The organism is Streptomyces sp. NPDC031121, from assembly GCF_055570615.1.
The window spans coordinates 1-54,455 of record NZ_JBVIGV010000003.1 but is presented as its reverse complement, the minus strand read 5'-3'; the positions used below and the strand labels follow the sequence as shown (position 1 = coordinate 54,455).

48 protein-coding genes, 4 tRNA genes and 1 pseudogene are annotated in these 54,455 nt (G+C 73.6%); 26 read left to right on the top strand and 27 right to left on the bottom strand.

The features are described from left to right. The first annotated feature begins 197 nt into the window (after positions 1 to 197). From ACZ462_RS05930 to ACZ462_RS05910, 5 genes are all read left to right on the top strand, one after another. The gene (locus ACZ462_RS05930) at positions 198 to 1,115 is read left to right on the top strand and encodes a siderophore-interacting protein (protein WP_467808783.1); all 918 of its coding nucleotides are present in this window, start codon (positions 198 to 200) and stop codon (positions 1,113 to 1,115) included. A gap of 301 nt (positions 1,116 to 1,416) precedes the next feature. Continuing rightward, positions 1,417 to 2,898 (top strand): pyridoxal phosphate-dependent decarboxylase family protein, encoded by a 1,482-nt coding sequence (locus tag ACZ462_RS05925; RefSeq protein WP_467808782.1) that lies wholly within the window; start codon positions 1,417 to 1,419, stop codon positions 2,896 to 2,898. Continuing rightward, positions 2,882 to 4,201, top strand: coding sequence for a lysine N(6)-hydroxylase/L-ornithine N(5)-oxygenase family protein (locus ACZ462_RS05920; protein ID WP_467808781.1), 1,320 nt, complete (start codon positions 2,882 to 2,884; stop codon positions 4,199 to 4,201). The genes ACZ462_RS05925 and ACZ462_RS05920 overlap by 17 nt, the downstream gene beginning before the upstream one ends. A gap of 65 nt (positions 4,202 to 4,266) precedes the next feature. After that, complete coding sequence (locus tag ACZ462_RS05915) at positions 4,267 to 4,788, top strand: GNAT family N-acetyltransferase (protein ID WP_467808786.1); 522 nt, start codon at positions 4,267 to 4,269, stop codon at positions 4,786 to 4,788. Beyond that, positions 4,785 to 6,569, top strand: a complete 1,785-nt coding sequence (locus ACZ462_RS05910) for an IucA/IucC family protein (protein ID WP_467808780.1) — start codon at positions 4,785 to 4,787, stop codon at positions 6,567 to 6,569. Before ACZ462_RS05915 ends, ACZ462_RS05910 begins: the two co-directional genes overlap by 4 nt. 62 nt (positions 6,570 to 6,631) lie before the next feature. On the opposite strand, the gene ACZ462_RS05905 is transcribed toward ACZ462_RS05910, so the two are convergent. Further along, positions 6,632 to 8,218 (bottom strand): beta-N-acetylhexosaminidase, encoded by a 1,587-nt coding sequence (locus ACZ462_RS05905; RefSeq protein ID WP_467808778.1) that lies wholly within the window; start codon positions 8,216 to 8,218, stop codon positions 6,632 to 6,634. Between the two features lie 51 nt (positions 8,219 to 8,269). On the opposite strand from ACZ462_RS05905, the gene ACZ462_RS05900 reads away from it, so the two are divergent. From ACZ462_RS05900 to glmS, 3 genes are all read left to right on the top strand, one after another. Beyond that, positions 8,270 to 9,163, top strand: a complete 894-nt coding sequence (locus ACZ462_RS05900) for a DUF4429 domain-containing protein (protein WP_467808777.1) — start codon at positions 8,270 to 8,272, stop codon at positions 9,161 to 9,163. 108 nt (positions 9,164 to 9,271) lie between these two features. Next, a complete protein-coding gene (locus ACZ462_RS05895; protein WP_114057660.1) occupies positions 9,272 to 9,547 on the top strand; it encodes a hypothetical protein in 276 nt (91 codons plus the stop codon). Between the two features lie 65 nt (positions 9,548 to 9,612). Next, positions 9,613 to 11,430 carry a glutamine--fructose-6-phosphate transaminase (isomerizing) gene (gene glmS, locus ACZ462_RS05890; RefSeq protein ID WP_467808776.1) on the top strand — a complete coding sequence of 606 codons (1,818 nt, stop codon included), beginning with the start codon at positions 9,613 to 9,615 and terminating at the stop codon, positions 11,428 to 11,430. 123 nt (positions 11,431 to 11,553) lie between these two features. Here the strand turns inward: glmS and ACZ462_RS05885 are convergent, their stop codons facing one another. Together ACZ462_RS05885 and ACZ462_RS05880 are read right to left on the bottom strand one after the other, a co-directional pair. Next, entirely contained in the window at positions 11,554 to 12,126 is a 573-nt protein-coding gene (locus ACZ462_RS05885; RefSeq protein WP_467808774.1) for a GPR1/FUN34/YaaH family transporter, read from the bottom strand. A 96-nt stretch (positions 12,127 to 12,222) separates the two neighbouring features. Continuing rightward, complete coding sequence (locus ACZ462_RS05880; RefSeq protein WP_467808773.1) at positions 12,223 to 12,753, bottom strand: universal stress protein; 531 nt, start codon at positions 12,751 to 12,753, stop codon at positions 12,223 to 12,225. A 340-nt stretch (positions 12,754 to 13,093) separates the two neighbouring features. Between ACZ462_RS05880 and ACZ462_RS05875 the strand changes: the two genes are divergently transcribed. The 4 genes from ACZ462_RS05875 (at position 13,094) to ACZ462_RS05860 (ending at position 16,002) form a co-directional block, all read left to right on the top strand. After that, positions 13,094 to 13,543 (top strand): hypothetical protein, encoded by a 450-nt coding sequence (locus ACZ462_RS05875; protein ID WP_467808772.1) that lies wholly within the window; start codon positions 13,094 to 13,096, stop codon positions 13,541 to 13,543. A gap of 373 nt (positions 13,544 to 13,916) precedes the next feature. Further along, the gene (locus ACZ462_RS05870; RefSeq protein ID WP_189808305.1) at positions 13,917 to 15,086 is read left to right on the top strand and encodes a helix-turn-helix domain-containing protein; all 1,170 of its coding nucleotides are present in this window, start codon (positions 13,917 to 13,919) and stop codon (positions 15,084 to 15,086) included. 136 nt (positions 15,087 to 15,222) lie between these two features. Beyond that, positions 15,223 to 15,825 (top strand): oligoribonuclease, encoded by a 603-nt coding sequence (gene orn / locus ACZ462_RS05865; RefSeq protein ID WP_467808770.1) that lies wholly within the window; start codon positions 15,223 to 15,225, stop codon positions 15,823 to 15,825. Between the two features lie 104 nt (positions 15,826 to 15,929). Beyond that, positions 15,930 to 16,002 (top strand) — tRNA-His (locus tag ACZ462_RS05860). Positions 16,003 to 16,066: 64 nt separating this feature from the next. Here the strand turns inward: ACZ462_RS05860 and ACZ462_RS05855 are convergent. The 4 genes from ACZ462_RS05855 to ACZ462_RS05840 form a co-directional block, all read right to left on the bottom strand. Continuing rightward, positions 16,067 to 16,708 (bottom strand): disulfide bond formation protein B, encoded by a 642-nt coding sequence (locus tag ACZ462_RS05855; RefSeq protein WP_467808769.1) that lies wholly within the window; start codon positions 16,706 to 16,708, stop codon positions 16,067 to 16,069. 11 nt (positions 16,709 to 16,719) lie between these two features. Continuing rightward, positions 16,720 to 16,884: a DUF5993 family protein gene (locus ACZ462_RS05850; RefSeq protein WP_365505794.1), complete on the bottom strand. Its 165-nt coding sequence runs from the start codon at positions 16,882 to 16,884 to the stop codon at positions 16,720 to 16,722. Positions 16,885 to 16,946: 62 nt separating this feature from the next. Continuing rightward, a complete protein-coding gene (locus tag ACZ462_RS05845) occupies positions 16,947 to 18,356 on the bottom strand; it encodes a sensor histidine kinase (protein WP_467808768.1) in 1,410 nt (469 codons plus the stop codon). A 28-nt stretch (positions 18,357 to 18,384) separates the two neighbouring features. After that, positions 18,385 to 19,074 carry a response regulator transcription factor gene (locus ACZ462_RS05840; protein ID WP_467808766.1) on the bottom strand — a complete coding sequence of 230 codons (690 nt, stop codon included), beginning with the start codon at positions 19,072 to 19,074 and terminating at the stop codon, positions 18,385 to 18,387. Between the two features lie 79 nt (positions 19,075 to 19,153). Between ACZ462_RS05840 and ACZ462_RS05835 the strand changes: the two genes are divergently transcribed. Beyond that, on the top strand, positions 19,154 to 19,708 hold the full coding sequence (locus tag ACZ462_RS05835; RefSeq protein ID WP_467808765.1) for a hypothetical protein: 555 nt from the start codon (positions 19,154 to 19,156) through the stop codon (positions 19,706 to 19,708). Positions 19,709 to 19,723: 15 nt separating this feature from the next. Here ACZ462_RS05835 and ACZ462_RS05830 read toward each other — a convergent pair whose 3' ends face one another. After that, on the bottom strand, positions 19,724 to 20,668 hold the full coding sequence (locus ACZ462_RS05830; protein ID WP_467808764.1) for a spermidine synthase: 945 nt from the start codon (positions 20,666 to 20,668) through the stop codon (positions 19,724 to 19,726). Between the two features lie 43 nt (positions 20,669 to 20,711). Next, on the bottom strand, positions 20,712 to 21,152 hold the full coding sequence (locus ACZ462_RS05825) for a hypothetical protein (RefSeq protein ID WP_467808763.1): 441 nt from the start codon (positions 21,150 to 21,152) through the stop codon (positions 20,712 to 20,714). Positions 21,153 to 21,430: 278 nt separating this feature from the next. On the opposite strand from ACZ462_RS05825, the gene ACZ462_RS05820 reads away from it, so the two are divergent. Continuing rightward, a complete protein-coding gene (locus ACZ462_RS05820) occupies positions 21,431 to 22,732 on the top strand; it encodes a tetratricopeptide repeat protein (protein ID WP_467808762.1) in 1,302 nt (433 codons plus the stop codon). A gap of 40 nt (positions 22,733 to 22,772) precedes the next feature. On the opposite strand, the gene ACZ462_RS05815 is transcribed toward ACZ462_RS05820, so the two are convergent. Further along, positions 22,773 to 23,369, bottom strand: coding sequence for a histidine phosphatase family protein (locus tag ACZ462_RS05815; RefSeq protein ID WP_467808761.1), 597 nt, complete (start codon positions 23,367 to 23,369; stop codon positions 22,773 to 22,775). 117 nt (positions 23,370 to 23,486) lie between these two features. On the opposite strand from ACZ462_RS05815, the gene ACZ462_RS05810 reads away from it, so the two are divergent. From ACZ462_RS05810 to ACZ462_RS05795, 4 genes are read left to right on the top strand one after another with little or no spacing between them, the layout of a single operon-like run. Then, positions 23,487 to 24,323, top strand: a complete 837-nt coding sequence (locus ACZ462_RS05810; protein ID WP_467808760.1) for a phosphatase PAP2 family protein — start codon at positions 23,487 to 23,489, stop codon at positions 24,321 to 24,323. Continuing rightward, entirely contained in the window at positions 24,262 to 25,461 is a 1,200-nt protein-coding gene (locus ACZ462_RS05805; RefSeq protein WP_467808759.1) for a hypothetical protein, read from the top strand. The genes ACZ462_RS05810 and ACZ462_RS05805 overlap by 62 nt, the downstream gene beginning before the upstream one ends. After that, positions 25,449 to 27,023 (top strand): hypothetical protein, encoded by a 1,575-nt coding sequence (locus ACZ462_RS05800; protein WP_467808758.1) that lies wholly within the window; start codon positions 25,449 to 25,451, stop codon positions 27,021 to 27,023. Before ACZ462_RS05805 ends, ACZ462_RS05800 begins: the two co-directional genes overlap by 13 nt. Before the next feature lie 41 nt (positions 27,024 to 27,064). After that, a complete protein-coding gene (locus tag ACZ462_RS05795) occupies positions 27,065 to 28,399 on the top strand; it encodes an AAA domain-containing protein (RefSeq protein ID WP_467808785.1) in 1,335 nt (444 codons plus the stop codon). 13 nt (positions 28,400 to 28,412) lie between these two features. Here ACZ462_RS05795 and ACZ462_RS05790 read toward each other — a convergent pair whose 3' ends face one another. Continuing rightward, positions 28,413 to 29,519, bottom strand: coding sequence for a helix-turn-helix domain-containing protein (locus tag ACZ462_RS05790; protein ID WP_467808757.1), 1,107 nt, complete (start codon positions 29,517 to 29,519; stop codon positions 28,413 to 28,415). A gap of 350 nt (positions 29,520 to 29,869) precedes the next feature. Between ACZ462_RS05790 and ACZ462_RS05785 the strand changes: the two genes are divergently transcribed. Continuing rightward, complete coding sequence (locus tag ACZ462_RS05785; RefSeq protein ID WP_467808756.1) at positions 29,870 to 30,091, top strand: DUF7848 domain-containing protein; 222 nt, start codon at positions 29,870 to 29,872, stop codon at positions 30,089 to 30,091. Here ACZ462_RS05785 and ACZ462_RS05780 read toward each other — a convergent pair. Then, positions 30,088 to 30,705, bottom strand: a complete 618-nt coding sequence (locus ACZ462_RS05780) for a recombinase family protein (protein WP_467808755.1) — start codon at positions 30,703 to 30,705, stop codon at positions 30,088 to 30,090. The two genes, ACZ462_RS05785 and ACZ462_RS05780, sit on opposite strands and share 4 nt — an antisense overlap. Before the next feature lie 348 nt (positions 30,706 to 31,053). Continuing rightward, positions 31,054 to 32,712 carry a recombinase family protein gene (locus tag ACZ462_RS05775; protein ID WP_467808754.1) on the bottom strand — a complete coding sequence of 553 codons (1,659 nt, stop codon included), beginning with the start codon at positions 32,710 to 32,712 and terminating at the stop codon, positions 31,054 to 31,056. A gap of 216 nt (positions 32,713 to 32,928) precedes the next feature. Here ACZ462_RS05775 and ACZ462_RS05770 point away from each other — a divergent pair, with 216 nt between their 5' ends. The 3 genes and pseudogenes from ACZ462_RS05770 (at position 32,929) to ACZ462_RS05760 (ending at position 34,037) form a co-directional block, all read left to right on the top strand. Continuing rightward, positions 32,929 to 33,276: a hypothetical protein gene (locus ACZ462_RS05770; RefSeq protein WP_467808753.1), complete on the top strand. Its 348-nt coding sequence runs from the start codon at positions 32,929 to 32,931 to the stop codon at positions 33,274 to 33,276. Positions 33,277 to 33,387: 111 nt separating this feature from the next. Further along, a pseudogene (locus ACZ462_RS05765) lies at positions 33,388 to 33,973 on the top strand (bifunctional DNA primase/polymerase). After that, positions 33,964 to 34,037, top strand: a tRNA-Lys gene (locus ACZ462_RS05760). Before ACZ462_RS05765 ends, ACZ462_RS05760 begins: the two are co-directional and overlap by 10 nt. A gap of 83 nt (positions 34,038 to 34,120) precedes the next feature. On the opposite strand, the gene ACZ462_RS05755 is transcribed toward ACZ462_RS05760, so the two are convergent. Beyond that, positions 34,121 to 35,356 (bottom strand): M6 family metalloprotease domain-containing protein, encoded by a 1,236-nt coding sequence (locus ACZ462_RS05755; protein WP_467808752.1) that lies wholly within the window; start codon positions 35,354 to 35,356, stop codon positions 34,121 to 34,123. 345 nt (positions 35,357 to 35,701) lie between these two features. Between ACZ462_RS05755 and ACZ462_RS05750 the strand changes: the two genes are divergently transcribed. Then, positions 35,702 to 37,546 (top strand): putative bifunctional diguanylate cyclase/phosphodiesterase, encoded by a 1,845-nt coding sequence (locus tag ACZ462_RS05750; RefSeq protein ID WP_467808750.1) that lies wholly within the window; start codon positions 35,702 to 35,704, stop codon positions 37,544 to 37,546. 42 nt (positions 37,547 to 37,588) lie between these two features. Here ACZ462_RS05750 and ACZ462_RS05745 read toward each other — a convergent pair whose 3' ends face one another. From ACZ462_RS05745 to ACZ462_RS05730, 4 genes are all read right to left on the bottom strand, one after another. Further along, the gene (locus ACZ462_RS05745; RefSeq protein WP_467808749.1) at positions 37,589 to 38,416 is read right to left on the bottom strand and encodes a helix-turn-helix domain-containing protein; all 828 of its coding nucleotides are present in this window, start codon (positions 38,414 to 38,416) and stop codon (positions 37,589 to 37,591) included. After that, positions 38,413 to 39,258: a helix-turn-helix domain-containing protein gene (locus tag ACZ462_RS05740; protein WP_467808748.1), complete on the bottom strand. Its 846-nt coding sequence runs from the start codon at positions 39,256 to 39,258 to the stop codon at positions 38,413 to 38,415. Before ACZ462_RS05740 ends, ACZ462_RS05745 begins: the two co-directional genes overlap by 4 nt. A gap of 497 nt (positions 39,259 to 39,755) precedes the next feature. Continuing rightward, positions 39,756 to 41,441: a glycosyl hydrolase family 18 protein gene (locus ACZ462_RS05735; protein ID WP_467808747.1), complete on the bottom strand. Its 1,686-nt coding sequence runs from the start codon at positions 41,439 to 41,441 to the stop codon at positions 39,756 to 39,758. 255 nt (positions 41,442 to 41,696) lie between these two features. Beyond that, positions 41,697 to 42,917, bottom strand: a complete 1,221-nt coding sequence (locus tag ACZ462_RS05730; RefSeq protein WP_467808746.1) for an LLM class flavin-dependent oxidoreductase — start codon at positions 42,915 to 42,917, stop codon at positions 41,697 to 41,699. 177 nt (positions 42,918 to 43,094) lie between these two features. On the opposite strand from ACZ462_RS05730, the gene ACZ462_RS05725 reads away from it, so the two are divergent. Continuing rightward, complete coding sequence (locus tag ACZ462_RS05725) at positions 43,095 to 43,853, top strand: IclR family transcriptional regulator (RefSeq protein WP_467809862.1); 759 nt, start codon at positions 43,095 to 43,097, stop codon at positions 43,851 to 43,853. 114 nt (positions 43,854 to 43,967) lie between these two features. Here the strand turns inward: ACZ462_RS05725 and ACZ462_RS05720 are convergent. From ACZ462_RS05720 to ACZ462_RS05705, 4 genes are all read right to left on the bottom strand, one after another. Beyond that, positions 43,968 to 44,041: transfer RNA gene (locus ACZ462_RS05720), tRNA-Lys, on the bottom strand. 83 nt (positions 44,042 to 44,124) lie between these two features. Then, a complete protein-coding gene (locus tag ACZ462_RS05715) occupies positions 44,125 to 44,760 on the bottom strand; it encodes a lytic polysaccharide monooxygenase auxiliary activity family 9 protein (RefSeq protein WP_467809861.1) in 636 nt (211 codons plus the stop codon). Positions 44,761 to 45,140: 380 nt separating this feature from the next. Then, positions 45,141 to 47,327: an SPFH domain-containing protein gene (locus tag ACZ462_RS05710; protein WP_468251441.1), complete on the bottom strand. Its 2,187-nt coding sequence runs from the start codon at positions 47,325 to 47,327 to the stop codon at positions 45,141 to 45,143. An 836-nt stretch (positions 47,328 to 48,163) separates the two neighbouring features. Then, positions 48,164 to 50,158, bottom strand: coding sequence for a peptidoglycan-binding protein (locus tag ACZ462_RS05705; protein ID WP_467809859.1), 1,995 nt, complete (start codon positions 50,156 to 50,158; stop codon positions 48,164 to 48,166). A 186-nt stretch (positions 50,159 to 50,344) separates the two neighbouring features. Here ACZ462_RS05705 and ACZ462_RS05700 point away from each other — a divergent pair. Then, a tRNA-Lys gene (locus ACZ462_RS05700) sits at positions 50,345 to 50,418 on the top strand. 47 nt (positions 50,419 to 50,465) lie between these two features. Here ACZ462_RS05700 and ACZ462_RS05695 read toward each other — a convergent pair. The 3 genes from ACZ462_RS05695 to ACZ462_RS05685 form a co-directional block, all read right to left on the bottom strand. Then, complete coding sequence (locus tag ACZ462_RS05695) at positions 50,466 to 51,278, bottom strand: class F sortase (RefSeq protein ID WP_467809858.1); 813 nt, start codon at positions 51,276 to 51,278, stop codon at positions 50,466 to 50,468. Positions 51,279 to 51,288: 10 nt separating this feature from the next. Further along, positions 51,289 to 52,035, bottom strand: coding sequence for a hypothetical protein (locus tag ACZ462_RS05690; RefSeq protein ID WP_467809857.1), 747 nt, complete (start codon positions 52,033 to 52,035; stop codon positions 51,289 to 51,291). 78 nt (positions 52,036 to 52,113) lie between these two features. Next, a complete protein-coding gene (locus tag ACZ462_RS05685; RefSeq protein WP_467809863.1) occupies positions 52,114 to 52,500 on the bottom strand; it encodes an HAD hydrolase-like protein in 387 nt (128 codons plus the stop codon). 147 nt (positions 52,501 to 52,647) lie between these two features. Between ACZ462_RS05685 and ACZ462_RS05680 the strand changes: the two genes are divergently transcribed. Further along, positions 52,648 to 52,884 carry a hypothetical protein gene (locus ACZ462_RS05680; protein WP_467809856.1) on the top strand — a complete coding sequence of 79 codons (237 nt, stop codon included), beginning with the start codon at positions 52,648 to 52,650 and terminating at the stop codon, positions 52,882 to 52,884. A gap of 52 nt (positions 52,885 to 52,936) precedes the next feature. Here the strand turns inward: ACZ462_RS05680 and ACZ462_RS05675 are convergent, their stop codons facing one another. Beyond that, complete coding sequence (locus tag ACZ462_RS05675; protein ID WP_467809855.1) at positions 52,937 to 53,629, bottom strand: class I SAM-dependent methyltransferase; 693 nt, start codon at positions 53,627 to 53,629, stop codon at positions 52,937 to 52,939. Positions 53,630 to 53,703: 74 nt separating this feature from the next. After that, positions 53,704 to 54,186: a glycine-rich domain-containing protein gene (locus tag ACZ462_RS05670; protein ID WP_467809854.1), complete on the bottom strand. Its 483-nt coding sequence runs from the start codon at positions 54,184 to 54,186 to the stop codon at positions 53,704 to 53,706. Between the last annotated feature and the right edge of the window lie 269 nt (positions 54,187 to 54,455).

Sequence of the window (54,455 nt, the reverse complement as noted above, 5' to 3'; positions counted from 1 at the left end):
AATTACCCCCAAAACTACAAGAGGGTCGTCGGGGTTTCCGCCTGCCCCCGCTCCCGGCCAACAGGAGTGGGCACCCGCGCCCGTGGCAGACACTGCGGCCCCTCGGCCCTGACGCGGCACGGCCGCACCCATCCGGCGCCGGACCCCGCTGACCCGCGGTCCGGCGCCCGCCCGACACCCAGGGGGGATCCACCCGCATGTCCGACTCCGCGTCCGGCACCGCGACCGCGCCCGCACCCGAGGCCGCAGCCGCCCACTTCCGCTTCTTCACCCCGGAAGTGCTCCGCACCCGCCGCCTCGGCCACTCCTTCCTGCGGGTCACCTTCGGCGGCGCGGGCCTGGCGGGCTTCCGCTCGGGAGGCTTCGACCAGAGCCTCTCGCTCTTCCTGCCGCCCGCCCACCGGGAGCACACCGAACTGCCCTCCACCGCCGAGGACACCTGGTTCGCCGCCTGGCGCGGGATGCCCGACGAAGAGCGGCCGGTCATGCGCTCGTACACGGTCCGCGAGCAGCGCGACACGGACGGCGGCGCGGTCGAGGTGGACATCGACTTCGTGCTGCACGGCGACTCCTCCCCCGCCTCCGCCTGGGCCGGCCGGGCCGCCGCCGGCCGCCGGATCCTGGCGATCGGCCCGACGGTGGCCGGCAACAAGTCCGTCCGCTTCCAGCCGCCGGCGGGCACGGACGCGCTGGTGATGTACGCGGACGAGACCGCGCTCCCCGCGGCCGCCGCCGTCCTGGAACGCCAGGCTCCGGGCATGCGGGTGCGGGCGTTCTTCGAGGTCCCGCACGCCGACGACCGGCTCGACCTGGAGACCGCGGCCGACGCGGAGATCACCTGGATCGTGCGCGGGGCCGGCCCCGGCCGGGCCGGGCGCGCCGTGGAGGCGGTGCGGGCCGCCGAACTGCCGCAGGCGCAGCGCCCGTACGGCTGGCTCGCGGGCGAGGCCGGCACGGTCCGGGCCGTCCGCCGCCACCTCGTGCAGGAGCGCTCCCTCGACCGGCGCGCGGTGCGCTTCACCGGCTACTGGCGCCTGGGCGCCAGCGAGGAGCAGCTGCTCGCCGAGGCGTACGCGGGCAAGGCGGCCAGCGAGGACCCCGCCTCCGAGCTGTAGGGCCGGGGACGGCCGCACCGGCGGTTTCCGGCCAACAGCCGCACGGTACGGCCCCCTTGGCGCGGTGGTGGACCGCCCGCCGACGGCTCCCGGGCTCCGGCTCCAGCGTCTCGCAAGCCGCCCGATACCCCGTCACCAGCGTTTTCGTTGCCGTCCCACCAGCGGCCTCGACAACCCTTCAGGTCAAGGGCCTTGGTCGACTCCGGCTGGGGCCCACCTCCATTTGGCTCAATAATTAGGTTAGGCTAACCTAAGGCCTGCACCTGATCACCCCCTCTTCCCCTGCCCCGGAGGAAAGTTGATGCGCTCGCATCTCCTGAATGAGACGACCGCGGAGCTCTACCGGCGTTCCGTCACCGAGGGCGTCGAGCGCGTCGCCGCGAAACTCGCGTCCACCCAGCGGCCCCACACCGGGATATCCGTCGACGAACTCGCACCGGTGGTCAACGGAATCGACCTGGACCGGCCGCTGGAGGACCCGGCCGCCGTCCTGGACGAGCTGGAAGAGGTCTACCTGCGCGACGCGGTGTACTTCCACCACCCGCGCTACCTGGGCCACCTCAACTGCCCGGTCGTCATCCCCGCCGTCCTCGGCGAGGCGGTCCTCTCCGCCGTCAACTCCTCCCTGGACACCTGGGACCAGTCCATCGGCGGCACGCTCATCGAGCGCCGCCTCATCGACTGGACCGCGGCCCGCATCGGCCTCGGCCCGGACGCGGACGGCATCTTCACCTCAGGCGGCAGCCAGTCCAACTTCCACTCCCTGCTGCTCGCCCGCGACGAGGCCTGCCGCAAGGCCATGCAGGCCGCCGAGCGCCCCCTCGCCAAGTCCGAGGTCCTGCCCCGCCTGCGCATCTTCACCTCCGAGGCCAGCCACTTCAGCGTCAAGAAGTCGGCCGCCATGCTCGGCATGGGCTACGAGGCCGTCATCGCCGTCCCCGTCGACCGCAACCGCCGCATGGACACCTCCGTCCTCGCGCTGGAGCTGGAGGAGTGCGCGGCCGAGGGCCTCATCCCGATGGCCGTCGTCGCCACCGCCGGCACCACCGACTTCGGGTCCATCGACCCGCTCCCGGAGATAGCCCGCCTGGCCGCCGAGCACGGCACGTGGATGCACGTGGACGCCGCCTACGGCTGCGGACTGCTGGTCTCCCCCACCCGCCGGCACCTCCTCGACGGCATCGAGCACGCCGACTCGGTCACGGTCGACTACCACAAGTCCTTCTTCCAGCCCGTCAGCTCCAGCGCGATGCTGGTCCGCGACCGCGACACCCTGAAGCACGCCACGTACCACGCGGACTACCTCAACCCGCGCCGCATGGCCGAGGAGCGGATCCCGAACCAGGTCGACAAGTCCATCCAGACCACGCGCCGCTTCGACGCCCTCAAGCTCTGGATGACCCTGCGCACCATGGGCGCCGACGGCATCGGCTCGCTCTTCGACGAGGTCGTCGACCTGGCCGCCGCCGGCTGGGACATCATCGAGGCCGACCCCCGCTACGAGGTCGTCGTCCGGCCGCAGATCTCCACCCTGGTCTTCCGCTACGTCCCCGCGGACGACGTGCGCCCCGACCTCGTCGACGAGGCCAACCTGCACGCCCGCAAGGCCCTGTTCGCCTCCGGCGAGGCCGTCGTCGCCGGCACCAAGGTCGACGGCAGGCAGTACCTGAAGTTCACCCTCCTCAACCCGCAGACCACCACGGCCGACATCGCGGCCGTGCTCGACCTCCTCGCGTCCCACGCCGAGCAGTATCTGGGAGAATCCCTTGCAGTCGTCTCGTGAGCCCCGTGACCCCCGCCGGCCCCTCGACTTCATCGGTGTCGGCCTCGGTCCCTTCAACCTGGGACTCGCCTGCCTGACCGCCCCGATCGACGAGCTCGACAGCCTCTTCATCGAGACGAAGCCGCACTTCGAGTGGCACGCGGGCATGTTCCTGGACGGCGCGCACCTGCAGACGCCGTTCATGTCGGACCTGGTCACCCTCGCCGACCCGACCTCGCCGTTCTCGTTCCTGAACTACCTCAAGGACCAGGACCGGCTGTACTCCTTCTATATCCGGGAGAACTTCTACCCGCTGCGGACCGAGTACAACGACTACTGCCGCTGGGCCGCCGACCGCCTGGAGAACGTGCAGTTCTCCACCTCCGTCACCGAGGTCTCCTACGACGAGCGGGCCGGCCTGTACGAGGTCCGCACCGACCGCGGCGAGACCCACCTGGCCCGCCGCCTGGTCCTCGGCACCGGCACCACCCCGTACGTCCCGGCGGCCTGCTCCGGCCTGGGCGGGGACTTCTTCCACAACTCCGCCTACATGGAGAACAAGGCGGAGCTGCAGAAGAAGAAGTCGATCACCCTGGTGGGCTCCGGGCAGAGCGCCGCGGAGATCTACTACGACCTGCTCTCCGAGATCGACGTCCACGGCTACCAGCTCAACTGGGTGACCCGCTCCCCGCGGTTCTTCCCGCTGGAGTACACCAAGCTCACGCTGGAGATGACCTCCCCGGAGTACGTGGACTACTTCCACGCCCTGCCCGAGGAGACCCGCTACCGGCTGGAGACGCAGCAGAAGAACCTCTTCAAGGGCATCGACGGCGAGCTCATCAACGCCATCTTCGACCTGCTCTACCAGAAGAAGGTCACCATGCCGGGCCCCGTCCCGACCACGCTGATGACCAACACCGCGCTGAACTCGGCCGCCTACGACACCACCGCGGGCACCTACACGCTGGGCCTGCGCCAGGAGGAGCAGGAGCGCGACTTCTCCCTCGCCACGGACGGCCTCGTCCTCGCGACGGGCTACAGGTTCGTCCTGCCCGAGTTCCTCGCCCCGATCCGCGACCGCATCAACTTCGACGGCCACGGCCGCCCCGACGCGGCCCGCAACTACACGATCGACACGGCCGGCCGCGAGATCTTCCTCCAGAACGGCACCGTCCACAACCACTCGATCACCTCGCCGGACCTGGGCATGGCCGCGTACCGCAACGCGTACATCGTCAAGGAGCTGCTCGGCCGCGAGTACTACAAGGTCGAGAAGTCCATCGCGTTCCAGCAGTTCGCCGCCCCGGAAGGCGTGCCCGCATGAGCACCACCACCGAAACCCTGTACGCCCGCACGGACGCCGCCCTCGGCTCCTTCGCGATCCGCGCCATGGACCCGCTGACCGACGCCGAACTGCTCCACGGGTGGGTCACCCACCCGAAGGCGGCGTTCTGGATGATGCAGGACGCCTCCCTGCCCGACGTCGAGCGCGAGTACATGAAGATCGCGGCGGCCGAGCACCACGACGCGTTCATCGGCCTGCACGAGGGCCGGCCCGCGTTCCTCATGGAGCGCTACGACCCGAGCCGGCTGGAGCTGGTCGGCCTGTACGACGCCGAGCCCGGCGACGTCGGCATGCACTTCCTCGTCGCGCCCAGCGACACGCCCCTGCACGGCTTCACCCGCGCCGTGATCACCACGGTCATGGCAGCGCTGTTCGCCGACCCGGCCGTCCGCCGCGTCGTCGTCGAGCCCGACGTCGGCAACAAGGCCGTGCACGCCCTGAACGAGGCCGTCGGCTTCGTCCCGGAGCGCCCCGTGCAGAAGCCGGAGAAGACCGCCCTCCTCAGCTTCTGCACCCGCGAACAGTTCGAAGCCGCCACCGGCCTGACCACGGGAGCGTCGATATGAGCCTCGCCGACGCGATCTCCCACCTCTCCCCCGAGCTGTGGGCCCGCGCCAACCGCGCACTGGTCCGCAAGGCCCTGGCGGAGTTCTCCCACGAGCGCCTGCTGACCCCCCAGCCCCTGGAGGACGGCTCCGGCTACCGGGTCCTCAGCGACGACGGCACGGTGGAGTACCGCTTCCGCGCCGTCCGGCACGCCCTGGACCACTGGGTCGTGGACGAGGCCTCCATCGTCCGCCTGAAGGACGGCGCCGAGGCCGAGCCGGACGCCCTCGACTTCCACATCGAGATGCGCGGGGCGCTCGGCCTGAGCGACGAGGTCCTGCCGGTCTACCTGGAGGAGATCTCCTCCACGCTGGCGGGCACGGGCTTCAAGTACACCAAGCCGCAGGTGCCGGCCGCGGTCCTCGCGAAGTCCTCGTTCCAGGACATCGAGACGGGCATGACGGAGGGCCACCCCTGCTTCGTCGCCAACAACGGCCGCCTCGGCTTCGGCGTGCACGAGTTCCGCTCGTACGCGCCGGAGGCGGCGAGCCCGGTCCACCTGGTGTGGGTGGCCGCCCGCAAGGACGTCTCCACCTTCACGGCCGGCGCCGGCCTGGACCACGACTCGTTCATGCGCGCCGAGCTGGGCGAGGAGGCCCTCGCCGGATTCGAGGCGAAGATGGCCTCGCTCGGCCTGGACCTGGCGGACTACCACCTGCTGCCGATCCACCCCTGGCAGTGGTGGAACAAGACGACCGTCACCTTCGCCGCGGAGATCGCCAACCGCCGCCTGGTGCTGCTCGGCGAGGGCGCGGACGCCTACCTGGCGCAGCAGTCCATCCGCACCTTCTTCAACACGAGCGCCCCCGAGAAGCACTACGTCAAGACGGCGATCTCGGTGCTGAACATGGGCTTCATGCGCGGCCTGTCCGCGGCGTACATGGAGGCCACCCCGGCCATCAACGACTGGCTGCACCGCCTGATCGAAAGCGACGAGGTGCTGCGGTCCGTCGACTTCTCGATCATCCGCGAGCGGGCGGCGATCGGCTACCACCACCGCCAGTACGAGCGGGCCACCGACCGGTACTCCCCGTACCGGAAGATGCTGGCCGCGCTGTGGCGCGAGTCGCCGGTGGGCTCGCTGAAGGAGGGCGAGCGGCTGGCCACGATGGCCTCGCTGCTGCACGTGGACGCCGAGGGCAGGTCGTTCGCCGCCGCGCTGATCGAGGAGTCGGGGCTGAGTCCGGCCGAGTGGCTGCGCCACTACCTGCGCGCCTACCTGGTGCCGCTGCTGCACTGCTTCTACCAGTACGACCTCGCGTACATGCCGCACGGCGAGAACACCATCCTCGTCATCGAGGGCGGCGTGGTGAAGCGGGCGATCTTCAAGGACATCGCCGAGGAGATCGTCGTCATGGACCCGGACGCGGTCCTGCCGCCGGCGGTCGAGCGGATCCGGGCGGACGTCCCGGAGGACATGAAGCTGCTGTCGATCTTCACGGACGTCTTCGACTGCTTCTTCCGCTTCCTGGGCTCGATCCTCGCAACCGAGGGCGTCTGCGACGAGGACACGTTCTGGAAGGCCGTCGCCGACTGCGGCCACGCCTACCAGGAGTCGATGCCGCAGCTCGCCGAGCGCTTCGCGCAGTACGACCTGTTCGCCCCGGAGTTCCAGCTGTCCTGCCTGAACCGGCTCCAGCTGCGCAACAACAAGCAGATGGTCGACCTGGCCGACCCGTCGGCCGCCCTGCAGCTGGTCGGCACCCTGCAGAACCCCGTCGCGCCCTTCGCGCGGCGGTAGGCACGGGGCGGGCCGGTGCGCGACGACGGTCCCTCGCACACCGGCCCGCTCCTCCGCCCCCTCTACTGCCGTGCCTGCCAGGGCACGTCCGGCGCGCGGTGGTAGCCGATGCCCTGCGCCTCCATGCGCGGCGCCTGCGCGGCCAGCCGCGGCCCGTACTCCGCCCAGTCGGGCGGCCTCCGGCTCCAGCCGAGCTCGGCCAGGCCCAGCACCCGCGGGAACGCCATGTACTCCAGGTCCTCGCGCGTCGCGACGGTCTCCGTCCACAGCGGCGCCTCGACCCCCAGCACCGCCTCGGCCGGCAGCCCGGCCAGGTACGCCCCGGGGTCCCACTCGCAGGCCCGGCGCACCGGCACGTAGCCCGCCCAGGACAGGCCGGGCTTCGTCGCCGCGTCGTACTTCATGTCGAGGTAGAGCCGGTCCGCCGGTGACAGGATCACCGGGTGGCCCGCCTTCGCGGCGGCCGCGACCTGCGCCTTCTCCGCCGCGCCGGTCCGGTCGTGGCCCCAGTACTGGAGCACCGCCCCCGGCGCCGGCCGCGCCCCGGCCAGCTGGTGCCAGGCCACCACCGTCTTGCCGTGCCGGGCCACCGCCTGCTGCGCCCGGTCCATGAACGCCGCGTAGTCCGCGGCCGGGGTGGCGGACGCCTCGTCGCCCCCGATGTGCAGGTAGCGGCCGGGCGTGAGCGCGGCCACCTCGGCGAGGACGTCCTCGACGAAGTCGTAGGTCCGCTCGCTGCCGGTGCACAGCGAGCTGAAGCCGACCTTGGTGCCGGTGTAGCGCGGGGGCGCCTTCCCGTCGCAGTTCAGCTCCGCATAGGAGGCGAGCGCGGCGTTGACGTGCCCCGGCATGTCGATCTCCGGGACGACCTCGACGTACCGCTCGGCCGCGTACCGCACCAGGTCGCGGTACTCGTCCTTCGTCCAGTACCCGCCGGGCCCGCCTCCGACCTCGCTGCCGCCGCCGTACTCGGCCAGCCGCGGCCAGGAGTCGATCGCGATCCGCCAGCCCTGGTCGTCGGTCAGGTGCAGGTGGAGGGCGTTCACCTTGTACTGGGCGAGCTGGTCGACGTACTGCTTGACCTGCTCGGTGGTGAAGAAGTGCCGGGCGATGTCGAGCATCGCCCCGCGGTAGGCGAACCGGGGCGCGTCGGTGACCGTGCCGCCCGGGACGGTGCCGGCTCCGGCGGGGGGCAGCAGCTGGCGGAGCGTCTGCCCTGCGTGGAAGAGGCCGGCCGGGGTGCGGGCGGTGAGGGTGACGGCGCGCGGGCCGGACTCCAGCCGGTAGCCCTCGTGGCCGAGGTACGGGGCCGCGGTGTCGAGCCGCAGCTCGATCCCGCCGCCTCCGGGGGCGTCCACGACGGGCAGCGGCAGCCCGGTGGTGCCGCGGAGCTGCCCGGCGAGGAGTTCCCCGACCCGGCGGACCTCCGCGCCGCCGGTGCGGCCGGTCCGGATGACGGTGCCGGGCCCGAGGACGTGGCCGGATCCGGCCGCCCTGACGGATGCCGGGGCGGGCAGGAGCTGCCCGAAGCCGGCGGGTGCGGCGGGCCGGGGGCCGAGGGGTTTCGCGTCGTCGCCGCGGGCGGTGGCGCAGGAGGCGACCGAGGCCAGGAGGAGGAGGGTGCCGAGCGTGCGTCGCAGGACTCTCATGGCCCAGGTATAGGCCAACTCGCGTGCGGGGGGCGGTGCGAGAATCGCAGGATGGCGGAAATCATCCAGAAGGACGGCACGTGGGGTTTCGACGGGGACGCGGTGCGGATCGTGCCCGGGCGGGACAAGGGGGTGGGCCTGCTGCGCCAGACCCTCGGCGAGGTGGTCGTGCCGCTGCGCGCCATCGCCGGGATCAGCTTCGAGCCGGGCCGCAAGGCGGGCCGGCTCAGGCTGCGCCTGCGTGACGGGGCGTGTCCGCTGCTCCAGGTGACCGGGGGGCGGCTGCCGGAGGCCTCGGACCCGTACCGGCTGGCGGTGGAGTCGGACCGGGCGGGCGTGGCCGAGTACTTCGTGGACGAGGTGCGCAACGCGCTGCTGCTGGAGCAGGTGGAGTCGGGTCCGGTGGAGGCGTACCTGCTGCCGGGTCCGGCGGTGCCGATCACGGTCGCGGCGGGCGACGGCGCGGTGGCCTTCGACGGCGACCGGGTGGGCCTGGACTGGAACTGGACGACGGAGGAGGCGAAGAGCTCCGGGGGTCCGCGGGAGTTCCGGGTGGCGGATCTGCGGGCGGTGGAGTGGTCGCCGTCGAAGGGCCTGGACAACGGGTGGATCCGGTTCACGCCGGCCGGGGCGCCGCCGGCGCCCGCGCCCAAGTACGACCCGTACACGGTGGAGCTGTTCGGGTTCCGGAAGGACCCGCTGATGGCGCTCGTCGCGGCGGCGGTGGCGGTGCGGATGCCGCACCCTGCGGCCGTGCGGGAGCAGGTCCCCGCGGCGGCGGCCGCGGCGCCGGAGCTCGCGGCGGGGGCGCCGGAGCCGTCGGGGCCGGAGGACCACGACGCGCTGCTGCGCCGGCTGCGGGAGCTGGGCGATCTGCACCAGTCGGGGATCCTGACGGCGGACGAGTTCACCGCAGCCAAGCAGGCCGTTTTGCGCCGTTTCTGACCGCTTCCGTAGCGGATCGACGCATTCCGCTGGTCCAGACCAGCAAGATCCTGCCCGGTTTCGGGCAGGATCTTTGCGTTCCCGCACTTCTCCCGTCAATATCTACGAGTGCTCGACCGCCGCCCGTCCTACGACGACCTCGTCGACCACCTGGTACGCAGCACCTCGCTCCAGCGAGGGGAGGCCGCCCGGGTGGTGCTCGACGTGCTCGCGTACTTCGACGAGACCACCGAGGAGTTCGTCCGCCGCAGGCACCGCGAGCTCCAGGCCGGCGGGGCGGTCAATGCCGAGATCTTCGAACGGATCGCGGCCGAGCTGCCGCACCGCGCGGTGGCACCGCCGGAGCTGTCGCTGCGGCAGCTGCGGCGCATCGTCTACGGCTGAGCGCCGCGGCACGGCACGGCACGGCACGGCACGGGCAATCCGAACCTCAGGAGGGGCAGTACTTCATGTGCGGAATCGTGGGATACATCGGCAAGCGCGACGTCGCGCCGCTGCTGCTGGAGGGGCTCCAGCGACTGGAGTACCGCGGGTACGACTCGGCGGGCATCGTCGTCAACAGCCCGAAGTCCACGGCGCTCAAGGTCGTCAAGGCCAAGGGCCGCGTCCGTGAGCTGGAGAGCCGGGTCCCCAAGCGCTTCGCCGGCACCACCGGCATCGCGCACACCCGCTGGGCCACCCACGGCGCCCCGAGCGACATCAACTCCCACCCGCACCTGGACGCGGAGAACAAGGTCGCCGTCGTCCACAACGGCATCGTCGACAACGCCGCCGAGCTCCGCGCCAAGCTGGAGTCCGAGGGTGTGGTCTTCGTCTCGGAGACCGACACCGAGGTCATCGTCCACCTGATCGCCCGCTCCCAGGCCGAGAGCCTGGAGGAGAAGGTCCGCGAGGCCGTCAAGGCGATCGAGGGCACCTACGGCATCGCCGTGATGCACGCCGACTTCGCCGACCGCATCGTCGTCGCCCGCAACGGCTCGCCGGTCGTCCTCGGCATCGGCGAGAAGGAGATGTTCGTCGCCTCCGACGTCGCTGCGCTCGTCGCCCACACCCGCCAGGTCGTCACCCTCGACGACGGCGAGATGGCGACGCTGAAGGCCGACGACTTCCGCACCTACACGACCTCCGGCGCGACCACCACCGCCACCCCGGAGACCGTCGAGTGGGAGGCCGCCTCCTACGACATGGGCGGCCACGACACCTACATGCACAAGGAGATCAGCGAGCAGCCCGACGCGGTCGACCGCGTCCTGCGCGGCCGCATCGACGACCGCTTCTCCACCGTGCACCTCGGCGGCCTGAACCTCGACCCGCGCGAGGCCCGCGGCATCCGCCGCGTCAAGATCCTGGGCTGCGGCACCTCGTACCACGCGGGCATGATCGGCGCGAGCCTGATCGAGGGCATGGCCCGCATCCCGGCGGACGCCGAGCCGGCCTCCGAGTTCCGCTACCGCAACCCGGTCGTGGACCCCGACACCCTCTACATCGCCGTCTCCCAGTCCGGCGAGACCTACGACGTGCTGGCCGCCGTCCAGGAGCTCAAGCGCAAGGGCGCCCGCGTCCTCGGCGTCGTCAACGTGGTCGGCTCCGCCATCGCCCGCGAGGCCGACGGCGGCGTGTACGTGCACGCCGGCCCCGAGGTCTGCGTCGTCTCCACCAAGTGCTTCACCAACACGGTCGTGGCGTTCGCGCTGCTCGCCGTGCACCTCGGCCGGATCCGCGACCTGTCCGTCACCGACGGCAAGCGGATCATCGAGGGCCTGCGCCGCCTGCCCGCCCAGATCGAGGAGATCCTCAAGGGCGAGGAGGACATCAAGGAGCTGGCCGCCCAGTACGCCGACGCCAAGTCGATGATGTTCATCGGCCGCGTCCGCGGCTACCCGGTCGCGCTGGAGGCCTCCCTGAAGCTCAAGGAGATCTCCTACATCCACGCCGAGGCCTACCCGGCCTCCGAGCTCAAGCACGGCCCCCTCGCCCTGATCGAGCCGGCCATGCCGACGGTCGCGATCGTCCCCGACGACGACCTGCTGGAGAAGAACCGCGCGGCCCTGGAGGAGATCAAGGCCCGCAGCGGCCGCATCCTCGCCGTCGCGCACCGCGAGCAGGAGAAGGCCGACCACACCATCATCGTCCCGAAGAACGAGGACGAGCTGGACCCGATCCTGATGGGCATCCCGCTCCAGCTGCTGGCCTACCACACCGCCCTGGCCCTGGGCCGGGACATCGACAAGCCGCGCAACCTGGCGAAGTCCGTCACCGTCGAGTAGCAGCGGGCGGCCGCGCCGCCCCGCCGAACGGCCGAACGGCCCCCGGTCCGAGGACCGGGGGCCGTTCGCGTGCCCGCGCCGCCTTCCCGTGCGGCGCCGCGTGGCGGGACGGCGCCGAGCGGGTCAGCCCGCGGCGGCCGCGCTCCTGCGGCCGGAGGCCCGGCCGAGCGCGGTCGGCCAGTTGGCCAGCCCCGCCGTCGCGCCGTACCAGGCCATCAGCCCGGAGACGGCGGCCACCCAGCCGGCGGCCTTGCCCAGCCCGCCGCTGCCGGCGAGGGTCGCCACGGCGAGGAGGACGAGGGAGAGGGTGAGCAGGGCGTAGGCGCCCTGGCCGAACAGCCCGCCGGGTGCGCCCAGGGTGAGGGCCAGCGCGAGCAGGGCGAAGAGGAGCAGGAACAGGCCGGCGGCGTTGGCCGAGGCCTTTCCGTCGGCCCCGTGGGCCCACGTGAACCAGAAGGCGCCGAGGCCCGCGAACGCCGTGCCGTTGAAGCCGTTGCCGCCGCGGTACTCCAGGAGTCCGAGGACGAACAGGGCGAGGCCGCCGACATAGGTCGCGAGCGAGACGGAGTCGGCCGCGGACACCCCGCCGACGATGCCGGTGTGTCCGATTCCGAACGCGAGAAGGGTGAGACCCAGGGCCATGTTCCCGAGGGTCGAGGTGGAGGCCGTGCTTCCCGCAGAGACACCGTTGTCCACGGCGGGCTCCCTTCGATCTGCAGTTGTTGCTGCGTCCCAGCAGCATTTATCTACCCTTTACAGGGGTGCACAACCGCACAATCGACACCTGCGTGATTACGGAATGACAACGACCGGTCGCTGTGCGCGCTTGGCCAGCCGGCCCGCGACCGACCCGAAGATCCGGCCCAAGATCCCGTGCGTGGAACCGACCACGATGGCGTCCGCCGAGTACTCCCGGCCGACCTCCTCCAGCTCGTGGCAGATGTCGCCGCCCCGCTCGACGAGGATCCACGGCACCTCGGCCAGGTAGTCGGCGCACGCCAGCTCCAGGCCCAGCACCTCGGTGCGGTGGTCCGGCACGTCGACGAAGACGGGCGGCTCGCAGCCGGCCCAGACGGTGGTCGGCAGCCGGTTCGCCACGTGCACGATGATCAGGCCGGAGCCGGAGCGCCGTGCCATGCCGATCGCGTACGCCAGGGCGCGCTCGCTGGAGGTGGAGCCGTCGAAGCCGACCACCACGCCGTGGCGGAAGGCCGGGTCGCAGGGATGGCGTGCCTCGTCCGCCGCGCGCACGTCGCTCGGCACGTGGTCGGCGAGCGGCTTGCGCTTGCGGTCCGCGGGTTCGGGGAGTTCGTGACCGGCCATGGGTGTCTCGGCGAAGAGGTCCTCGGGCGAAGGGACAAGACGACGGGGCGGCATTGGGTGAGATCGACGACGCAGGGTGACGGAGCTCTGTCCGGGAAGCATCTTCCCAAGCCCTTACCCCTCAGGGTACGGCGACACTCCTGTCCTGCACAGGGCATGCAGCACTTGGAGAGCGTCCCAGGGAGCATGCCGGAGGCGGGCCTCCTTGGCAATGGCCGCTGGCCCCTACAGCCAGTGACGAGCGGGCCCGGGAGCCACCCGTGCGCGCAGTGACCGAGCCCCGCCGGACGCCGTTGGACAGGCGTCCGACCGTCCGCGAAGTGCCCGCAGGGAGCCCGCCGTGCCCGGCCATCCGGTTCCGCCCGCCCAGCCCGCCGAGCCGGCGCCCCCCGGCCCGTACGCCGACCCGTACGCCGGTGCGCCCCGGCGCTCCGCGGGCACCGCGGTTCACCCGTCCGTGCGGTCCGCGCGCCGCCGGCACGACGATCCCGCGGGTGACGTGGTGCGCTGGGCGGTCTTCAGCTGCCTGCTCGTCCCCGTCGTCCTCGTCGTGTACGGGACCTCCTTCGGCGGGGCCGCGGTGGCGACGCTGGGGCTGGCGGCGGTCACCGCCGTGTGCCGGGTGATGCTCCGCCGGTCCGAGCGGGCGGGGCGGGCCGCCGCGCTCGTCCCGGCGCGGGAGCGGGCGGCCTCCGGGCGCCGCCGGCGGCACTCGCGGTCGGCGGTCCCGGCCCGCGGCGGCGGCCGGCACAGCTGTGCGGGATCCGGCGGGGGCGCCCCGCGGGACTGACCGGTTCGCACAACCACACCCGCATGATTTCAGCCAACTTCCCGGAAGGTCCGCCCCCTTGCCGGAATGCCCCGCCCCGCCCCCCACCACCAGCGACGACGGGCGCCGAGGGCCCGGAAGACCCGATGAGTACCGGCCACGGCCGAATCCAGGACCCCCTGATCCGGTAGCGGAGCGGAACGGTTCCTGATCGAATGCTTTTCGCCAAGTTGCCAAGTCGACATAGCGCTGCGTGCTGAACTTGTCACGCCGACACCAGTGGACGCAGTAGATTCGATCATGTTTTACGGCGGGGGATCCACGTGCAAGGCCGAGGGGAAACGTGCAGGTGCGACCAGACCAAGGAGTCGCGACACCCAAGGGGGGCTTAGCCATGAGCCAGGATTCCACCGCCGTCGTCGCTGACGCCGGCAGGAAGCTCGCGGGGCGTCGCCGCAGGGAGATCGTCGCGGTGCTGCTGTTCAGCGGCGGACCGATCTTCGAGAGCTCCATTCCACTCTCCGTGTTCGGCATCGACCGGCAGGACGCGGGAGTTCCACGCTACCGACTGCTCGTGTGCGCCGGTGAGGACGGTCCGCTGCGGACCACCGGAGGACTCGAACTGACCGCGCCGTACGGCCTGGAGGCGATCGCCCGTGCGGGCACCGTCGTCGTCCCGGCCTGGCGCTCCATCACTTCGCCGCCGCCGCCGGAGGCACTGGACGCCCTGCGTCTGGCGCACGAGGAGGGGGCCCGGATCGTCGGACTGTGCACGGGTGCCTTCGTGCTCGCCGCCGCCGGCCTCCTGGACGGGCGGCCCGCGACGACGCACTGGATGTACGCGCCGACGCTGGCCAAGCGGTACCCGTCCGTCCACGTCGACCCGCGCGAGCTGTTCGTCGACGACGGCGACGTCCTCACCTCCGCGGGCACCGCGGCCGGAATCGACCTGTGCCTGCACATCGTGCGCACCGACCACGGCAGCGAGGCGGCAGGGGCACTGGCCCGCCGGCTCGTGGTCCCGCCGCGGCGCACCGGGGGCCAGGAGCGCTACCTCGACCGGTCCCTGCCGGAGGAGATCGGCGCCGACCCGCTGGCCGAGGTCGTCGCCTGGGCGCTGGAGCACCTCCACGAGCAGTTCGACGTGGAGACGCTCGCCGCCCGGGCGTACATGAGCCGGCGCACCTTCGACCGGCGGTTCCGCTCGCTGACCGGCAGCGCGCCGCTGCAGTGGCTGATCACCCAGCGGGTGCTCCAGGCGCAGCGGCTGCTGGAGACCTCCGACTACTCGGTCGACGAGGTCGCCGGGCGCTGCGGGTTCCGCTCGCCGGTCGCGCTGCGCGGGCACTTCCGCCGCCAGCTGGGGTCCTCCCCGGCGGCCTACCGCTCCGCCTACCGGGCCCGCCGGCCCCAGGGCGAGGCGCAGGCCTCCGACCTGGCCGCGGGGCCGGTGCCGCACCAGCGCACCCCGCAGCCGCAGCGGGCGGCGGCGGCGCTGGCCGCCTCCGGCCCGACGGTGACGGAGCTGTACGCCCCGAACCGGGTGCTGCGCGAGCACGCGTAGCGCCGGGCGCGGGGGCGCACCCCGAACGGCAGGGCCCCGTACCGGTCTCGAACCGGTGCGGGGCCCTGCACCGTCCCCGGGGCCGCCCGGGTGCCCGCCCGGCGGGATCGGCGCGGGGAGCGCATAAGGTGGACGCATGAACGATCGCATGGTGTGGATCGACTGCGAGATGACCGGTCTCTCGCTGACGGACGACGCACTTATCGAGGTGGCCGCGCTGGTCACCGACTCGGAGCTGAACGTGCTGGGCGAGGGCGTGGACATCGTGATCCGCCCGCCGGACGCGGCCCTGGAGACCATGCCCGACGTGGTGCGCGAGATGCACACCGCCTCCGGCCTGCTCGCCGAGCTGGCCGGGGGGACGACGCTCGCCGACGCGGAGGAGCAGGTCCTCGCGTACGTGCGCGAGCACGTCAAGGAGCCCCGCAAGGCGCCGCTGTGCGGGAACTCGGTCGGTACCGACCGCGGCTTCCTGCTGCGGGACATGCCGGCGCTGGAGGGCCACCTGCACTACCGGATCGTGGACGTGTCCTCGGTCAAGGAGCTGGCGCGCCGCTGGTACCCGCGGGCGTACTTCAACAGCCCGCCGAAGAACGGCAACCACCGGGCGCTGGCGGACATCCGCGAGTCGATCGCCGAGCTGCGCTACTACCGGGAGGCGGTCTTCGTGCCGCAGCCGGGGCCCGACTCGGACACCGCCCGGTCCATCGCCGCGAAGTACGTGCTGCCCGCCGGATAGCACGCGGAGCGGCCCTCCGGAGGGGGGTTCCGGAAAACGGGGGCGCGAGCACCCTCCGGGACCCTGTACCCTTTTCTTCGGCCGGTCGGTTTCGACCGGGCATGGTGGGTGTAGCTCAGTTGGTAGAGCACCTGGTTGTGGTCCAGGTGGCCGCGGGTTCGAGTCCCGTCACTCACCCTGGCAGGAGGGCCCCGGTCCGCGGAAGCGGGCCGGGGCTCTTCCGCGTTCCCCGGGGCCCGGTTTACCGCAGCCATCCCAGGCGTACGTCGTGGAAGAGCTCGTAGCGGCGCGGTGTGTCGGGCAGGAACCAGTGGAAGCCCTCCTGGAGGAAGACCGCGGCCAGGCTCACGGCGGTGACCAGCACCAGCAGCCACAGCGCGGCCGCCCCCGCGGTCCGGTACCGGCCGGGCCCGGCCGCGGGGACGGACCGGTCGGCGGTCGCGTGGGCGAGGGCGAGGACGATCCCGACGGCCGCGGCGGAGGCCTGGAAGAGGAGAGCCGCCCACATGGGCGGGTGGAGGCCGAGGACCGCGGCGCCGTCCGCCCGGCCGCCCGGCAGGACGGCCTGCCGCCAGGACGCGAAGGAGCCCGCGGCGAGGGCGGTCAGCGCGAGCCCCCACCCGGTCATGTAGTCGCGGCCGGATACCGCCCCGTCCATCAGCGCCGTCCGCACGATGTACGCCGCGCCCGCCGCCGCCAGCAGCATGCACATCCGCTGGACGACGCAGAGCGGACAGGGCGGCATCCCGAGCGCGAACTGGTGGACGAGGCCGCCGGCGGCGACCAGTGCCCAGCCGGCGGTGAAGAGGCAGGCGAACCAGAACTGGGCGCGGCCGAGGAGGCCGCCCTCGATCGGCGTCTCCGGGACCATGCTGCTGTGCATCGTGACCACGGTCAGAGGCCCGCCCCGAGCGAGGGGCCGCCCGCGACGTGGTGGGCCGTCAGCAGGACCACCGCGGCGAGCACGGCCCACCAGGCGCCGAGCACGGCCGTCCGCGACGACTCCCGGCACAGGGCGAAAAGGGTGGCGAGGAGACCGCCGAAGATGAGGGTGTCCATGCCGCGGACGGTACCCACGCTCCCGCGCGCGCCCCGCGAGGCGCGCCCCCGGCGCCCGCCGGTTACGTCGGTTGACCGGCAGCGGCGCGCCCGCGCCGCCTGCGCCGTCCGCGCCGCTCGCGGCCGCCGTCCGGGCCGTCGCCGCGGGTCCGGCCGTCGAGGGCGATCCACAGCCTGACCTCGGTGCCGCCGAGGACGGAGCGGCCGATGCGCACGTCTCCGCCCGTGGACTCGGCGACCCGGCGGACGATGTCCAGGCCGAGGCCCGTCGAGCCGTCGCGGCCGCCGTCGTTCCCGCGGCGCAGGGCGGCGTCCGGGTCGTCGATGCCAGGGCCGGCGTCGGAGACGAGGACGATGACGGCGTCGCCCGCGTCGTGGACGTCGACGGCGAACGGGGTGCCCTCGGGGGTGTGCCGGAAGACGTTCCCGAGGAGCGCGTCGAGGGCGGCCGCCAGTTCGGGCCGGGCCACCGGGATCCGCACCGTGCGGTCCACCCCGGCGAGCCGGACGGTGCGGCCCTCGTCCTCGGCGAGCGCCGACCAGAAGGCCATCCGGTCGCGGATCACCTCGGAGGCGTCGCAGCCGGCGCCCACCCCGGCGCCCGGGGAGCCGGGGCCGCGCTGCTCGCGGGCGGTGCGGATGATCGTGTCGACCTCCCGCTCCAGCTGCTCGACGGCCGCGCGGGTCTGCTCGGCGGCGGGGCCCTCGCCGAGCGAGGCCGCGTTGAGCCGGAGCACCGTCAGGGGCGTGCGCAGCCGGTGGGAGAGGTCGGCGGCGAGCTCCCGCTCGTTGGCGAGGAGCTCGACGACCTGGTCGGCCATGGAGTTGAACGCGACGGCGGCGGAGCGCAGCTCCTTCGGCCCGGCCTCCGGTACGCGCGCCCCGAGCCGGCCCTCGCCCAGCTGGTGGGCGGCGTCGGCGAGCCGCTCGGCAGGCCGTACGAGGCGCGCCCCGAGCCGGTCGGCGACGGCGACCGAGCCGACGACCAGCGCGAGGCCGACGCCGGCGAGGACGAGCCAGGCGGTGCCGACGCCGTTGCTCACCTCGGCCTCGGGGACGTAGATCTCGACGACGGCGATGTCGCCGGAGCCCAGCGCCGTGGGCTGGAGGAGGGCGGAGCCGCCGCGGGGCAGTGGGACCGTCATGGCCCGGCCCTGCTTGCGGGTCTCCTCCACGGCGTGCACGGCGGCCCGGCCAGTGCCGACCTCCACGGCCTGGCTGCCGCCGACGGCGGGCACGTGCACGGCCATCCGCCCGGCGGCGCCCGTCTGCGTGGACTCCACCGCCCTGCGCAGCTGTACGGGGTCGGTGGTGATGGACAGGGTCGGGCCGATGGTGGCGGCCTGCCGCTCGGCGTTGGAGAAGGCCCGGTCGCTGGCCATCTCCTGGACGACGAGCCCGAGGGGCACGGCGAAGGCCACGACGACCATCGCGGTGACCGCCAGGCACACCTTGACCAGGGCCCACCTCACGGGCGTGCTCCCCTGCCGCCGCCGGCGCTCACGCGGGCGGTTCCAGCTTCACTCCGACGCCGCGGAGCGTGTGCAGGTAGCGGGGGTTGGCGGCGGTCTCGCCGAGTTTGCGGCGCAGCCAGGACAGGTGCACGTCGATGGTCTGGTCGTCGCCGTACGACTGCTGCCACACCTCGGCGAGCAGCTCGCGGCGGGAGACGACCACGCCGGGCCGGCCCGCGAGGAAGGCCAGCAGGTCGAACTCGCGGCGCGTCAGGTCCAGTGCGGTGCCGTCGAGTTCGGCCTGGCGGCGCAGCGGGTCGATGGCCAGCCCGCCCACGCGCAGGACGCGCGAGGGCGCCTCGGTCCCGGCGGCGGCGCGGGCGCGGCGCAGGACGGCGGCGATGCGGGCGGAGAGGTGCTCGACGGAGAACGGTTTCGTCAGGTAGTCGTCGGCGCCGTCGTTGAGCAGCCGGACGATCTCGGCCTCGTCGTCGCGGGCGGTGGCGATGATCACGGGGACGTCGGTGATGCCGCGCAGCATCTTCAGCGCCTCGGCGCCGTCCAGGTCGGGCAGTCCGAGGTCGAGGATGACGACGTCGAAGCGGTGGTGGGCGACCTCCCGCAGGGCTTCCAGGGCCGTGCCGACGCTGCGCACGGTGTGGGCGGCGTCGGTCAGGTGCCGGATGAGGGCGGAACGTACGAACTGGTCGTCCTCGACCACGAGCACACTTGCCATGGGCCGCACCGTAGTCCATTCGGGGGACACCGCGGGGTGTCGGGCGGTGTTCGGTGCGGGTGGTGCAGTATGTGGCCTGATGCGCCGAGGACTTGTACATGCTTTCGCCTGGATGCTGGCGACCGGGGCGGCGGTGACGCTGTCGTGGTGGGGCGTGCACACCGTGATGTCCGGGACGGCCTACGACCGGCCGCTCGCGGTGCCGTTGACGGCGGACGCGCTGTCCTCGTCGACGCAGCGCCCGCCCACCGCCCCGGAGCCGTCCCCGCCGGGGCCGCCGTCCGCCGGGGCCTCCCCGCCGGACCCGGGCGCGGCGCCCTCCGGGCAGCCGTCCGGCAGGCCGTCGCCCAAGGCGTCCGGGCCGGGCCCCCGGCCGTCGGGGCCGGACGCCTCCGACGGCTCCGGTGGCGCCGGGCGGGTGAAGGCGTACACGGCGGCGGGCGGCCGGGTCGTCTTCGACCTCGGCGCGTCCTCGGCGGACCTGGTCTCGGCGACACCGGAGGCCGGCTGGCAGATGCAGGTGTGGAAGCAGCCGTACTGGATCCGGGTCACCTTCACCAAGGGCGACCGGGAGGTCTCCGTCTTCTGCACCTGGCACAGCCATCCGCCGCTGGTGGAGACGTACGAGAACTGAGCGGGCCGGGCCGCGTCAGCGGAAGACCGACGCGGGCGGCTGCGGGGACGGGACCGCGGAGGCGTCCGCCACCGGGGCGGCGCCGCCCGCGAAGTCGGTCAGGGCCCGGCCGTGCTCGACGCGGCCGGGGTGCGGGTCGCTCGCGACCCGGCGGGTGAACTCGGCGACGGGCAGCTCGCGGTCGGAGGCGGCGAGCACCGCGTTGCCGAAACGTTTCCCCCGCCACACGACCGGGTCCGCCGCCAGCGCCAGGTGCCCGAAGCGGGCGGCGGCGGTCGCGATCTGGCCCTTGAGGTGAGCGAGCGGCGGCCCGTCGGCGAGGTTCGCCGCGTACCAGCCGCCGGGCGCGAGGGTGCGGCGCACCTCGTCCAGGAACTCGAGGCTCGTCAGGTGCGCGGGGGTGCGGGCGCCGCTGAACACGTCCGCGATGACCAGGTCCGCCCAGCCGTCGGGGACCTTGGCGAGGCCGGCGCGCGCGTCCAGCGCCCGGACCCGGATCCCGGCCTGAGGGTCCGGCGGCAGGTGCTCCCGTACGAAGGCGACCAGCGCGGCGTCGACCTCGACGACCTGCTGCCGGGAGCGGGGCCGCGAGGCCGCCGCGTAGCGGGCCAGGGTGAAGGCGCCGCCTCCGAGGTGGACCACGTTCAGGGGCCGCCGGGCCGGGGCGGCGAGGTCGATGAGGTGGCCGATCCGGCGCTGGTAGGCGAAGGCGAGCCGGCCCGGGTCGGCGAGGTCGACGTGCGACTGCGGCGCCCCGTCGATCAGCAGGGTCCAGCCCCCCGCGCGCTCCGGGTCGGGGGCCAGCTCCGCGAGCCCGCCGTCCACCTGCGCGGAGACCGGCCCGGAGCCCCCGCCGGGTCCCGCCGCGGGAGCGGAGGCGCGCCCGCGCCGTCCGCTGCCGGCGCCCGCGCCGCGCGCCTCGCCGCGGCCCTTGTCCTTGCCTCTGCCCTTGCCTGCCACCAGGCCATTGTCCCCGCCGCGCGGGTCCGCCGGCCCGCCCGGCTCAGCTGCAGCTGTCCGCAGCCTCGATCAGCCGGGCCGCCTCGCCGAGCGCCGCCCGCAGCACCTCCGGGTCGGTGACGCCGCCCGCGGTCTCGGGCGGGAGCAGCCAGCCCCCGTCACGCGCGGCCGGGGGCAGCTCGCCGAAGCGCATGCCGCGCCCGTTGGTCTGCGTGCACGCGCTGCCCGGCAGGTCCCAGCCGTCGGCGGTGCCGGGCGGCACGAGGAAGCCGAGGGTGTCGCCCGGGCCGTCGTGGAGGACCGGCCCGACCCCGCCGGCGCGGTCCGCGGCGCGGCGGATGATGTCGACGGCCTCCAGGCCCTGCCGGGCGGGCACGGTCACGAGGTCCGGCGCACCGGCCCCGGCCCCGGCACCGGCCGCCGGGAACCCGGGCGCGCAGGGCACGCCCTGTGCGGGCGCGGTGTCCATTCCAGTGCTTTCCATCACGGCCTCCACCACCAGAACGCCTCCTCCGTCGCCTGCGCGCGGGGGACAGGAGCCGCAGCGCGCTCCTCAAGGGGTTCAACGCCCCGGTCCGTCAACAGATGCGGCGGCAAGACGCCGCAAAGGATGGCAGTTCATGGCGGATCGCGGGTGAGATATCCGGTTTGTAGCCAAACAGCACATCACGGGGCCCCCGCCGGCGGTACGTTGCGTGCGCGCCGGGCCGGCACCGCGCCGAGAGCACCGGCGGTGCGTCCCCTGCCAGAGAGGCCAGGTCCATGGCGGCGTTCCCGCACTCACCCAACCAGGCGTTCCGGCGGCTGCGCGGAACCCGCTCCCCCGCCGAGTTCGCCGCCCTGGTGCGGCGGGCCGCGCGCGACATCGGAGAAACGGTTTCCTGCGACGCCCGCTACATCGGCCGGGTCGAGGCCGGGGAGATCCGCTGCCCCAACTACGCCTACGAACGGGTCTTCCTGCACATGTTCCCCGGCCGGACCCTGACCGACCTGGGCTTCTCCCCCCGCGAGGCGGTGCGGGGCCGCGCCGCCCAGCGCACCGCCCAGTCCCGGGCGCAGGGCAGGGAGAGCGACGTGCAGCGCCGCGCCTTCATGGCGGGCGGCTCCGCGACCGTGGCGGCCGCCACCCTCGGCCTGACCCTCTTCGGCGACACCCGCCGGCTGCCCGCCCGCGCCGGCGAGCCCGAGGCCGCGGCCGTCGAGGACGCCGTGCGCCGGATCCGGCTGCTGGACGACCGGCACGGCGCCGACGCCCTGTACCGCCGCGCCGCCGAACCGCTGCGCGCCGCCTACGCGCTGCTGGACGCCGGCGCGACCCGGCAGTCCACCGAGGACCGGCTGCACGCGGGCGCCGGCGAGCTGGCCCTGTCGGTAGGCTGGCTGGCGCACGACTCGGGCCGCTTCGACGACGCCCGCTCGCACTACGCGGAGGCCCTCGCCACGGCCCGCGTCTCGGGGAACGCGGCCCTGGAGGCGCACGCCTTCAGCAACATGGCCTTCCTGGCGCGGGACACCGGCCGCCCCCGGGAGTCGGTGCGGGCCGCGCAGGCGGGCCGCCGCGCCGCCCGCTCCCTCGGCTCCCACCGGCTGCTGTCGCTGCTCGCGCTGCGCGAGGCGGGCGGCTGGGCCGGCCTGGCCGACCGCCGGGCCTGCGAGGACGCCCTGAGCCGGGCGCACGCCGAGTTCGCCCGCGGCGAGGCGGACGCCGACCCGGAGTGGATGTCCTTCTTCGGCGAGGCCGAGCTGGAGTCACTGGAGTCGCGCTGCTGGGCGGCGCTCGGAGAGCACCCCCGCGCGGCCCGGCACGCTCGCCGCGCCGCGGACCTCCAGGATCCGCACTTCGCCCGCAACGTCGCCCTCTACACCGCGGAACTCGCCGACGACCTGGCCCGCGCGGGCGCCCCCGACGAGGCGGCCTGGGCGGGCGGCCGCGTCATGGACCTGCTCGCGGACGTGCAGTCCACCCGGGTCGAGGGCATGCTGTCGGCGACGGCCCGCACCCTCGTGCCGCACCAGCGCAGCCCCCGGGTGGCGGCCTTCCTGGCCCGCCGCGCCATGGCCTGACACCGCCGGGGCGGCGGGCCGCGATCCGCCGGACAGGCCCCTACGCCTCCAGGTGCCCGGTGTCGTTCCAGCGCTCCAGCGCGGGGGCGCCGTAGGCCCAGCCGAGCACCGACAGCGAGGTGGGCTCCAGGCGGATGCGGGCCCCGAAGGAGGCCTCGAAGCCGAGCCAGCGGGCGGCGAGGGTGCGCAGGATGTGCCCGTGGGCGAAGACGAGGACGTCCCGCTCGGCCGAGCGGGCCCAGGCGACCACCTCGTCCGCGCGGGCAGCGATGTCGGCGACGGACTCGCCGCCTGGAACGCCGTCGCGCCAGATCAGCCAGCCGGGCCGGACCGCCTGGATCTCGGCCGGGGTCATGCCCTCGTAGTCGCCGTAGTCCCACTCCATCAGCAGGTCCCACGGCTCGGCCCGGCCGCCGAATCCGGCCAGGTCGCAGCTCTCGCTCGCCCGCGACAGGGGGCTGGTGCGAACCTCCACGCCGGGCAGGGCGTCCCACGGCTCCCCGGCGAGCCGCTCGCCGAGCAGCTTCGCGCCGCGCCGGCCCTCGTCCAGCAGGGGCACGTCGGTGCGGCCGGTGTGCTTGCCGAGCTTGGACCACGCGGTCTGGCCGTGCCGGGCGAGGAGGATGCGGGGCGCCATGGTCGTGTTCTCCCGGTACTGGTGGTTCGCGGTGGTTCGCGTGCTCGTATCGTCCGACCATCATCCATCACACCGGCACCAGGCAACCCCCGCGCCCGAACACACGTCTTAGCCCGCATGACTGATCGGCGGAAGCCCGCGCACTGGTGGGCCGAACTGCTGCTCCTGGGGGTCCTCTACGGCGCCTACTCCGGCGGCAGGCTCCTCGCCCGCGGCGACGTCGGGCTCGCCGTCGGCCACGGGCTCGCGATCCTCCGCGCCGAGGAGGTGCTGGGCATCGACTTCGAACGGCCCCTGAACCGGCTGCTCACCGGCCACGCCGCCCTCGGCGTCCCCGCCGACTTCGCGTACGCCTCCCTGCACTACCTCGTCACCCCGGCCGTACTGGTCTGGCTCTACCGCCGCCGCCCGCACGCCTACACCGCCGCCCGCACCTGGCTCGCGGCCTCCACCCTCCTCGGCCTCGTCGGCTTCACACTCCTGCCGACCTGCCCGCCCCGCCTGCTCGACCCCGCGTACGGCTTCACCGACACCATGGCGCAGTACAGCGCGTACGGCTGGTGGGGCGCCGAGGCCAGCGCGCCCCGCGGGATGGGCGGCCTGACGAACCAGTACGCGGCCATGCCCAGCCTGCACGTCGGATGGGCCCTGTGGTGCGGCGTCCTGCTGTGGCGGCACGGCCGCCGGCCGCTGCTGCGGGCACTCGGCGCCGCCTACCCCGCCCTCACCGTGCTGGTCGTCATGGGCACGGCCAACCACTACTTCCTCGACGCCGCCGCCGGCGCCGCCGTGATGGCCGCCGGCTACGCGATCGCCCGCCGACTGCCCTCCGGAACAGCGGGTTTCGGCGGTACGCCCCCGATTGTCAGTGGCGGATGGGACACTTCCGCCCGTGAGCTCCCACCCGCCCAGCGGCCCGCCCCCGACGACGACACTGCGGCAGCGGCTCGCTGACCTGCGCGGCCCGGCCGTGCCACCCCGCCCGCTCGACGCCCGCGCGCTGGCGGCGCTCGCCGCCAACCCGGGCTGCGGCAGACGCGCCCTCCTGGACGGGGCCGGAGTCGACAAGACGGCGCTGGCCGCGGCCCTCGGCTCACCCGCGCCCTTCGGCCAGTCCCAGTTCGCGATCATCCGCGGCAACTCCTTCGAAGCCAAGGTCAAGGGCGACGGCGGGGCCGAGCTGCTGCGCCTGGTCCACCTCCACCTCGGGGCCGGCGCCGAGCCGCCCCGCGCCGGCGCCACCGTCCCCGACCTCTCCGCCGCCGGCCCCGAGGGCCGCGCCGCCCGGACCGCGCTCGCCCTGCGCGAGGCCACCGCCGCCGGGAAGTGGACCCTGCTGGACCACCCGATGCTGGCCCTGGATGTCGCCGGAACCCCCGCCTACCTGGAGCCCGACGCCGTCGTCGTCCACCCCGACGGCCGCTGGACCGTCGTCGAGGTCAAGTCGTTCCCGCTGCTCGACGGCTCGGCCGACCCCGCCAAGGTCGGCGCCGCCGCCCGGCAGGCCGCCGTGTACGTCCTCGCCCTGGAGAGGACCGCCGCCAAGGTGGAGGCCGCCGAGGTCGGCCACACCGTGCTGCTCGTCTGCCCCAGGGACTTCTCCAACCAGCCCGCCGCCGCGCCCGTCGACGTACGCCGCGAACGCGCGGTGACCCGCCGCCAGCTCGCCCGCCTCACCCGGGTCGAGGAACTCGCCGCGGCCCTCCCCGCGGGGCTCACCTTCGACCCCGCCCGGCCCGCCGCCGAGCTCACCGAGGCCGTCGCCGCCGTCTCCGCCTCCTACGCCCCCGAGTGCCTCTCCGCCTGCGAGCTGGCCTTCCACTGCCGGGAGCGCGCCCGCGCCGCCGGCGAGGCCACCGCGCTCGGCCGCTCCGTCCGCGGGGAACTTGGCGGGTACGCCACCGTCGCGCAGGCCCTCGACGCCGCCGCCGGGCGCGGCGCGGACGGCGACCCGACCGCCGCCGCGCTGCTCCAGGCGGCCCGGCTGCGCGCCGAGGCCCTCGCCGAGGCCGCCGACCGCGCCGCCGCCGGGATCCTCGCCGCCGCCGCGGAGACCGCCGAGCCCCCCGGGGAGGGCGCATGCCGCTGCTGAACACACTCGCCCGCCTGGAGGCGGTCCGCTCGGGCCGGGCCCGCCCGCAGGCCACCGTCCGCCACCGGCACCTGTCCGAGCGCCCGCTCGTCCTCGTCCCGCTCACCACCGCGGGCGAGGCAGGCGCGCCCCTCGGCGCGCTCGTCGGCACCGACCCGGCCGCGCCCCGGCTGCTCGTCGTGCCGCAGCCCCGCGACCGCGACCTGCGCTGGTCCTTCCTCGCCGACCTCGCCGACGAGGTCCTGCCGTACGTCGAGTCGTACGCGGACGCCGTCGAAGCGGTCGAGCGCACCGAGACCGACCCGGAGACGGGCGTGCGCGGCAAGGTGTCGGCCGAGCTGTGCCTGGACGCCCCGCAGCTGGTCGTCCCCAGCCGGGCCGGAGTCGAGTACGTGCGCCTGCTGGGCCGGTCGATGCGCTTCCGCCGCACCGCCGAGGAGGACCCCGACAACCCGTACCCGGCGCCCGCCCGCGTCCCGCTGCTGGGCCGCTGGCTCACCCACCTCGGCGAGCGCGCCCGCGTCCCCGGCTCCGCGATGCTGCTGGCCGCGACGGAGGTCCTGGCCCGGCACTGGGCGACCGGCCAGAGCAACCTGGAGGACCAGCACCTGGGCGCCCTGCTGGCCTGGATCGACCCCCCGGAGGGGGAGTCCGGCGCCGCCGCCGCGCTCCGCGCCGAGTCGGGCCGCGACCGGCAGGGACACCTCCTCGTGCCGCCCGCCGGGCCCGCCACCGACCCGGCCTTCGACAACAGGCTGCTCGCCCCCGCCATGGCCCGCTACGACGCCGCGCGCGCCTCCGGCCGCCCGGCGCAGGCCGCCCGCGCCGCGGAGGAGGTCCGCGAACTGGTCGCCGGGCAGATGCGCCCCACCTGGGATGCGGTGTGGCGGGCCCTGGAGCTGCTGCGCGGCCTGCCGCCCGCCGAGCGGGCCGAGGACCGCTGGGTCCGCGACCGCTGGTCCTACACCGGGCACCGCGACCGGGTCCGGGCCGGCGAGCCGCCGCAGCCGCGCCGCGACGACGCGGTCACCGCGGCGCAGAAGCTCGCGACGCGCGAGACGGAGCAGGTGCGCCTCGACGCCCAGGAGGCCCTGGACGACCCGCTGGTCATGGCAGGCCGGCGGCTCGCCGGAGAGGCCTTCGCGGGCGAGGTCACCGAGGTGGTCATGGAGTGGACCGACTCCAGGCGGCCGAGCCCCCGCCCCCTGGTGACCGTGTTCACCGAGGACCGGCCGCAGCTGGCGGAGGAGGGCGGCCAGAAGGTGTACCGCTCGCTGGACGGGCGCCCGCAGAGCGCGCAGTTCGTCCGCCGCGAGGAGGACGGCCGCCTGGTGCTGCGGCTCCTGGACAAGATGGGCCGGGGCCGCGAGCCGGAGCCCGGCTCGGTGCCGGAGAAGGGCGACCGGATCTGCTGGACGCTGTTCGAGCACGACGCGCGGGGCGGCCCGAAGCTGCCCGACCCGGAGCAGACCCCGTGGACGCACGGCGGCCCGCCCGGATCCGCGGCGGCCGAAGCCGCCGCCTGGCTGCCCGACGCCGTGACCGACGAGGACCTCCTGTGACCGCGAGCCCGATCCCCCGCCCCGCCGACGCGGCCGGTGCCGTGCCCGCCGCGTCCGACCCGGGCGCGGCCGCCGCCGCGGCGACCGCGGCGATCCTGCGCGACACCCTGCACGGGCCGGAGCGCGGCGTCGTCGTCGACTCCCCTCCCGGCGCCGGCAAGTCCACCCTCGTGGTCCGCGCCGCACGCGAGCTCGCCGCGGCCGGCCGCCGGCTGATGATCGTCGCGCAGACGAACGCCCAGGTCGACGACCTGGTGCTGCGGCTCGCCGACAAGGACCCGGAGCTGCGGGTGGGCCGCCTCCACAGCAGCGACGCCGACGCCTACGACCCGGCGCTGCGCGACCTGCCGTCGGTCACCCTGTCGGCGAAGCCGGGCGACCTGGCGGAGCTGCCCGTCACGATCTCGACGGCGGCGAAGTGGGCGTACGTGAAGAACACCGAGCCCTGGGAGCACGCCATCGTCGACGAGGCCTACCAGATGCGCTCGGACGCGCTGCTGGCCGTGGCCGGGCTGTTCGAGCGGGCCCTGTTCGTCGGCGACCCCGGGCAGCTGGACCCGTTCAGCGTGGTCGGCGCCGAGCAGTGGGCGGGCCTGTCCTACGACCCCTCGGCCTCCGCGGTCAGCACGCTGCTCGCGCACAACCCGCAGCTGCCGCAGCACCGGCTGCCCGTCTCCTGGCGGCTCCCGGCGACCGCCGCGCCGCTGGTCTCCCGCGCCTTCTACCCGTACTCGCAGTTCCGCAGCGGCACCGGCCCCGGCGAGCGCCGGCTCTCGTACGGGGTGCCTTCCGACGGCTCCGGCCCGGACCGGGTCCTCGACGAGGCCGCCGAGGCCGGCTGGGGACTGCTGGAGCTGCCCGCCCGGCACACCCCGCGCACCGACCCCGAGGCGGTCCGGGCGGTGGCCCTCGTGGTCCGCCGCGCCCTGGACCGCGGAGCGGCCGCCCACGACGAGCACTCCCCCGGCCCGGCCCCGCTCACCCCGGACCGGATCGCGGTCGGCACCGCCCACCGGGACCAGGCGGCGGCGGTGCGCGCCGCGCTGGCCGGGCTCGGGGTGGCGGGGGTGACGGTGGACACCGCGAACCGGCTTCAGGGCCGCGAGTACGACCTGACGGTGGTGCTCCACCCGCTGTCCGGGCGGCCGGACGCGACGGCCTTCCACCTGGAGACGGGCCGCCTGTGCGTGCTGGCCTCCCGGCACCGGCACGCCTGCGTGGTGGTGGCCCGGGCGGGCATCGCGGACCTGCTGGACGAGCACCCGTCGGCGGAGCCGGTCCAGCTGGGCGTGACCGTCAAGTTCCCGGACGGCTGGGAGGCGATGATGACCACGTGGGATTTCTGGTCCAACCACCGCGTCTCGTGGCGGCCGTAGGGCACAGATGGGCTCAGGGCCCGGTCACTTCGTCCATGAGCATCCGCAGCGTCAGGGAGTGCTTCTCGGGTGGCAGAGCAGCCAAGGCGGCCTGCGCATACGCCACCCCTCCCTCACGGTCACCGGATCTGGCCAACATCAGACCCCGGTGCATCTCGAGGTGGGTACGGAAGCGGGGAAGCGAATCGGGAAGTTCCCGAAGCGCTTCCTCCTGCGCGCTGACGGCTCCCTTCTCATCACCGAGCCGGGCCAGCAACAGTGACAGGAAGACGTTCATCCGCCACCAGGGAACGGCGTAGTCCGAGGTCTGTTCGTACGAGCCCACTCCGTCGAAGATGCGCCGCCCGTGGTCGGCGAGCTTCAGAGCCGCGTCCCTGTCACCTCGGAGTGCTGCGGCGTGGGCCTTGCCCATCACAGCGTTGAGCAACCCCAGGGAGGGACGCCCCCCTATGGCCAGGGCCTGATCGGCAAACACGTCGGCAACGCCCAGGGAAGCACCTTCGTAGCCCAGAGCGATGGCCGCCCGGCCTCGGACCCACACACTCGCTTCGTCGTCGCCGGACTCGTCTGCGGCCTTCGCGGCCATGCGGTACCAGTGCACGGCCTTCGATCCGTCCGACCCTGGAAGGGTCTTGGCGTACAGGGTCATGAGGCGAGAAGCCACAGACCACAGCCGAGGGTTCTCCAGTTGCTGCTGAACGACGACCAGTTCGCCGGACACCCGGCGCTGGATGTCAGCAGCTCCCAGGGACATGTACTCGGTGCCGTAGGTCGCCAGCTTGCCTTCCCAGGCGTCCGCTGTCGGGCCACCTTGCAACCGGGCAGTGAATCCCTTGGACAGGAGATCCGAGGCAACCACAGGAGCTATGGAAGCTCCCGCAACATCGGTGAGGAACTGACGTCGGTCCACTTCACCTTCCAGGACAGCTAGGGGCACGTCCAGAACGCCGGACAGTGCAGCAAGGTAGAAGCCGCCGGGCCGGACCTTCGAACGCTCCCAGTTGCTGACGTACTCCCGTGAGAGTGCTGTCCCGTGCGCCTTGTTGATCTCAGAAGCTAGCCGCCCCTGGCTCCATCCGCGAGCCTTCCGCAGGTCCCTGATCAGCTCCCCTACGTCCATACCCCCACCCTGCCACTACAGGTGCCACTAGACGGCCGAATTCCCTACCGATGAAGCCACTTCGCACTACGAATCACACTAGGCCGCGCCGATGATCGGCGGGACGATCACGGACACCAGTGGGCGACGTGAATGGGGTGCAGCATGAGCGGCACAACGACAAGGCAGTGGCGGCAGGTTCCGCAACGCGATCCCTTCCCGAAGCCTGACCCCAAGCCGGCTCCCAACTGTGCCGTGTGCGCCGCCCTGGGCAAACAGCGGACGGAGTACTACCAGCTACGGGACTTCTCCGGAGTGGTGGACTGCAACGTAGAGATCCGCCAGCACCCGCACGGTCAGGCCGCCCGGTAATGCGCACCACCTTCCGATACGTCGAGCACTCCATTCGCCATGCTCCCGAGGGCGGAGTCACCTGGGAGGTCTTCTGTACCCACGTTGGATGCGGAGCCGACTCCGGTCCACAGGAAGAACAGGAGACTGCCCAGGACTGGGCCTTACGGCACTCCGGCCGGACGGGCCATGAGCTGTTCCGCCGGGTGGCTACCGACCATGCGCGGGTGACCCGCACCTAGGGTTCCCCAAGGTGTCTGTAGAGCGTGGCCCTGGACACTCCGAGAGCCTTGGCAATGGCACTGACGCTCTCCCCCTTGGCCTTCCGGACCTTGGCCACGGTGAGCTTGTCGTCCGTGATGACAGTGGGGCGACCACCGGTCCGACCTTGAGCCTTGGCCGCTTCCAGTCCCGCCTTCGTCCGCTCCTGGATGAGGGATCGTTCAAACTCCGCCATGGCACCAACCACCTGAAGCATGAGACGGCCGTCCGCCGTGGCGGGGTCGATGTTGGCCAGGGCGCCAGTGAGCACCTTGAAGCCGATGCCACGCCGACTGAGTCCATCCACCAGGGTCACGAGGTCGATGAGGGATCGCGCGAAGCGGTCCAGCTTCCACACGCAGAGACTGTCTCCGCTTCGCAGGTAGTCCATGGCCGCCGTGAGTTCCGGGCGCTCCGCGTTCTTGGCAGACGCCTTGTCGGTGAAGATCCGGGAGCACCCAGCGGCGTTGAGGGCGTCTATCTGTAGCTGCGCCTCTTGTTCGTCTGTCGAGACCCGGGCGTAGCCGATGAGGTGACCCGTGGTTGTGTCCTTTGCCGTGAGGCAACCGTCTCGTAACCCGTCTCGAAACAGCAAGCATCCAGAGTAGGTTTCGAGACGAGTTTTGGACACAGCTCCAGCCAGCCCGAGACAACCCTCCGCACCGTCTCGCAAACCATGGTTTCTGAGACCGCTCGCCGTCATCACGGTGCGTTACACCTGGGGGGATGCGTGAATAGGCCTCGACGAGAACTGCACGGAGAGCCACCCTCTAATCCCGTACGGGTTTCAGAAGGCCATGATCCCTGTCTCACTTACCTTGAGGCTCATCCGGGATACCCCAAGAGGACACGTACATTATTTATGCGGTTGGTTATATATCTACTACCATTATCTAAGTAGCAGAGAAATAGGCTCCTGCCTGAACAGGGGCCCAGGTCTCAATTAAGGGGCACTAACCCTCAACTGATTAATCTCCAACTCCAGGACTTCCTTGAAGATTTTCACGGCTTCAAGATTCCATGCTTCTTCGTCACTCGGCTCAACAGATCTGGCCAGAGTGCCACTAGCCCTCTCGGCGACATCATGCGGCGAGATAACGTAGACAGTCATATCTCGCCCTTTTTCCTTGGGGTGGCCCCAGACAAAGAGCCGGAAGCCGGCTTCACGAAGGAAGGGCCCCCGCTCCTTCCAGCCTGTCATTTTGGACCACTTCTCGGCGTAGGTTTGGCCGGTGCTGGTGACCTCCCACCGCCCCGGCACGAAGGGTTCAGCCGTCAGAGCTTCGAGGTTGGCCGCATGCCGCTCCATCGTGCCAGTCAGGGACGAAATCACGGCAGGAGAAGCGGCCAAGGCGATTGATTGCGACAGATTGTCGATGGCGCGCTCCAGCTCCCTGATCTGCTTCCTGTTGTCCCTACCCGGAACGTACTGGCGTTCCATGATTTCCTCGTCACCCAACTTGACAAGGAATGCATGCTCCGCCATGGCGTAGAGCTGATCCTGAGGCCAGGAGACGGAGAACTCACACGCCTTGCCGTTGGACCATGAGGAACAGCGGAAGTACTTGTGCGGCCGAACCTCTCCCGTGTTCAGCTTTCCGACCGAGCTGTTCTCGTACATCTTCTTTCCGCACGGACAGTGGAGAACACCCGCCATGGGAGATGCGTTGGACTTGATGCCCGCACGATGCTGGCCGAGGGCGGTAACGGCAACCTGCAACTTGGCGAATTCATCATCGCTGAGGATCGGGTCTGCCCATCGCACAGGAATCCCGTCGCGGAGAAGCGGCTCACCCTTGTGCATGGCGATTCCTTGAAGGATCGGCTTCTTCAGAATCTTCCCCAAGGTGGCAGTGGTCCACCGCGTTCCCTTGATGGCTGTCTTGACGCCAACCTTCTTCTCGCCTGCGTTCACGCTCCGCTGGTAGTCCTGCGACGTGAGGACACCCCGCTTGTTCCAGTCTTCACAGAGGCGGCTCATGCTCCACCCCTGGATACCGATTCGTTCGTATGCCTCACGGATCAGGGGGCCCGTCACCGGGTCGATAACCAGCTTGTAGCGCTGCCTGCCCTGGTACTCCGTCAGCACCGGGCGGTAACCGAAGGGCCAAGTCCCGCCGCCCCACAGGGATTCATCACGGTAGTACTGAGTCTGATTCCGGCGTTTCTGCACGATGGCTTCCCGGTACTCCTGCGCTTGCGTCGCCTTGATGTAAGCGATCATCCGGCCGTTGCCGGGGGTGATGTCCAGGGAAGGGTCATCGAGACAGATGACGTCCTTTCCTCCCTGATAGCACTTGTCGGCAAACATCTCCCAGTGGGTCTGATTCCGAGTGATGCGGTCGAGGGAAGTGACCATGATCGCGTCCCACTCGTACCAGAGCGGCTCACGCATCCACTTGCCGAGGCTGGGCCGCTCTTCGGGGCGGACCGCACCCGACACGAACGAGTCCTCTACATCCCCCACGGCGTCGTAGCGGCCTTCGGCGACCGCTCCGTCCAGTGCCTCAGCCTGCCGGGCCAAGGCAGAGCTGTCTTCAGAGTCTCGGCTGATGCGTCGCATCTTCAGGACTCGGCTGCCAGGTGACGGCTTGTTCAGCATGTCGTTCCCCCCTGTAGCTCCTGCGCTCACACCAAGCTACATGGTGATCGTGTTTTCCGACGACTGGGAGGCGAACCACGCGGTACTGGCACACCTGGCGCAACACCGCGTCACCTGGCGGCCCTGAGCCGCCGCGGGCCCTCTTGCGCGGGCGTTGGACAATGGAGGGTGGCCCGGCACCCGGCCCGGTCCCGTACGCGCAGCAGGAGGAGACGCATGGCAGAGCCCGAGCGGACCGAGCGGAAGCTGCGGCCGGCGCCGCTGCTCTTCGAGCCGTCGGAGGCCGCCGCCGACCCGGAGCACTTCTTCGACCTGGAGTCGATCGAGGACCCGCGGGAGCTGCTGGCCCGGGCCACCGAGCTGACGCTGGCCTTCCGGGCGGCGGCGGAGCGGGCCATGGAGTTCCAGGCGGTGGCTGCGGCGCAGCTCGCCGATCCGCGGCGGTTCGACCGGCTGGACCCGGCGCTGATCGCGTCCGCGGCGGAGTGGACCGAGGACTACGCCGTGAAGATGATCGAGTTCGGGGAGACCCTCCAGCGCGGCGGCGGTCCGGACCGCGATTAGGGGACGGGCCCGTGGCATATGCGGGGCGCAACATAGCGCAGCCCGGGCCGTCCTGTCCCGGTTTTCCGTAACCCCTGGAAACCGTCCCGCCACGGACGGTAGATCATTGCCATGACGACGCTGACGACGGCCTCCGCTTCCGCCTGTCCCGACCGGGACTCCCGTACGGCCACCCAGGTCACCGCGCAGGGCGCCGCCTGGCTGGCCTCGGCCTCGGCGCTGCCGGAGAGCACCCTGGAGGCGTGGCAGGCCCGGCCGTGGGCGCCCGCCGTGCTGCCGTGCGGCACCGCCTTCGACGTCGTCAACGTCCCGTCGGTCCTGGGCCGGCGCATGCTGGACCTGCTGTGGTCGGAGGGGCCGGGCAGCGGGCCCGTCGCCGTGCACCGGGGGCGGGTGCTGCTCTTCGCCGCCACCGGGACCGCGCACCGGCTGCCGGCGCTGCTGGCCTGGGAGGAGTGGGGCGGCCCGGTGCCGGCGCCGCTGTGCCACGGCCTCGGCGACGCCGTGGGCGTGCCCCCGCTGGATGCGGCGCCCGGCCCGTCGCGCTGGCTCGTGGCCCCCGACACCCGCCGGCCGTGGCTGCCCGGACCGGAGGCGCTGCTGTGGGCATACGTGCGCGCGGCCCGAGCTGCGGATATCGATTTTTCCTTCCGGGCCTCCTCCTGCTAATGTCTTCCTCGTCAGCAAGCGCCGCTAGCTCAGTTGGTTAGAGCAGCTGACTCTTAATCAGCGGGTCCGGGGTTCGAGTCCCTGGCGGCGCACAGACGGAGGAAGGCCCCCCACACAAGTGGGGGGCCTTCCTCGTTGTGCGGCCCCGGTCGGCTCCGGCGGCTCCGCCGCCCGCTCAGGTGGTGATCTTGACGGCGTAGGCGCCCGAGGCGGTCCGGTCGGCGACCTCGATCCTGATCCGCTCCCCTGGCACGGTGAACGACTCGCCGACCGCCAGGGGCGCGTCCGCCAGCGGCGGGTACACCGAGCGGTCCCAGCAGGCCTCGGTCTCCGGGTGCCCGTCCAGCACCTCGATCGGGCCGCCGCCGGAGGGCGCCTCGTTCCGCACCCGGTAGACGAGGACGCCCTCCGTGCAGGTGTCCCCGTCGTTGCCGGCGGAGCCCCGGGCCTCGACGGCGACCGCGCTGCCGGGGCCGGTGCGGATCACGGCGAGGCGGGTGCCGCCGGAGGACCCGGGGGGCGGGGAGACGCCGACCGGCTGGAGGGTGTGCAGGGAGGACCCGGACTGCACGCAGTCCACCTGCGAGGCGTCCAGCCAGCCGAGCTTCCACTTGTGCCAGGCGAACAGGTCCGGCGACATCCCGAACTGGCTGCCCATGACATCCCAGTCCCCGACGTGGGTGTCCCAGTCGCCCTTGCCGTCGCTCGGCCGGTGGTAGAGGTCCGGCAGGTCGAAGACGTGCCCCGTCTCGTGGGCGAGGACGTTGCGGTCCGGGGGGTGCCGCTCGAAGACGGTGACGATCCGCCGCAGGTCGGTGCCGTCGGCGCGGACCGGCCGGTCGAAGTTGACGACCTTCGTGGCGTCCGAGTCCACGCCCGGCGCGTCCGGGTCGGCGACGAAGTAGACGACGTCGTACCGCGAGAAGTCGATCTCCCGGTCGGCGGCCGTCACCGCGTCACGCAGGTACGCGGCCCGGTCGGCGGGGGCCCAGTCGCGCTGTATGCCGTACGCCGTGGACGGCCGCGGCATGGGGATCCACTCCTGCTGCGGATGCGCGACCAGGCGGAACCGGCCGTAGGAGGCCCGGGCGAAGAAATCGCTGGTGGCGGGGAAGTGGTCGGCGGCGAGCTCCTGCGGTGTCAGCGTCGCGCGGTGGTCGGGGAAGGACAGGAAGACCATGACCGCGTCCAGGCTGCGCACCGGCCGCGGGTAGGCGCCGTTCCAGGTGTCGAGGCCGAGGGAGTGGTGGGCCGCCGTGCGGGCCAGGGCGCACGGTCCGGCGCCGGAGTCGGCGGCGGCCGGCCCGGCGACGAGGGACATGGCGGCGAACGCGGACAGGGAGGTGAGCGCGGCCGCCGCGCTGCGCAGGCGGGAGCGGTCCACTCCCCCGGGTGTCTGCTGTCGCCGCACGTCGACCTCCGGTGGTGAGTTTCGTACCCTCTCGTCCCACCCTGAGGCGATTGTCTTATTAACGCCCTGTTCCGGTGCCCCACCCGAGTGAGGGATGCGGCAAGCCGGTGACTCGCACGTTCACTCTCCTGCCTACGGAATGTCACGATCGATCACCCGGGGCCGGAAGTCGCAGCCAGTCGCTCACACCTGCACAGAAACGATCTCCCAGGCGGCTCAGGCAGCCCGTCAGCACGCGGAAGCGAAGCCCCCCACACGGCGACGCCGCTGGATAGGGCCGTACGGCTGCCTCTATGATCGGCACACTTTCCTGCGCGGACACACACGAGCACTGCGGGAGCCACGGTGAGCGGCACCTCTGACGAAACCGGTTCGGCGGCCGACAGCATCCGATCGGCCATTACGGAGCGTCACCCTTCAGTGCCTGTCATGTCCCCCGCGCCGGGGCGGGCGGAGACCGAACCGCGTGACTACCGGGCGGCGTTCAACGCCGCACACCTCGCGATGGCCGTCGTGGACCGCGGCGGGCACGTCGTCGCCGCGAACCCGGCGCTGGCCTCCATGCTGGGCGCGGAGCCGCACGCGCTGGTCCGCCGCCGCGCCGCCGACCTCGTCGACCTGGGCGCGGAGGCCCGCACCTGGCAGGCGTACCAGGAGGTGCTGCGCGGCCGGCAGGCCCGGCTGCGCTGCACGCGCCGGCTCAAACACCCGGACGGGCACTCGCTGTGGACGGAGGTCACCCTCGGCCCGGTCCCCGGCACCCGGGACGTCCTGCTGTCCGTCGCCGACATCAGCGACCGCCGCGACCTCCAGGCCCGGCTGCGGCACCTCCAGATGCACGACCCGGTGACGCGGCTGCCCAACCGGGCCCTGTTCTTCGAGCGGCTCTCCGCCGCCCTGGAGTCCTCCTCGTGCGAGCACGGCGGCACGGGGCGGATCGGCCTGTGCTACCTGGATCTGGACGGCTTCAAGGCCGTCAACGACACCCTCGGCCACCGGGTCGGCGACCGCCTGCTGACCGCGGTGGCGGCCCGGCTGACGCGGTGCGCCGACCAGTCCGGGTACGGGCGGACCGGCGGGCACCTGGTGGCCCGGCTCGGCGGCGACGAGTTCGCCCTGCTGGTGGAGGACTCAACCGGCACCGAGCAGCTCGCCGACCTGGCCCGCAGCGTCCTCGCCGCGATCCAGGAGCCGTTCGACCTGGCGGGGCAGAGGCTGTCGGTGTCGGCGTCCATCGGCGTCGTCGAGCGGGCCGCGGAGGGAACCTCGGCGACCGGGCTGATGCAGGCCGCGGACACGACCCTGTACTGGGCGAAGGCCGACGGCAAGGCCCGCTGGACCCTCTTCGACCCCGAGCGCAACGCGCACCGCATGACCCGGCAGGCCCTCAGCTCCACGCTCAGGCCGGCGGTGGAGCGCGGCGAGTTCGAGGTGGAGTACCAGCCTCTGGTGGACCTGGAGAGCGGCGCGGTGCGCGGGGTGGAGGCACTGGTCCGGTGGAACCACCCGCAGTTCGGGAACCTGACGCCGAATCGGTTCATCGGCATCGCGGAAGAGGACGGCTCCATCGTCCAGTTGGGCCGCTGGGTGCTGCGGACCGCCTGCCGGCAGGCCCGGCGCTGGCAGATCGAGCATCCCGGCGACAGTCCGGTCTTCGTGTCGGTGAACGTCGCCGTCCGGCAGGTGTGGGACTCGGACCTGGTGGGAGACGTCGCCGGGATCCTCGCCGAGACGGGTCTCGCGCCGCAGCTGCTCCAGCTGGAGCTCACCGAGTCCGCGGTGATGGGCTCGGCCGGCCGGCCGCTCCAGGCCCTCCAGGCCCTCAGCGACATGGGCGTGCGGATCGCCATCGACGACTTCGGGACCGGCTACTCGAACCTGGCGTACCTGAGCCGGCTGCCGGTGTCGGTGCTGAAGCTGGACGGGTCGTTCGTGCGCGGCTTCCGCTACGAGGACGGGACGCACCCGAACCCGGCGGACGAGACCATCGTCGAGGCCCTCGTCCAGCTCGCGCACCGGCTGGGCCTCACGGTGACCGCCGAGTGCGTGGAGACCGCCGGGCAGGCGGCCCGGCTGCGGCGCGTGGGCTGCGACACCGGCCAGGGCTGGCTGTACTCGCGGGCCGTCGCACCGGAGCGGATCGCGGAGATGATCGGCACCCGCCCCGGCGCGGGCCGCGACCGGCACTGACGCGGGGCGGCGGGACGGCCCGGGTTCCGCGGGGCCCGCCGGTCAGGGGAAGCAGACGCGGGCGTCCTCGGCGGCGCCGGACGGCAGGAGGCACATGCGTGCCCCGGCGGGGCCCTCGGCGGCGGCCATCGGGGTCGACACGTAGTTCCCCACGTCCCGATCCGACATGAGCAGCACCTGCGGCGGCGCGCCGCCGGGCACGGACAGCTCGACGCGGTCGCCCGCCGCCAGGCCGGACACCCGCACCCACACCGCCCGGCACATCCCGCCGTGCCGCAGCTCCAGGTGCCGCCCGCCCGCCGCGTCGGCGGCGAGGACGGTGTCGACCATGCCCGCGCCGCCGCAGCCCATCCGCGTCGGGTCCTGCCCCGCGCAGGACTCCGCCGCGCAGCCCGGGTTCCGGATCGGCTTCTCCTCCGGCCCGGCGGACGCCCCCTCCCGCTCCGGGCCGCGCAGGGCGAGCAGCGCCGCGCCCGCCGCGAGCACCGCCGCGCACACCGCCCCGGCCGCTGCGGCCGCCGGACGCCACCGCCGGGCGGGCGGTGCCGGCGGGCCTGCGGCGGCCGCGGGCGCGGTGGCTGTGGCACCCGGCGCTGCGGCCGGTGCGGGCCCTGCGGGCCGGGCCCGGCCGCTCCACGCGCTGTCGGCGAGCTCCCACAGGGCCAGCAGCCGGGCGGGCGGCTCGTGCGCGACCGCGCACAGCGCCTCCACGGCCTTGCGGGGCGGCGGCATCTTGCCGTTGAGGTACCGCTCCCACGACGACTTGCTGTACGGGGTGCGCCGGGCCAGCGCCGCGAGGCTGAGCCCCGTCCGCTCGCGCAGCCGCCGCAGCTCCGCGGCGAGCTGCCCGCACTCCGTGTCCGTGATCACTTGCGCAGCTCCCCCCAGGTCTTCGGGCCGACGATGCCGTCCGCGACGAGCCCGCGCGCCTTCTGGAACCGCGTCGCCGCGTCCTTCGTCGCCTGGTCGTACAGCCCCTCGGTGCTGCCCGGGTCGAAGCCGTGCTCGCGCAGCAGGCACTGGACCTCGACGACGTCGAAACCGGTGCTGTTGATGTCCAGCAGGATGTCGCGGCTCGTGCCGTGCCCGGCCCGCAGCTCCGTCCCCTCCCGCTTCACCTCGCACGTGTAGGCCACGCCCCGCCGGTAGCCGGGCTTGCCGCCCGCCGGCGCCGCCGCCGTCTGCGCGGCCCGGCCGTCGGCCGACCAGGCCCCGCCGGCCAGGAGGCCCGCCGTGAACGCCACCGCCGCGGCGGCGCCGATCCCGGCCAGGAACCACGCCGGCGACACCGTCCGCCCGGACCGCGCCCCGGCCGGCTCGGCGGCGTCGCCCTGCGGGGGCGTGGTGTGCGGGGGCGCGGCCGCCGGGGGCGCGGCCGGGGCGTCGGTGCCCTCACCGCCGGCCGTGGCGTCCTCCCGCTCCTTCGGGGCGGCCCCGCCGGCCGCGGGCTGCCGCGCCCGCACCGCCACGTCGTGCAGCACCGTCAGCCGGGTCGGCTCCGTCCCGCACACCCGGGCCAGCTGCTCGACCGCCTCGCGCGGCACGGGCTGCTTGCCGTTGAGGTACCTCTCCCACGACGACCTGCTGTAGGCGGTCTTGGCCGCCAGCGCGGCCAGACTCAGGCCGCTGTGGTCCTTCAACCGCCGCAACTCCGCGACGAGCCGGCGCTCCCGGCCGTCGAGTGCGGCGGGCAGTTCCTTCCAACGCGCCACTGTGACGTTCCCCCCTGTTCTCCCCCAGCATCGGGCCGCCCCGACCCGGCTTCCAGGTCCGGACCACGGGTTGGCGAGAACCGTTCGCCTCCGCGGCGTCCCGGCAGCGCATCCCGCGGACCGGCATCCCAGCAGGTCGGAGCGTGGGACGTCCCACGCCGGCCCGGTTCGGGCGGCGGCACTGGACGGGGGGCAGGTTGGCGCAGGAGAGTCGCTTCGTCAGCCGGGCCGCCGCCCCAGGGTGCGGGCCGGCCGTACGACGGGACGGGCCGGCCGCGCATTCGGGGGAAGCGGGGCCGGGCCGGACCGCGGAACGGGGGAACGCGTCGGGCCCGGCCTCCCGCCAGGAGGCCGGGCTCCGCCGCGCCCTCGGGCGCCTCGGGCGCCTCGGGCGCCGCCGGCCGGCGTCCGGATCCGGCCGCCGTACGGCACACCGCCGCCCCGCACCCGGGCTGGTGGGTGCGGGGCGGCGTGCCGCTCGGCGCGGGGTGGGGGGATCAGCAGGCGCCGAGGTCCTTCCAGACACCCCATTCACCGGTGGTGCCGGGCTCCTCGTTCTGCGTCCACCACTGGGCCTTCCACTTGCGGGCCTTGTGGGAGACCTCCGTGCCGCCGGTGTAGACCGTGCCGGCCGTGTACGCCGGGAGGGAGCCGCAGCCCGTGGCGGGCGGCGTCGTCGGCGGGGTCGTCGGAGGCGTGGTGGGCGGGGTGGTCGGCGGCGTGGTCGGGGGCTGCGTGGTGCCGCCGAGGGCGTCCGAGATCTGGTTCAGCAGGGTGGTGCCCGCGTCCAGGCCGAGCAGGGAGTACATCATCGCCCCGCCGAGGCCCCGGCTCTTGCCGTAGTCGACGCGGGCCTGGATGGACTTCTGGTTCAGGCCGGTGAAGAACTCGCCGTCCTTGTAGAAGTACGAGGACTTCGACTGGTCGTCCCAGAAGGTCGTCGCCGGGTTGTCGACGATTCCGCCGAGCTCCTTGTAGTGGGCGATGCCCGCCTGCTGGCTGTACTGGCGGGGGCTGGAGCCGCCGGTCGCGGGCTGGGCGAGGCCGTTCGCCTGGCCGGCCGGGACGCCCTTCCAGCCGCGGTAGTAGAACTCGTAGCCCAGCGTCAGCTTGTTCGCGGGGAAGCCGCCGGCGATGCCGTAGGCGGGGTCGCCGTCGATCCAGGCGTCGATGGCGTTCTCGATGCTGTACTTCTCGGTGCCCGGCGCGATGGGGTCGGTCGGGTCGGCCGGCGAGTTCCGCAGCGGGGACTGGTGGTACGTGGGCCCGTCGCCGTCCCAGGCGCCGTGCATGTCGTACGTCATGATGTTGGCGTAGTCCAAGTACCGGCCGATCTTGTCGGTCTCGATGTACTTGATCTTGTCCTGGCCGGCCGGGAGGGCCGCGGTCAGCATCAGCTTCCGGCCGCCGTTGGCGGCGCCGTACTCGTCGAGCTGCTTGCGGAACTCGGCGAGCAGGAGCGTGAAGTTCTCCTTGTCCTCGGGCCCGTGGTGGTTGCCGAGGTGGCCGCCGGAGGAGCCCGGGTACTCCCAGTCGATGTCGACGCCGTCGAAGATGCCGGCCGCGGTGCCGGGGCCGCCGAAGCCGCCCTCGACGGGCAGGTTGCCCTTGATGTACTGGTCGATGCAGGAGGAGACCAGCTTCTTGCGGCTCGCGTCGGTCTTCGCGGCGTCGTGGAAGTACTTGGAGTAGGTCCAGCCGCCCAGCGAGATGTTGATCTTGAGGTGGGGGTACTTGGCCTTCAGTTCCTTGAACTGGTTGAAGACGCCCACGATCGGCTGGTCCCACTTGTCCGCGACGCCGTCTACGGAGTCGGCCGCGCTGAAGGACTTCTGGTAGTCGGCGTAGGAGTCGCCCGCACCGTCGCCCGCGTTCGGGTTGTTGTCGTCGCCCGCGGCCTTGTTGGCCATGAAGCAGGTGAGGTTGGTGGGGTGGATGTTGCCGAACGAGTAGTTGATGACGTCCAGCTTGCCCGCGATGCCGCGGGTGTCGAGGTGCTTGGGGTAGAAGGCGTTCCCGTACACGCTCCACTGGTCGTAGTACGCGATGCGGATGTTGCCGCTGCCGGCTGCCGCGGGGGCGTCCGCGGCCTGGGCGCTGCCGAGCCCCGAGAGGCCGGCCACGGCCCCGGCCGCCAGCGCGGCCGTGGCGGCGGCCGCGATCAGGGGTTTACGGATGTGCATGTACTGCCTCCGGGGAGGTGGGGAGGGAAGGCAAGAGGTCCGGGTGGGAGAAGTGATAGCGATCACCGACAGGCGCCGTCAATGGTTCGAACCAAAGAAGGACTAGACCATTCCCCGGGTAAATTCCCTCGTCAGAGGCGTACGGAGGCATCGAGAACCGCTCGCCACCCCGGGTGACGAGCGGTTTAAGGGTGCCTTAGGAAAGGCTGCGGCAAGGTTTCGGCAACAAACCAGCCGAACCCCGTTCGCACGCCGTCAATCGGCCCGCGGCTCCCCCGCCGGCATCCCGTAGGCGTCCGCGACGAGTTCGTAGGAGCGCAGCCGGGCCGCGCCGCCGTGCGCGTTCGCGGTCAGCATCAGCTCGTCCGCGCCGGTGCGGGCGGCCAGCGCGTCGAGCCCGGCGCGGACCTCGTCCGGGGTGCCGTGCACCACGTTGGCCAGCCAGCCGTCGGTGAACTCCCGCTCCGGCGGCGAGAAGGCGTACGCCGCCGCCTCTTCCGGGGTGGGGATCAGGCCGGGCCGGCCCGTGCGCAGCCGGAGCATCGACAGCGCGCCCGTGAGCACCTGGGAGCGGGCCTTGGCGGCGGTGTCGGCGGCGAGCGCCGACACCCCGATCACCGCGTACGGGGCGTCCAGCGCGGCCGAGGGGCGGAACGTCTGCCGGTAGAGGTCCAGGGCGGGCAGCGTGCCGGCGGCGGAGAAGTGGTGCGCGTACGCGAAGGGCAGGCCCAGTTCCCCGGCGAGGCGGGCGCTGAAGCCGGAGGAGCCGAGCAGCCACACCGGCGGCCGGCCGGTCGGCCCCTGCACCGGGCCGGGCACGGCGTGGACCCGGGCGTACGGGTGGCCGTCGGGGAAGTCGTCGTCGAGGAAGCGGGTGAGTTCGGCGAGGCGGCGGGGGAACTCGTCGTGGCCCTCCTCGGCCCGGCCGGGGCCGCGCAGGGCGGCGGCGGTGCGGCCGTCGGTGCCGGGGGCGCGGCCGAGGCCGAGGTCGATCCGGCCGGGGGCGAGCGCCTCCAGGGTGCCGAACTGCTCGGCGACGGCGAGCGGGGCGTGGTTGGGCAGCATGACGCCGCCCGAGCCGAGCCGGATGCGGGAGGTGTGCGCGGCCAGGTGCGCCAGGATCACGGCGGGCGAGGAGCTGGCGACACCGGGCATGGAGTGGTGCTCGGCGACCCAGTGGCGCTGGTAGCCGCGGGCTTCGGCGAGCTTGGCGAGGGCGACGCTGGTACGCAGGGACGCGCTCGCGGTGCTGCCGCTGCCGACGGTGACGAGGTCCAGCACCGACAGCGGGACGGGGGCCGTGCCGTGCGCGGTGCCGCGGACCGGGTTCGGGGCGGCTGCGGCCGGGGGTTCCGGTTCCTGCGCGCCGCCGGCCGGGCGGGCCTCCCGCGCGGCTTCCCCGTGGTCACTCAGGGCAACTCCCGTCTCGCTCGTACGTCCGTACGGGGAGTCGAACCGGGGCGCGGTGGCGGGCATTCCCGGGGCGGATGCGCCGACAGGGGGTGAGGTCCGTGTCTTTGGCATATGCCAGTGGCTTAGGTCCTGGCAGGGGGTCGCTATCCGGCCAGTCAATCTCCCCAACGGGCGCTCCGGACGGGCCTCTTCGTGGCTATCGTGGTAGGGCAAGCGGTAACGACCTGCTAGGGGGAGACCGTGGCGCTGAAGCCCGAGCCGACCGCGCCGTTCCACTCGGTGCAGTACGCCCTGCGCGTGCTCGAAGTGATCGTCCGCCACCCCGGCGGCGTGTCCGGCGAGCAGATCGCGCGCGAGACCGGACTGCCGGCGGTCCATCTCGCTCCGATGCTCCTGATGCTGCGCCGCGAGGGGTACGTCCTGGAGGTGTCGGACGGCGCGTACGCGATAGGCGACTCGCTGGTCCTGCTCGGCTCGGGCGCGGACCGGCAGCAGGCCCTCCAGGACAGGCTGCAGGAGACCCTGGACCGGCTGCGGGACTCGGTGGGCGCGGCGGTCTACATCAGCCGGTACGTGGACGGCGAGGTGAAGATCACGCAGTTCGCGGACAGCCCCCGCACGCCGAAGGTGCACGAGTGGGTGGACTTCCGCTCCGCGGCGCACGCGAGCGCGGTCGGGAAGTGCCTTCTGACGCAGCTCGACCGGAACGGGCGGCGCGACCACCTGTCCCGGCACAAGATCGCCCGACTGACGTCGAAGACGATCGTGAACGAGCGGGTCCTGTTCTCGAAGCTCGACAGCCAGCCGGCCACGGTGCCGGTGCTCGACCTCCAGGAGTACGCGCTCGGCACGGTCTGCGCGGCGGTGCCGATCACGGCGGGGGCGTCGGTGGGCTGCCTGGCCCTGTCGATGCCCGTGGAGCACGCGCACCGGCTGCGGGCGGCGGCAGAGACGCTGAACCGGAAAGCCGCGCCCCTGCTGCTGTCGCTCGCCCTGTAGGCCCGGTGACGCGGCTCACGGGAGAGGCCGCGGCGCGGGAGGCAGGGTGCCGGAGCGGGACGGGAAACACTTCGGGCGGCTCCCGGTGGAACCGGAAGCCGCCCGAAGGACAGGTGCGCCGCCAGGGACTCGAACCCCGGACCCGCTGATTAAGAGTCAGCTGCTCTAACCAACTGAGCTAGCGGCGCCTGCTGACAGAGAAAATACTACCTGGTCCGCGGGGGTGCTCCAAACCACCCCCGCGGCCGGCCCCTCCGCGGGCGGTTCCGGGTCAGAACTGGACGTCGGAGCAGGCGTAGAAGGCCATCGGGGTGTCGTGGACGGTCCAGACGGCCAGGATCAGGTGCCGTCCGGTCTTGCCGGCGGGCATGACGCCGTTGTGGACGGTCGTCATGGCGGGCCGGGCCCCGTTGTAGGCGACAGTGAGGAACGGCTGCGACTCCAGGGCGGCGCGGGTCAGCGGCTTGGCCGGGTCCCAGCCGTCCCGGGTGACGTAGTACCTGATGTCGGTGGTGGCGTGGTTGGCGGTGAACTGCCACCGGAAGGAGTAGCCCTGCCCGGAGGTGACCCTGGTGGCGGGCCAGGTGCCGCCGCGCGGGTCGTCGAGCTGCGCGAACTCGGGGTGGCCGCCGGCGCATATCCGGCCGTCGGCGGGGCCGGCCGCGGGGAAGCCCTTGAAGCCCTCGACGCTCTGCGGCTCCCACTGGACGGGGCCGCAGTCCGAGACGGTCCGGTTGGCACAGAGCTTCTGGCGGCTGATCGGGCTGTCGGTGTAGCCGTGGCTGCTGGCGGAGGGCGCGGAGGCGAGCGCGAGTCCGACCACGCCGGCGAGGCCGAGCACGGCGGCGGAGCCGGCCCGTCCGGAGGGGCGCGCGGGCAGGCGCGAGGGCATGCGGAAGGGACGCATGATGCGGTGCTCCTTGAGCGTGGGGGGGGAGGTCCGGGGAGGGCGTGCGCACGCGCGGGGACGGCCGCGGGTGGGGTCCGCGGCCGCACGGGCGGAATTTCAGGTCTAGACCAAGTCCCAGGTTATTGACGCCAGTTGGCCATGTCCAGACCACTGCGCGAACGGATGGCCCGGTGCGCCCGGGCCCGGCCGCACCGGGCCCGACCTCGGCGCGCCGGGAGCCGTTCGGACCGAAGGACGGGCGCGCGGGCGGCGGGGGCGGCGGGCCCGGCTGTCCGAAAACAGGACACCCGGGCGGCGGCGCGCGCGGGTACGGAGACGGCCCCGGCGCCGCCTGAAGGGCGGGGCCGGGGCCGTCGGGCCGGGGCGGGCGGGGCCTGCTACTCGGAACGGCCGGTGTAGAAGGCGACGGTGAGGTCCTTCACGAGGGCCTTGCGCTCGTAGTCGTCCAACTCGACCAGGCCCCGCGAGGTCAGCCGGTGGACGGTGTCGTCGACGGCGTCGACGACCGACGTCAGCACCATGTCCCGGTGCTTCGCGTCGATCGCCGCCACCCGGCGGCGGCGCATCGCCTCGGCCACCTCGGGCGCGTACTCGATACGCGTCGGCTGCGCCGAGTACACCTCGATGCCGACCGCCTCGGTCTCGGCGGCGAGCATCCTGGTCAGCGCGTCGCCGACGGCCTCCGCGTCGCGGAGGGTCGGGGCGTCCTCGTGGAAGGCGTCGGCCGGGAGCTGCGACAGCACCCGCGCCATCGCCGCCTCCACCTGCTCGGCCAGGTACTCGGTGTGGTCCTCCACGGCCAGTGCGGCCCGCGCGGTGTCCTTGACCTGCCAGACGACCTGTACGACCACCTGGAGCGCGAGGCCGCCGCAGTCGACGGCCGGCATGGGGTCGCTGCGCCAGTGGCGCAGGCGGACGTCGATCCGGCGGCGCAGGAGCAGCGGGCTCACCCAGGTGAGGCCGGTCCGGCGGACCGTCCCGCGGTAGCGGCCGAACAGGGTGAGCACCCAGGCGTGCCCGACCTTGCCGCGGCCGAGGCCGCCGAGGGAGAGGAGCGCGACGATGCCGAGGAAGGCGAGCGGCGGCCAGTGGGTGGCGTGCAGTCCCCGGTAGGGGCGGGGCGCCACGCCGAACGCGGCCGCGAACGCGTCCGGCACAGCCCCGGCCCGCCACAGCACGGCCAGGCAGCCGCTGAGGGCGAGCCCGCCCACCGCCACGCCGACCCAGCCGGGCAGGACGGGCCCCCGGCGCTCCCGCAGCCGGTCGTCGCCCCGCGGCACCCGCCGCCCCGGCCCCACCCACGCCACCGCGCGCCGGGCCGCGGACCCGGCGGCACGGCCCGGCGCGGCGGCCGGGGCGGCGGTGTGGGGGCGGGGCTCCGCGGGGAACGGCAGGTGCAGCGGCACCGAGGTCACCGCCGCCCCGCCGGCCGGCACCTCGGGCCGGGCGGCCTGCGGCGATTCGCCGCCGCCGCCCTCGATACCGCGGACCACCGCCCGCGAGACGATCTCGGCCACCGACGCCCGGGCGGCGGGCCCTGCGTCCGCTTGCGCAGCAGCGCCGCCGCCCTCCGCGCCACCGGCGGCGGTGTCGCCGGCGGCGGCCGGACCGGGCACACCGACCGGCTCACCGGGAGCACCGTGCTCGCCGCCGACCGCGTCCGGCTCCGCGTACGGGCCCGACGCGCCGAACGTGTCCGCCGCCTGCGGGCCGGGCACGCCGGCCGGATCCGCCGCCGCGTACGTCCCGGGCACGTCGCCCGTCCCGTCCGCGGGGCTGCGCTCGGTGGCGACCTCCGCCTGGCACGGGCCCGGCTCTCCGGCCGACCCCGCCCGGTACCGTCCGGGGCCGCCGTGCGGCCCGTCCGCGGTGCCGGGCGTGGCGGCGGCGTCCACCGCCGCGTAGGGGCCCGGCACGTCGGCCGGGTCGGCCGCGCGGGGGGCCGGCTCGCCGAGCGGCCCGTCCGCCGTGCCCGTCGCCGCTGTGTCCGCCGCTTGCGGGGCGGGCCCGCCCGCCGGGTCCGGCAGCGCGTAGGAGCCAGGCGCGACGGCAGGGGCCGCCGTATGCGGGCCGGGCACGGCCCGCGGCCCGTCCAGGGGGCCCGGCGAGTCCGCCGCTTGCAGGGCGGGCGCGCCCGCCGGGTCCGCTGCCGCGTCCGGGTCGGGCACTCCCCGCGACCCGGCTCCGGGGCCCGGGTCGGGGTCGGGGTCGGGGTCGTCGGAGGGGTCCACCGCCGGGTGCGGGCGGCCGGGCGTCGGGGCGGGCTCGGCCGCGGTGTGGGCGTCGTCCGGTCGGGGGCGTGCGCCCCTCTCCGCGGCGGAGTCGGCCGCCGCGGCGGGCGGTGCCGTCTGCGGCTCGGGGGCGGCCGCGGGGTGCGGGATGTCCAGGGCCGCGCCGGCCGGGGCCGGTGCGGGGGACTCCGCTGCCTCCCCGACCCGGGGGGCGGGGGCGGTTCCGCTGCCGTCCGCGGGGGCGGGAGACCCGGGGCCGGGCTCGGTGCGGGCGGCCGGGACGTCCCCGAGGGCGGTGCTGCCGGCGCCCCGGCCGTACGGCAGGACCGTCACGACCATGGCACCCGGCACGCCGGCGACCCACCGGGAGCGCTCCGGTGCCGGCGCCACGACGACCCGGGCCGGGGGGCCGATGTGCAGCCGGGGCGCCGCCGCGGACCCGGCAGAAAAGCCCGCCGGGGCGTGGGGGGCCGTGGCCGCGCCCGGGTCCGCGTACAGAGCGGTGGCGGCCGCCGCCGGGGCGGCTTCCGGCCGGGCCGGGGCCGACTGGACGGAGGAATCCGCCCGGTGGGGGCCGGCTGCTGCGCCCTGGTCCGCGTACAGGGGGGTGGCACCTGCCGGCACTGCCTGCGGACGGGCCGGGGCCCCGTACGGGTAGGCGGCACCCGGCTCCCCGGAGTTCGGGCGGGCGGGGGGCTGGGACGCCGGGTGGGGTCCGGCCGACGGGGCTGCGGCCGCGCCCGTCCGGTCGTACGGGGCGGGGGCGGTCGCCGCCGGTACGGGGTCCGGCCGAGCCGGCGGATCCGTCGGTCGCGGTCCGGGCGTCGGGACGGCTTCCGGGCGGGCGGCGGGTGGCTGCGGGCGGAGGTGCGCCGCGGCCGGGGCCGCGGCCGGGGGGCGCGCGGAGGGGAGTTCCGGGCCGAGCGGCGGCGCCGGTGGCGGGCCGGCCGGGAGCGGCCGTGCGGCGGCCGCCGGAGCCGGGGCAGGCGGAGCCGTCGGGAGCAGGGCCGCCAGGCCGCGCCGTGCGGGCGGCGGGGCCAGGCGCATCGTGCCCGTGCCGTGGACGACGGGGGCCGACGGGGGCCGCAGGCTCCCGGTGGAAACGGGCGGCACGCGGAAGGTGCCGGTGGTGGAGGTGGTGGTGAGCGTCGGGTACATCGTTGCCTCCGTCATGCGAACAGCCGCCGCCAGGTCTCCGGGCCCGGGTATCCGTTGGCCGCGGCACCGCGCCAGCCCTGGGCGCGCTGGAACGCCTCGACGCTGCGGCGGTCGGCCTCGCTCCAGCGGGGACCGGGACCCGTGGTGTAGTGCTTGCCGAAGCCCTTCTCCACCAGCCGGCGGCCGAGGGCGGCGATGGACGGGTGGGTGGACCCGGGGCGGAACACCGACGCCCCCGGGTAGGCCGGGACCGCGGCGGCGCCCGGGCGGGCGGGAGTGCTGCCCGGGCGCGCGGGGGCGGCCGTCGCGCCGGGGGCCGCCGGAGCGGCGGGCCGGTCGGCCGGGGACCCGGCGGGGCCCGGCGCGGGGTCGATGGTCGGCCGGATGTCCTTGCCCTTGCCCTCGGCCAGCAGCTGCCAGGTGTGCGGGCCGGGGATGCCGTCGGCGTCGGCGCCCGTCCAGCCCTGCGCGCTCTGGAAGGCCTGCGTCGCCAGCCGGTCGGCGTCGCTCCACTTCGTGCTCGGGCCCTTGGGGTAGAAGCGGCGGCCGCCGCGATCGATGAGCATCCTGCCGAGTTCGGCGACGTGCGGGTTGTCCGCGCCCGGCCCGAACATGGCGGCGCCGGGGTACTCCTTCGACGGCGCCGCCGGCTTCGGGTCCGCACCCGGGTCGGGCGACGGCTGCGGCGCCGGGGTGGTGAGCCCGTCCGTCACGCCGGTGAACCGGTACGGCACGTACTTGGCCGAGTTGGTCCAGTACGCGTACGGGGTCGCGCCCTTCCGTGTGGCCGGGCGGGTCTGCTCGTAGGCGGTGTAGTGCGTGCGCGTCTCGTCGACCCAGCCGCCGAAGAGGACGACGTGCGAGCCGTTGGTGGGGTCGGCCGGGTTGTGGAACAGCAGCATGTCGCCCGGCAGCAGCTCGTCCTTGGTGATCCGGGTCGCGAACTTGTCCAGGCTGCCGGTCCACTCGTTCGAGCCGAGGTTCCAGGCCATGGAGACGTAGCCGGAGCAGTCCTGCCGGTAGCCGTCCGTCCAGTACGAGGACATGCTGTAGGGCACCTGCGCGTCCAGCCACAGCTTCGCCCGGTTGATGATCGTGGCCCGGTCGATCCGCCGCACCGACGAGGGCGCGCCCGGCGCACCGCCCGGCTTCACCGGCCCGGGGCGGCCGTGCAGCGGGGAGCGGTCGCCCTGCGGGGTGCTCGCCGGGTCGTCGCGGGCGTCCCTGCCGGGGCGGGCGTCCGGGGCCTCGCCCGGTCGGGCGGGCGCGGTGGGGCGGCCGGTGTGTGCGGTGTCGGGGCGGCCGTGCGCGATGCCCGGGCGGCGGCCGTGCGCCGTGTCGGGGCGGCGGGCGTCCGCGGTGTCGGCGGGCGGCTGGGGCTTCGCAGCGTCCGTGGGCCGGGGGTCCGCGGTCTCCCGGGGGCGGGCGGGCCCGGCTGCCCCCGAGCGGGCGGCCTCGGCGGTGCCGGGCCGCGGGTCCGCCGTGTCCCGGGTACGGGCGTCCGCGGCGCTCCCGGTGGGGGCGTCCGCGGCGGCCCCGGTGGGGGCGTCCGCGGCGGCCCCGCGCCGGGTGTCCGCGGTGTCGCCGGTACGGGTGTCCGCGGTGTCGCCGGTACGGGTGTCCGCGGTGTCGGCGGTACGGGTGTCCGCGGTGTCGGCGGTACGGGTGTCCGCGGTGTCGGCGGTACGGGTGTCCGCGGTGTCCGCGGTGCGGGCCTGGCGGCCCGGGGCCGTGCCCGTCGGGGCGTCGGGGGCCGGGGAGTGGGCCGCCAGTGCGGTCGAGGCCGTGCCGCCGCCGAGCACGGCCCCCGCGGCCGTGGCCAGCACGAGCGCCCGGCGTGCGCCCCGGGCGGCCGGGTGGCCGCCGTCCCGGAGCGGTATGGCCCTGGCGCGGGCGAGGGAGCGCCGGCGCCCGGCGCAGCCCGGGCAGCCGCAGTCGCCTGCGGGCTCGTACTCCTCGAAAACCGGCGTCGGCATCGGCACATGCACCGGGGGCTGCATCGTCATGCGGTTCCGTCCACTCCCCTGCTCGTGGCTGATCGGGGCCGCCGCATATCTGTCGGGGCATCAGATTCGGCTCGACCCAGACATATCGTGCACGATAAACCACTCAAACATGGGCTAATCGGACAAGGTGGGCGCGGCTGGTCATGACCACCCCCGGAGGTGGGGTAGAGTTTTCCCTGTCAGCAGGCGCCGCTAGCTCAGTTGGTTAGAGCAGCTGACTCTTAATCAGCGGGTCCGGGGTTCGAGTCCCTGGCGGCGCACGACAAGGGGAAGCCCCTCGCAGTGAGAACTGCGAGGGGCTTCTTCGTCATGCGGGCCGACCTCCCGGCGGCCCCACCGGAACCACCGGAACCACCGGCACTTCCCGCTGCCCCGGCGCACCCGCCGCGCCACCGGCTTCCGGGCCCGGATTCGCACCCGTACGGCCGCCCGGCCCTGCTCCGCCCGAGGGCGTGGCGGCGGCGGCCGCCCGGCCCGTCAGGTATGCCGAGACCACCACGTTCGCCGTGTACGCGCCGGCCTTCCGGTCGTACGTGCCCCCGCACGTCACCAGCCGCAGCTCAGCCCGGCCCGGCACGAGCGCGCCGTACGCGCGATCGGCGTCGAAGCGGCCGCGCTCGTGGACCCGTACGTCCTCGACCGTGAACTCGGCGACCGCCCCGTCGGCCCGCGCCACCCGGACATTGGCGCCCGGGCGGAGCGTGCTCAGGCCGTAGAAGACCGCCGGCTTCGAGCGGGTGTCCACATGGCCCACCAGCAGCGCGGCCCCCGCCTCGCCCGGCTTCGGGCCCGCACCCCACCAGCCGACCGTGCCGGGCCGGTCGTACGGCGGCGGGTCGATCGCACCCTGCGCGTCGAGACCGCGGGCGACCACGGAGGCCTGCACGCCGAGGGACGGCACGTCGACCCGTACGGGGACCGACGCCGCGAGCGGGGCGTGCGCCGCGGGCAGGCCGGGCACCGGGTAGGCGGCCCCGCCGGACGCCCCCGCGCCCGGCCGCTCCGGCATCCCGGTGATCTCGCGGCCCCACAGCCACAGCCCGAGCACCAGCACCGTCCAGGCGGCGAAGCCGAGCAGGCGCCCGCCGCCGGACTGCCTCGGCTCGGCCGTGCCCCTCACCGCCCGGACCTCACTCGCCGCTGCGGCGGCGGCGCAGCACCAGGGCCCGGCCCGCGACGGCCAGCGTGGCCGCGGCCGCCAGGATGGCGCCGATCAGGGTGTGCGGCAGCCCCGGGCCGCCGGGCTCGCCGCCGCCCTTGCGCGCGGGCGCCGCCTGCCCGGCGACGCGGGACGCGTCGGCGACCTCGGCGGCCATGCCGCCGCCGCCCGCGCGGACCGGGTGGACCGGCGTCTTGTGCGGCTCGGGGCGCGTGTCGTGGCCCTGCCCGTGCGCTACGACCTCGACGGAGCCGCGCAGCTCGTCCGCCTCGCACCGGACGGTGACCTCGTGCCGGCCGGGCCGGGCACGCGAGCTGATCATGGCATCGCCCCAGAGGGGCTTGGCGGCGGCACCGGCGGCCTTCGCGGGCTCGTCGGCCTTACCGGACCCGTCGGCTTTCCCGGACCCGTCGGCTTTCCCGGACCCGTCGGCTTTGTCGGCCTTGTCGCTGCCGTGGCCGGCGGACAGGTGGACCTCGGAGACGAAAACGGAGGACTTCGCCACCGCCCAGCGGCCCTTGCAGCCGCTCACGTGGACCTTGACCTGCGCCCCGGGCTCCGCCCGGTGCGGTTCCACCGAGACGGTCCCGTGGTTCTGCTCGACGGCGGCGGCGGGCGCGGCGGGAGCGGCCATCGCGGCCGCGGCCGCCAGGACTGCCGCCACCCCGCCCGCGCGGACCCCGCGGCGGACACGTACGGCGATCAGAGCACTGCGCATGGTGAACCTCCTCTCAAGGAGGTTCACGCGCGGCGGCGGGCTCCGCATCCGGAGGGGCGGGCCGCCCACCCGAACGGCTCAGACGAGATCGACCAGGTCGGCGATGGAGTCGACCGTCTTCGTCGGCCGGTAGGGGAACTTCTCGGTGTCCTCGACCGTCGTCAGGCCCGTCAGGACGAGGAAGGTCTGCATGCCCGCCTCCAGCCCGGCCAGCACGTCGGTGTCCATCCGGTCGCCGATCATCGCGCTGGTCTCGGAGTGGGCGCCGATCGCGTTCAGCCCCGTACGCATCATCAGCGGGTTCGGCTTGCCCGCGAAGTACGGCCGCTTGCCCGTGGCCTTGGTGATCAGCGCGGCGACGGCGCCGGTCGCGGGCAGCGGGCCCTCGGTGGACGGGCCGGTCTCGTCGGGGTTCGTGCAGATGAAGCGGGCGCCCGCGTTGATCAGGCGGACCGCCTTCGTCATCGCCTCGAAGCTGTACGTGCGGGTCTCGCCCCGCACGATCAAAACATAGTTCGATCGCCTGACCGCCGAACCGGAACGAGAGAGTCCATATGGGGATCGTAGTCGGCGGCTACGCGCGCATCAGCGACGGCGCTGGTCGCCGACCGCGTGGACGTGTGGACTGGCGACGACTTCAGCGCGGCTGCGGCCGAGCTGAACGACAAGGTGAGGGCGATCGTCTCCGCGAGCGGCATGAAGCAGAGCGCGCAGACCCACTTCCGGGACGAGTTCCTCGGCCCCGTGCGGGACGGCATCGCGTCCGCCGGCAGGACTGAGGTAGAAGCCGGGCGGAGCTGGAGCACTGCGTCCGGCCCCCTTCTCGTCGTCCTCGACCCTGCCGCTTGACCGGTCCACCCCACGGCGCCCCCAGCCAGATCGAGCCGGGGGCACCGTCACGTCAGTGCAAGGGCCAGTCGTACGCGCGACGGCCCCGAACCAGCAGGGTGCCGATCCTCTTCTTCCCTCCCTCGGGGGCAGGAAGGACGGTGACAGTGACCTCCCCAAAGCCGTGCTGCTTGAGCATCACCGACCAGGCGTTGACCGCGTAGTCCCAGCGCTTGACGATCGCGGGGTCCTCGTCAGGGCCGCGCGGGATGTACGACGCCTGACAGCCGTAGCAGCCCTGGACGGCAGGGTTCTGCGACATGGCGAACACGCCTCCGGGCTTCAGTCGGGCGTGGACGGCCGGGAGCATGAGGTCCGGGTCGGTGAAGTAGGCCGCCCCGAACACGGAGTAGATCGCGTCGAACTGCGTCGGCCAGTTCGCCAGGAACTCCAGCGCCTCGCCCTGATGGATCTCCATGCCGACGTCGGGCCAGCGCTCTTTAGCCTTCGCGATCTGGGCGGGCGAAAGGTCGACGCCGACCGCGCGCATCCCGAGCGTGGCCAGATGTGCGAGGTTTCCGCCCGACCCGCAGCCGAGGTCGAGGACGGTGTGCCCTTCGCGCACGTCGAGAAGCATCGTCCCGGGCCCGTGATCGGGGTGCTGCGTCCAGTTGAACCACGTCGTCTCGCCCTTGGCGTTCGTCGGCCGACGCTGGGGCTTGGTCTCCGCGTACGTGTCCCATGCTGCGCTCTGGGTGTCAGACACTCGTCATCCGTTCTCGGTCACGGGCCCAGCCGCCCGGCAACGTGTGCCGGACGGCTGGGCTCGGGCTGGACTTACTAGCTCACCGGGCTGTCGGTGCACCCGGCGTGGCACTGCGTGCACCCGGCCATGGCGGGGTCCTGCGCGCAGTCGGCCACGCCCTCGCCGGGCCAGAACTGGGCGTCGACCGCGAACCCTGCCCGCCGGATCGCCGCCTTGGTCGCCTCCATCGCGGCCCGACCGGCCACCGGGTCCACCTTCCCGCCGTCGTCGGGTACGTGGTGGATGATCCGGCCCGCCACAGCCTCGCAGAACTCGCCGTACGGCCGGGTGCGCAGGACGAAGGAGTGCCAGAACTCGTCCACGCGCAGCGACGGGGTCAGCGGCTCGTCGGTGAGGGTGCCGGCGACCAGGAAGGCCACCATCTGGTCCACACCGCGCTGCCCCAGCTCCTCGGTCAGGTCGGGCCAGCGCTTGCTCACGTCCTTGATGAGCAGCGCGCGCAACTCGGGCGTGATGAGGCCCAGGGCCTCGCTCGCGCGTTCTCGGGTGATCGTCACGTCTCTGCCTTCCGTTGGTCGGATGGTGCGTGATCGGTGGAGCAACCCGCCCGGCTGCTCGACCTGTCCAGGACTGTTCAACCGGGCGGGAGTTGGAGGGCCCGCCCTGAGCGGCGGACACGAGTCGGGGGAAGCTCGTTACGGGTTGCTCTGCTCAGGGCGGACCGGTCTAGGGCCTGTCGTCAAAGTGATCTTGGATTGTGGATCATGGAGTGGTGATACGTCGCCATGAACTGTCCGACGCCGAGTGGGACCTCATACGCCCGTTG

What these genes read in the sequence shown, in the direction of transcription:
- ACZ462_RS05930 (WP_467808783.1), top strand. Translation starts at nt 198, where the DNA reads ATGTCCGACTCCGCGTCCGGCACCGCGACCGCGCCCGCACCCGAGGCC.
- ACZ462_RS05925 (WP_467808782.1), top strand. Translation starts at nt 1,417, where the DNA reads ATGCGCTCGCATCTCCTGAATGAGACGACCGCGGAGCTCTACCGGCGT.
- ACZ462_RS05915 (WP_467808786.1), top strand. Translation starts at nt 4,267, where the DNA reads ATGGACCCGCTGACCGACGCCGAACTGCTCCACGGGTGGGTCACCCAC.
- ACZ462_RS05910 (WP_467808780.1), top strand. Translation starts at nt 4,785, where the DNA reads ATGAGCCTCGCCGACGCGATCTCCCACCTCTCCCCCGAGCTGTGGGCC.
- ACZ462_RS05905 (WP_467808778.1), bottom strand. Translation starts at nt 8,218, where the DNA reads ATGAGAGTCCTGCGACGCACGCTCGGCACCCTCCTCCTCCTGGCCTCG.
- ACZ462_RS05900 (WP_467808777.1), top strand. Translation starts at nt 8,270, where the DNA reads ATGGCGGAAATCATCCAGAAGGACGGCACGTGGGGTTTCGACGGGGAC.
- glmS (WP_467808776.1), top strand. Translation starts at nt 9,613, where the DNA reads ATGTGCGGAATCGTGGGATACATCGGCAAGCGCGACGTCGCGCCGCTG.
- ACZ462_RS05880 (WP_467808773.1), bottom strand. Translation starts at nt 12,753, where the DNA reads ATGGCCGGTCACGAACTCCCCGAACCCGCGGACCGCAAGCGCAAGCCG.
- ACZ462_RS05870 (WP_189808305.1), top strand. Translation starts at nt 13,917, where the DNA reads ATGAGCCAGGATTCCACCGCCGTCGTCGCTGACGCCGGCAGGAAGCTC.
- orn (WP_467808770.1), top strand. Translation starts at nt 15,223, where the DNA reads ATGAACGATCGCATGGTGTGGATCGACTGCGAGATGACCGGTCTCTCG.
- ACZ462_RS05855 (WP_467808769.1), bottom strand. Translation starts at nt 16,708, where the DNA reads ATGCACAGCAGCATGGTCCCGGAGACGCCGATCGAGGGCGGCCTCCTC.
- ACZ462_RS05850 (WP_365505794.1), bottom strand. Translation starts at nt 16,884, where the DNA reads ATGGACACCCTCATCTTCGGCGGTCTCCTCGCCACCCTTTTCGCCCTG.
- ACZ462_RS05840 (WP_467808766.1), bottom strand. Translation starts at nt 19,074, where the DNA reads ATGGCAAGTGTGCTCGTGGTCGAGGACGACCAGTTCGTACGTTCCGCC.
- ACZ462_RS05835 (WP_467808765.1), top strand. Translation starts at nt 19,154, where the DNA reads ATGCGCCGAGGACTTGTACATGCTTTCGCCTGGATGCTGGCGACCGGG.
- ACZ462_RS05825 (WP_467808763.1), bottom strand. Translation starts at nt 21,152, where the DNA reads ATGGAAAGCACTGGAATGGACACCGCGCCCGCACAGGGCGTGCCCTGC.
- ACZ462_RS05820 (WP_467808762.1), top strand. Translation starts at nt 21,431, where the DNA reads ATGGCGGCGTTCCCGCACTCACCCAACCAGGCGTTCCGGCGGCTGCGC.
- ACZ462_RS05815 (WP_467808761.1), bottom strand. Translation starts at nt 23,369, where the DNA reads ATGGCGCCCCGCATCCTCCTCGCCCGGCACGGCCAGACCGCGTGGTCC.
- ACZ462_RS05810 (WP_467808760.1), top strand. Translation starts at nt 23,487, where the DNA reads ATGACTGATCGGCGGAAGCCCGCGCACTGGTGGGCCGAACTGCTGCTC.
- ACZ462_RS05800 (WP_467808758.1), top strand. Translation starts at nt 25,449, where the DNA reads ATGCCGCTGCTGAACACACTCGCCCGCCTGGAGGCGGTCCGCTCGGGC.
- ACZ462_RS05790 (WP_467808757.1), bottom strand. Translation starts at nt 29,519, where the DNA reads ATGGACGTAGGGGAGCTGATCAGGGACCTGCGGAAGGCTCGCGGATGG.
- ACZ462_RS05785 (WP_467808756.1), top strand. Translation starts at nt 29,870, where the DNA reads ATGCGCACCACCTTCCGATACGTCGAGCACTCCATTCGCCATGCTCCC.
- ACZ462_RS05775 (WP_467808754.1), bottom strand. Translation starts at nt 32,712, where the DNA reads ATGCTGAACAAGCCGTCACCTGGCAGCCGAGTCCTGAAGATGCGACGC.
- ACZ462_RS05770 (WP_467808753.1), top strand. Translation starts at nt 32,929, where the DNA reads ATGGCAGAGCCCGAGCGGACCGAGCGGAAGCTGCGGCCGGCGCCGCTG.
- ACZ462_RS05735 (WP_467808747.1), bottom strand. Translation starts at nt 41,441, where the DNA reads ATGCACATCCGTAAACCCCTGATCGCGGCCGCCGCCACGGCCGCGCTG.
- ACZ462_RS05730 (WP_467808746.1), bottom strand. Translation starts at nt 42,917, where the DNA reads ATGCCCGCCACCGCGCCCCGGTTCGACTCCCCGTACGGACGTACGAGC.
- ACZ462_RS05715 (WP_467809861.1), bottom strand. Translation starts at nt 44,760, where the DNA reads ATGCGTCCCTTCCGCATGCCCTCGCGCCTGCCCGCGCGCCCCTCCGGA.
- ACZ462_RS05705 (WP_467809859.1), bottom strand. Translation starts at nt 50,158, where the DNA reads ATGACGATGCAGCCCCCGGTGCATGTGCCGATGCCGACGCCGGTTTTC.
- ACZ462_RS05690 (WP_467809857.1), bottom strand. Translation starts at nt 52,035, where the DNA reads ATGCGCAGTGCTCTGATCGCCGTACGTGTCCGCCGCGGGGTCCGCGCG.
- ACZ462_RS05685 (WP_467809863.1), bottom strand. Translation starts at nt 52,500, where the DNA reads ATGACGAAGGCGGTCCGCCTGATCAACGCGGGCGCCCGCTTCATCTGC.